Genomic DNA, 57671 nt, shown 5'->3' with positions numbered 1-57671 from the left:
CACCAAATAGTGTTCTTCCCGTATATTTGTGATTTCTCCGATATATTTTCCCGTTTTATAAAACGCGGTCACATAATCGCCGATATTCAATTCACTCATGTTCTCGCCCCTTTCTAATTGCTTTATCCTCATTATGACCCAATCTTAATGAAAAACAAAGTGCTTTGAATTCCGAGTTTGTGAGGATATAATGAACCAAGAGAATGGTTTGGACAGAAGGGGAGAAACCGATGCTATATTGGAGTGTACTTTCACTATTTTTATATTTTCCTGAGGATAAAACAGAATATATTCCTGCGGGAATCACGTCTGTTATCTTTTTGATTGCAGCGATTATCACAATGCGTTGGATCATCAAAAAATCGAAGCGTGACGAAGAAAAAACGAAAGAACTTGAGGAAAAAATGCTAAAGCAGCATCAAGACAAATAAGCTACCTAGTTCAAGAGCTAGGTAGCTTTTGCTTTGCTTGAAAGTGGAATTCCGGAATTTTGATAAGTAATTCCGGAAATTGAGACACTAATCCCGGAAAAAACTAATTTTATCCGGAACTTTCAAGATAATTCCGGAAAAACAGCGATTATTTCCGGAAATCCACTTAAGAGAATGCTCTTTTTAACCGCTCAAGCCCATCCATAAGCGTCTCGCGTGTACAAGCGAGATTCATGCGGACAAAGCCTTCACCGCCAGGACCGTATTTTGGACCAGGCTCAAGCCCGATCTTGCCTTTTTTAATCAGCTTTTCTTTCAGTTCTTCATCGGACAATCCAAGCTTACGGCAATCGATCCAAAGCAAATATGTACCATCAGGCTCCATAACGGTAAGTTCCGGCAATTCTTGTTTGATAAAATCGGTAGTAATGTCGATATTTTCTTTCACATAGGCAATGAGTTCCTCTAACCAAGCTTCACCATGACGGTAGGCTGCCTCCATTGCCGTAACACCAAAGATGTTCAAATGAAAGAACCCAAGCTTTCCTTGTGTCGTTTTAAAAGCTTTCCGAAGTTCGGCATTTGGAATAATGGCGGCAGAAGCTTGGAGACCTGCTAAATTAAATGTTTTACTTGGTGCAACAAAGGTAATGATATGATTTTGGTATTTTTCATCCAATGAAACAATCGGGACATGTCGATTTGGCTTGAACATTAAGTCTGAATGAATTTCATCGGAAACAACTAGACAATTATATTGCATACACAAATCAGCGATTTTTCTTAGTTCACCCTCATTCCAAGACCGTCCACTAGGATTATGTGGATTGCATAGAATGAAAAGCTTCACATCTTCTTTTAGCTTCTCTTCAAAATCTGCGAAATCAATTTCATAGCGATTTTCTTTTAAGATGAGTGGTGAATTCACAACAACACGATCGTTTTGTTCAATCGTATTAAAAAACGGTGTGTAGACTGGTGATTGAATCAACACTTTATCTCCAGGTTGCGTGAATGCATGGATGGCGACCCCGATCGAAGGAACAACACCAGGACTATATAAAATCCAAGAAGCTTGAATATCCCAATCATGGCGCTTTTTCACCCATGATTGAATGGCATCGGCTGCTGCTTCAGGTATGTATGTATAGCCAAAGATGCCGTGCTCTAGCCGTTCTCTAAGGGCTTCGCTTACCTCATGAGGAGGTTCAAAATCCATATCTGCTACCCACATCGGCAATACGTCGTCTGTGCCAAAAATAACGTTGTTGAGGCCCCATTTAACGGAAGCCGTATTTTGGCGATCGATCCTTTTATCAAAATCATAATTTCCCATTGTTGCACCCCATTCCTCGAAATATATTCCTAGCTATTTATATGATAGAATAATAAAACGAAAATTTAAATCAAATTGTCATAAAATTAGGTGATAAGAATGGAAATGTTAGAAACCAATTTAAGACTCGTGAAGGCTTTGAAAAAATGGGATCCTCTTGGATACGGTGAGGAGGCTTATGATCCAGAGGTTGCAGATTCTGCTGCAGCGGTTCATTATATTGAAGATGAAGATAAGCTAGCACGGAAAATTCAAGGGATTTATGAATTTTCCTTTGAGGAAGTCATTCCTTTAGAAAAATGTTTAAGCATCGCTCGTGAACTTTTGCTTATTAAAAACGAAGGATCATGTTCTATATGAATAGGGGCACTCAAGCCCCTTCAATAAACTCCTTAATATGTGAAAAAACCTCTTCTGGCCGCTCTTCGGGCACTAAATGACCAGTTTCCTGTAAGACAACAAGTTTGGCGTTCTTCAAATCCTTTTTCAAACGCTTCCCAATATGTAATGGCACAACTTTATCTTGTTCTCCCCAAATCAATAAACAAGGTGTCTCGATTTTCTGCAATACGTTCTCTGGTAAATCTCCTTCCCGATCTCGTAGCAACCGAGTTAACCCTTTGAAAATCTGCTCTTCTAAAAATGGTTTCATGTAGCCATGGAACATTTCTTCATCAATTAATTCCTGACGATAGACGACATTTTGAAGGTTTTTAAGTACACCTGATTTGGCTAGGTGTCGCTTTACAAACAAATGAAAAAAGGGCAGATGACTCAGTAAAATTAAAGATTGCTTGGACCGTTCTAAATAACCTGAACTACATAGAAGTATTGCTTTTTCCACGAGTTCCGGTTGCATATAGGCAATATTTAAAGAAATTTGACCGCCCATAGAATGTCCAATGAGAATAAATTGTTCGATCCCTAATTGTTGAGTAAGTGCTATCACTGATTTTGCCATATTTTCATATGAGTAAACGAATTGTGTTGATTTCCCGCTGTTTCCAAACGGAGGAAGGTCAACCGAAAGAACATTATACTCCTCCTGCAGTAAAGGGACCAAGCGACGAAAACTGAAGGTAGAGGAAAGGAAGCCATGAATTAATACGACCGTTCTTGAGGACGATTCATTTTTATAATACTCGTAATAAAGGTCATTGCCGTTGATTAATTTATGACCTTTGTAATGGGGATATTCCATGAACAATCCTCCTTATGAAAAATGTTTTTAAAAAAATAGGTAAAAATAAAATATTCAACTAAAGGATATTTTGCTATAATTTAAATATTTTATGAAGGATTAAGGTGGTCTTTATGAAGCTAACTGAAAAAGAGCTTGAAATTGTTGAAATATTAGAAAAAGATGCACGTACTTCAACAGAAGATATGGCGAAAATGTTAAATCTAAGTCTAGAAGAAACAGAAGTTTTAATCAAGAAACTTGAAGAAAGCAACGTCATTGTTCAATATTCAGCTATTGTTGATTGGTCAAAAATTGCTGGTCATGAAGGTGTAACGGCCATGATTGATGTAAAAGTAACTCCTAAACGTGGTGTTGGTTTTGACGAAATCGCTGAGCGAATTTATCGTTTTAAAGAAGTAAAGGCACTTTATTTAATGTCCGGTGCTTACGATCTATCGGTTGTTGTTGAAGGAAAATCGATGAATGAGGTCGCACACTTTGTGTCTGATAAGCTTTCTACATTAGACTCAGTTCTTTCCACAACAACTCATTTTATTCTGAAGAAATATAAGCACGATGGAACAATTTTTGAACAAAATGATGATGACCGAAGAATTGTGGTGTCTCCTTAATATGAAAAAAACGAGTTATTTATCAAAGACAGTAGAAGAATTAAAGCCATCTGGCATTAGACGTTTTTTCGACTTAGCTGCTGGTATGGAAGGAGTCATATCACTAGGGGTTGGAGAACCTGATTTTGTTACCTCCTGGTCGGTTCGAGAAGCAGCAATTTTATCATTAGAGCAAGGATATACTTCTTATACGGCTAATGCTGGTTTGCTGGAATTAAGAGAAGAAATTTCTGCTTATATGGGGCAGAGTTTCGGTGTATCTTATTCTCCTAAAAATGAAATCATTGTAACAGTAGGTGCGAGCCAAGCGTTGGATATTGCTTTACGTGCCATCGTTGATCCTGGTGATGAGGTAATTGTGATCGAGCCTAGCTTTGTTTCCTATGCACCGTTAGTAGTATTAGCAGGTGGTAAGGCTGTTACGGTAAATACAAAAAAGGAAAATGATTTTAAGGTTTCAAAGGAAGAGTTAGAACAAGCAATTACCGCTCGTACGAAGGCGATTATCCTTTGCTCACCAAACAATCCAACCGGAACAATGCTGGGCCGTGAGGATCTTATCGGAATTGCTGAAGTGGCGAAAAAGTATGATTTGCTGATTTTATCAGATGAAATCTACGCAGAGTTGTCTTACGATGAACAATTTGTCAGTCTTGCGGCCATTGATGGGATGAGAGAGCGAACGATTCTTATTTCTGGTTTTTCCAAAGGTTTTGCCATGACTGGATGGCGTCTAGGCTTTGTTTGTGCTCCTGAAGAAATCACGCAGGCAATGCTAAAGATTCATCAATATGCGATGATGTGTGCACCGACAATGGCTCAATTTGCAGCCGTAGAAGCGTTAAGAAACGGACGCGACGATGTGGAAGAAATGAGAAAGAGCTATCGACGCAGAAGAAATTATTTTGTACATAGCTTGAACGAATTGGGACTAGAATGTCACACGCCGGGTGGAGCATTTTACGTGTTTCCTTCTATTAAAAGTACTGGGTTAACCTCGCTTCAGTTTGCTGAACGATTATTACTAGAAGAAAAGGTTGCAGTTGTTCCGGGAGATGTGTTTGGAGAAAGTGGAGAGGGGCATATCCGTTGCTCCTATGCTTCCTCAATGGAACAGCTTCAGGAATCGATTAAAAGAATCAAGAGCTTTCTTGAAAGACTATAGTATATGTTTGGGGAGAACGTTGCCTTCATCGGGTGACGTTCTTTTGTTTTCTGAGAAGATAACAACTATAATGCCTGTCGTGAAAAAAACTAGAGTCATCGGTAATTATAAAATCGCGCTCCCCATCTTCACAGATGTAAAAGCAAAAACGAAACAAAGAAAAAGACAGCCACATTCGGCTGTCCTCTTGAGTAAGTCTTTAGGTCTCACAATGCTCTTGTATCCAAAAGTTCTGAAGCAGGAATATCAAGTACAGTTGAAATTTTAAGGATCGTTTCTTTCGTTGGAATCTGTTCCCCGGATTCGTAACTCTCAATTCTCGCAGCACCGACACGAATTTTTACTGCGAGGTCCTCTTGGGACATATTCACTCTTTCTCGATATAGCTTAATATTTTCGCCAATTGAAGCCATGGTCACACCTTCCTTTCCAGATCTATTCTATTTTCATTGTATCATGGAAGGTCTGACTCTAAACTTCGCTAACTTGAATATTTTGTTAACTCTTAAATTAACCCAATTGAATTCAAAAAGACTAGTAGAATCCCAATCGGAACAATGAAACGAATAGCGAAATACCATACGTCAAAAAGTATTCCTAATCCTTTTGTTCCCGATTCTAACTCCTCTTTTACCATTTTTCTTGGAATTCGGTAGCCGACAAACAAAGAAATAAATAACGCGCCAAGTGGTAAGCTGATGTTACTCACGAGAAAATCGGCGAAATCAAAAATACTTCGATTCATAATGGTGATGTCTGCTAAACTTCCGAAAGACAAGGCACTTGGAATTCCTACAACAAAGATGATAATTCCTGCTAACCATGATGCTTTATTTCTTTTACGAGAATCGTTTTTCACCAACACTGACACAACGATTTCCAAAATGGAAAAAGCGGAAGTTAAAGTGGCAAACAAGAGTAAGATTAAAAATATCGCAAAGAAGAAGCCACCAAAAACAATCTCATTAAAAACAGCTGGTAGCACGACAAACACTAAACCTGGTCCAGCAGTAGGCTCGAATCCGAGAGCGAAAACCGCTGGGAAAATCACAAGCCCTGCCAATAATGAAATCAATATGTTTAATCCGACTACAGAAAAAGCTGACTTAACAATATGTTCTTTTTTAGATAAATAAGATGCATATGTGACCATTACGGAAATACCGACGCTTAAAGCAAAGAAAGACTGGCCCAAAGCAAGCAACAACGTTTTAGCGGAAATATGGCCAAAATCAGGCTTGAGTAGGAATTCAATTCCTGTGGATGCTCCTGGTAATGTCATAGAGCGGATAGCTAGTACAATGAAAAGGATAAACAAAGCAGGCATCATATATCTATTTGCCTTCTCAATTCCTTTTTGTACACCACCTCGAACGACCCAAATAGTTAAAATCATAAAAATGAGTTGAGCAATGATTGCTTCGATCGGATTGCCAATCGTATTTTCAAATAAGGAACCATATTCTGCTTGAGATAATCCAGAAAACGCCCCTGTAAAGCTTCTCCATAAATAGGATAAAATCCATCCTCCGACAACACTGTAGAAGGATAATAAAATAATCGATGCTACTACTCCTAAATAACCAAGTAATTGCCAAGGCGAGCGTGGTGCAAGTTCACGATAGGCACTAATCGCATCCTTCTGTGTACGCCGTCCAATCACAAATTCAGCAATTAAGATGGGTGCCCCAATAAATATGGTCATCAAAATAAAAATAAGAAAGAAAATTGCTCCTCCGTTCGTTCCCGCAACATAAGGGAACTTCCAAATTGCACCGAGTCCAATCGCTGACCCCGCTGCGGCCAAAATAAAGCCTAATTTCGATGTCCACTGTTCCTGTGTATTCATGTATGTAAATCTCCTTCAATCAATTTGTATTTGTTCATGGTACTACGAAGTTCAAATAAAAATCAAAACAAAATTAACAACTTTTTAATTCAATCAAATAAAACATATACAAGCATTTAATATTCATTTAGTTAAATGAAGTTTAGAAGAAACAACTGGGCAATATCAAATTGATTGCTACATATAGATTAAATAAAGAGAACACGAGGGGTGGATGGGGAATGAAAAAGATAAGAAAAGCGATTATTCCTGCAGCGGGACTTGGTACAAGATTTTTACCAGTAACAAAAGCGATGCCAAAAGAAATGTTACCTATCGTCGATAAGCCGACCATCCAATATATTGTGGAAGAAGCGATTGCCTCAGGAATTGAAGACATCATCATTGTAACAGGTAAAGGCAAAAGAGCGATTGAAGATCATTTTGACAATGCGTTTGAGCTTGAAAACAATTTAATAGAGAAAAACAAATATGAGTTGCTTGAAAAGGTTCAGGCTCCATCAAAGGTAGACATTCATTATATTCGCCAAAAAGAACCGAAAGGATTAGGGCATGCAGTATGGTGCGCAAGAAAATTTGTCGATAATGAGCCATTTGCAGTCTTGCTTGGGGATGATATTGTGCAGTCTCAGAAACCGTGTTTGCGACAATTAATGGATGAATATGAGAAAACCTTAGCTTCCGTTATAGCTGTACAAAATGTACCTAGGGGAGAAACGGATCGTTATGGAATTGTTGACTACAAAAGTCAAAATGGTCGTCGTTATGAAATTAGGAACCTAATTGAAAAGCCTAAGCTTGGTACGGAACCGTCTAATTTAGCAATTATTGGTCGATACGTCTTTACTCCGGAAATTTTTACTTTTCTTGATAAACAAGAAATTGGCGCAGGTGGTGAAATCCAACTCACTGACGCTATTCAACAATTAAATCAGCAGCAAAGAGTGTATGCTTATCAATTTGAGGGTAAACGTTTTGACGTAGGGGAGAAATTAGGATTTATTCAAACGATGATTGAATTTGCACTCCAGCAGGATGATTTAAGAGAGGACCTACTCCAGTTTTTGATTGCTAAAGTATCCGTTGAAGAATGGACCTAAATATTTTTGCTGTGGAAAAAAGTTGAATTTTTATGAGCATTCCACCTTAGAAATAGGAGAACAGCCTATATATTTAATGACAGAATAAGGAAATTGATTAAGAATCAGCGCTTCTCTCTTTTGTCAAAACCTCCTACATGTGATATAATTTTTTATTGCGTATAAAGGGAAGCTTACCTTAGAGAAATTTATCTATTTGATACAAAATCGTTTGGGCGGAAAATGTGGTTCTGGCCCATGTTTACTAAGGTTTAGTTAAGCTCTAAAGGCAATCCTGCTTAAGAATGTATGGTTATCGCCTTATAGAGTAGGGAAAAGTATAAAAAATATATTATAACTAGGAGTGTTTACATGACTGAAAAGATCGAAGTAGGAAGTGTTGTTACTGGTAAAGTAACAGGTATCCAACCTTATGGTGCGTTTGTTGCAATTGATGAAAATACACAAGGACTTGTTCATATATCTGAAGTTACACATGGCTTCGTTAAAGACATTAATGAGCATTTAAAAGTAGGAGATGAAGTATCTGTTAAGGTGCTTTCTATCGATGAAGCAGCAGGTAAGATTGGATTATCTATCCGTGCTACTCAAGAAGCTCCTGCACAAACAGAAGCTCCAAAAGCAGCTAAAAAGCCTCGTAAGCGTCAAGCAGCAGCAGCAGTTGCTTATAAGCAAGAAGAAGCTCCACAAGGCTTCAACACACTTAAAGATAAGCTTCAAGAGTGGATTGAGCAATCTCAACGCTAATTATCGAGAAACCGGGCGAATATTGCCCGGTTTTTTAATTGGGCTCTTTTCGCAACCATTGCTGCTAAAACAGCGTTTATTTACCGCTAATCCCATATTTCCGTAAACGATACTGCAAGTTTTGCCGACTCATCCCAAGTGTCTGAGCGGTCTTCGTAATATTGCCATTTTGCTGTTGTAGCGTTCTTTTTAAATAAGAAATTTCTGCATCCTGTAAATAAAGATCAAGTGGTTTTTCTGCTTGTATCTGCTTATCCCCGTTGTTCATCTCAGCAGATCTGCTAAATTGTGGTTTATTCCGAATATGATTTGGAAGATGGGAAAAAGTAATAATTTCTTCTAGGTCAATCAGATTCATTGCCCCTTCAATCACATGCTCCAATTCGCGAACATTTCCCGGCCAATCATATTCAAGAAAGCTTTCCATTAAGCTTCTATCTATTCCAAACACCTTCATCCCAAATAGATGGTTATATTTTTCGATGAAAAATGGAACTAGTTCATCGATGTCGTCTTTTCTTTCCCGGAGAGGGGGAATAAATAATGACACGACACTGAGTCGATAAAATAAGTCTTTACGAAGCAAGCCGTTTGTAATCAAATCGATTGGATCTTGATTGACTGTGGCAACGATCCGTACATCCACAGGGCGATCCTTTGTATCGCCAACTCTTCGTACTGTTCTTTCCTGAATAACCCTTAATAGCTTTGCTTGTAGAGAAGGATCAAGAGAATTGATTTCATCTAATAGTAATGTCCCACCATCAGCCTGTTCAAACAATCCAGGACGTTCGATCGCTCCTGTAAAGGCACCTTTTTTTGTGCCAAAAAGAATTCCTTCCATTAATGTTTCTGGAATAGCTGCACAGTTTTGTGAAATAAACGGCTTAGTGGAACGACTGCTACCATTATGGATACTTTGCGCAAAGAGCTCTTTTCCAGTGCCTGTCTCGCCAATTATGAGGATGGAAGAGTTTGTTCGCATTGCTCTTTTACTAGCTTCGATAACTTCAGTGATAGCCGTACTAACACCAATAATACTCTCAAAGGTATATTTGGCGTCTCCTTTATGAAAAATAGTATCCTGAATCATTTTTTCTATTTTCGTCACATCACGGGCGATTTCCATAGATCCAATTAGAATGCCGTCCTTCTCGATTGGAAATGTATTGTTAATCGTCGTGATCTCCTGTTGCTTATTGTTAAAATATGATTGTCGGACATTCAATATTTCGGATCGTTGATTGAGGACAAGGAGGAGGGTGCTTTGCCCATTTTTATGAAAGGAAAAAATCTCACGGATATTCTTATGAAGGACATCCTCTATTTTCATCCCTTCGATCTCACTCATCTTTTTATTATAAAATATCGTATTGCCCTCAGAATCAATAACATGTACACCTGCATCAATCGAATCAAGGACTTTTCCAAATATCAACTCATTATTACCTTCGTTCATCGTTTCTTCCTCCTCTTCTACCTCTTTTCATCATATATAGTGCAAGAAAATTTTGCAATCAATCAATTGGAAAAGCAAAATATTTTTGCGTAATAATATGATAAAGATCGCGGTTAACCCCGTTTTTCAACTTGGCACACAACTTGCAATAAAATTGTGATAGATAAAAAAAGAAGGAGTGCAACCTATGACAAACAAATCTCAAAATATAATCGAACAAACGAATAAGTATGGTGCTAGAAACTATCACCCGCTTCCGATTGTGGTTTCTAAAGCTGAAGGAGTGTGGGTAGAGGATCCTGAAGGCAATAAATATATGGATATGTTAAGTGCATATTCAGCTGTTAACCAGGGACATCGCCATCCAGAAATTATTAAGGCTTTAAAAGAGCAAGCAGATCGGGTGACGTTAACATCGCGGGCTTTTCATAACGACCAGCTTGGTCCCTGGTACGAAATGGTTTGCAAATTAACAAATAAGGATATGGCACTCCCAATGAATACAGGAGCGGAGGCGGTTGAAACAGCTGTCAAAGCTGCGAGACGATGGGCTTATGATGTAAAAGGGGTTGCAGACAATCAAGCAGAAATAATTGCTTGTATCGGAAACTTCCACGGTCGAACAATGACGGCCGTCTCCTTATCTTCCGATGAGGAATATAAGCGCGGCTTTGGTCCAATGCTGCCAGGTGTTAAATTAATTCCTTATGGAGATTATGAAGCCTTGAAAAACGCGATTACGCCTAATACGGCAGCCTTTTTAGTCGAACCTATTCAAGGGGAGGCAGGAATCGTCATCCCACCGGAAGGATTTTTACAAAACGCGTATAAGCTCTGTAAGGATAACAATGTCCTCTTTATTGCGGATGAAATTCAAGCTGGCTTAGCACGATCCGGTAAAATGTTTGCATGTGACTGGGAGGACGTTGTTCCAGACATGTATATCTTAGGTAAAGCACTAGGTGGTGGCGTATTCCCAATTTCATGTGTGGTTGCCAACGAAGAAATACTTGGAGTATTTAATCCAGGGTCTCATGGTTCAACCTTCGGAGGAAACCCAATGGCATGTGCAGTTTCCATTGCATCTCTCAATGTTTTAGTGAATGAGAAGCTAGCAGAACGTTCATTTGAATTAGGAGAGTATTTTAAAAATAAACTGAAGGAAATTGACAATCCGATTATCAAAGAAGTTCGTGGAAGAGGGCTGTTTATTGGAGTCGAGCTTCATGAAGAAGCGAGAGGATATTGTGAGAAATTAAAGGACGAAGGACTATTATGTAAAGAAACCCATGATACGGTTATTCGTTTTGCACCTCCACTCGTCATTAAGCAAGAAGAATTAGATTGGGCCATCGAACGAATTAAAAAAGTATTAAGCTAAACAAGTCTATTTTCTTTTAGGATCTTTTAATGTTCATTGTTGATTTTTTGTTTTTCAACAGGTGTCCCCGCTTAACTGGAGAAATTCCGTTTATCTTGGGAAATTAATGGTTATTAGGTGAAATAGGCGGAGTTTTTTCGCTTAATGCTCTAAAAATATTAAACTTAAGAAGAATGTATAGCTTAACCGGAAAAATTTCTCTTATTAATAGAGAACTAGGTGAATTTTTTGATTTAGCCGGAATTTTTACGCCTATGTTTCCAAGTAATAAATTCAATATCAACTATACCGAAAATTAGTCTTCTTGATGCCAATTGTCTAAAATCTGATCCTTGCATTAATATGCAAGGATTTTTTGCGCCAATAAAATTTGCAGATGGCTTCAAAGAACATAATTTTTGCAATGGAAAATAAGATAACTGATAATAGGAGTGAATAAAGAAAGGAGCCGATATTGCATGAAGAATTTTACATACTATAACCCAACCAAATTGATTTTTGGAAAAGGTCAGCTTGAGCAATTAAAAACAGAGCTTCCACAGTACGGAAAAAAAGTACTCCTCGTTTATGGCGGTGGAAGCATCAAAAGAAATGGGCTATATGATGAAGTAGTAAGTCTCCTTAACGACATGGATGTTACGTTATTTGAACTCTCTGGAGTTGAACCAAACCCACGGATTTCGACTGCTCGTAAAGGTGTGGATATTTGTAAATCAGAAGGGATCGAATTTATTTTAGCTGTTGGTGGCGGGAGTGTTATTGACTGCGCGAAGTTAATTGCAGCTGGAGCAAAGTATGATGGAGATGCCTGGGATTTAGTAACGAAAAAGGCGAGCGCGAAGGAAGCTCTTCCATTTGGAACGGTGTTAACACTAGCAGCTACAGGATCTGAGATGAATTCTGGCTCTGTTATCACGAACTGGGAAACAAAAGAGAAATATGGTTGGGGTAGTCCAGCGACTTTCCCTAGATTTTCTATATTAGATCCGGTAAATACTTTTACTGTTCCAAGAGATCAGACTGTCTATGGAATTGTTGATATGATGTCACACGTCTTTGAACATTATTTCCATTTAGAAGAAAACACGCTCATGCAGGATAGAATGTGTGAATCCTTACTTTTAACAGTGATGGAAACAGCTCCGAAATTGATTAATGACCTTGAAAACTATGAGCATCGTGCGACCATTCTTTACAACGGCACGATGGCGCTAAATGGAATGCTTTCTATGGGTTATCAAGGAGATTGGGCGACTCATAATATTGAGCATGCTGTATCTGCTGTGTACGATATTCCGCATGGTGGAGGTTTAGCGATTTTATTCCCGAACTGGATGAAGCATAATTTACAAGTAAAGCCAGAACGATTTAAGCAATTGGCGATTCGTGTATTTGGTGTCGATCCAACTGGTAAGACGGCTGAAGAAGCAGGTCTTGAAGGAATTGAAAAGCTACGCCAATTCTGGAATAGTATTGGGGCACCATCTCGATTAGCAGATTATGATATTGATGATAGTCAATTAGAAGTCATGGCAGACAAAGCAATGATTAACGGGGAATTTGGTCGCTTTAAGAAGTTAAATCATGAAGATGTGTTAGCTATTTATCGCGCATCATTATAAAAAAGTATTTCATATATTAATAAGGAAAGAACGTGTCTTGTTGGCACGTTTTTTCCTATAAATTAGGCAAAAATGGGACAATCTTAATAAAGATAGTTATTTTAGATGGGAACTTCTTGATAACCGTCCCCAGTTTCGTTAAAGTATACATGAATACAAGAATACATAAAAGATGGAGGACAACTATGGCACATGTGAATTTTGACTATACAAAAGCGCTAAGCTTTTTTGGAGAACATGAAATTACTTATTTACGCGATTTAGTCAAGGTTGCTCATCATTCTTTACACGAGAAGAGTGGAGCAGGCAATGACTTTTTAGGATGGATTGACTTACCGGTTGATTACGATAAGGAAGAATTTTCTCGTATTCAAAAATCAGCTGAAAAAATTAAAGGTGATTCTGATGTATTACTTGTCATTGGGATCGGCGGTTCATATTTAGGAGCACGTGCGGCGATTGATATGCTTCAGCATAGCTTTTACAATGTACTTGGGAAAGAAGACAGAAAAACTCCGCAAATTATCTTTGTTGGAAACAGCATTAGCTCTACATATATGAAAGATGTTATGGATTTACTAAAGGGGAAAGATTTCTCTATTAACGTCATTTCAAAGTCAGGTACGACAACAGAACCAGCGATTGCATTCCGTATTTTCCGTAAACTTCTTGAGGAAAAGTATGGTGTTGAAGAAGCTCGCAAGCGTATCTACGCAACAACGGACGAAGCACGTGGCGCTTTAAAAACACTTGCTACTGAGGAAGGCTACGAATCATTTGTGATTCCAGATGATGTTGGTGGACGCTATTCTGTTTTAACAGCGGTTGGATTACTTCCGATTGCCGTGAGTGGTGCTGATATTGAAGCAATGATGAAGGGGGCTGCTGATGCTCGTGAGGAATACAGTTCTTCAGAGCTAGAGGAGAACCAAGCTTATCAGTATGCTGCCGTTCGTAATGTCCTGTATAACAAAGGAAAAACAATTGAAATGCTGATCAATTATGAGCCATCTCTACAGTATTTCTCTGAATGGTGGAAGCAATTGTTTGGAGAAAGTGAAGGAAAAGATCAAAAGGGTATTTTCCCGTCTTCTGCAAACTTCTCAACAGACTTACACTCTTTAGGGCAATATGTTCAAGAAGGTCGTAGAGACTTATTCGAAACGATTATCAAGGTTGAGCAGCCACGTCATGAGTTAACAATTGAAGAAGCTGATAGCGATTTAGACGGATTGAACTATCTAGCAGGTAAAACTGTCGATTTCGTTAACAACAAGGCGTTTGAAGGAACTTTACTTGCTCACACTGATGGTGGCGTTCCAAACTTAGTTGTATCCGTTCCAAAGCTTGATGAATACACATTTGGTTATCTTGCATACTTCTTTGAAAAAGCTTGTGCAATGAGCGGCTATTTATTAGGGGTAAATCCATTTGACCAACCTGGTGTAGAAGCTTACAAAGTAAATATGTTTGCATTACTTGGCAAACCAGGCTTTGAAGAAAAGAAAGCAGAACTAGAAAAAAGACTATAAGAAATGTGAAAGGGATCTCAAGTGAGGTCCCTTTTGGGTTTAAAGAAATCCCCCTTGGAGAAACTAAGAAAAAGTTTGAAGGGGGATTTTTTATGATTGAAATGCCTTCGAAGGTAGAAGGAAAAGAATATCGTCTATTTGATTTGGAACAATCGCTAAAGCCAATCGGCTATGTGATTGGAGGGAATTGGGATTATGACCATGGCTATTTTGATTACAAAATTGATGACGAGGATGGCTACATGTTTTATCGTGTACCGTTTCATGCGGTAGACGGGCAACTTGATACACCCGGATGTACGGTAGCGATAGATCGCCCCTTTCTGCTGGCTCATGAATACGAAGCTGATGTAGATCAAGATGCGAATGCTAGTACTTTCAATGCCTCTTTTAACCAATTTCAAGGGCCTGAAGACGAGGATGCCACTGTTCCAGATAAATATTTGGAGACAGGAAAGGCTTTGACAGCAGAATTAGAAAGTATTTTACTTTAGCGTATCAACCACTAGGAGCATATCATTATCTTTAATTTTAAAAGGATGGGGCGGATTGACGATTGTGTCTGCTCCTCTTTTTATGCCAAATAAAAGGGCTCCTTCATCGAGAAGTGTTTTGCTTGTTTCAATAAAGGTTTTTTCAGCGTAGGATGTAGCTGACCTGAAGACGAACCGTGTTCCGTCAAATTGTTCAAGAAGAAAGATTAGCGCATCGACAGTTCCGGTTGAATGAAGACAATTGGTCATAACCGAACCAGAAATAATATTGGATTGAATCACTTCATCTGCACCAGCTCTTTTTGCATTGGCCACTTGCTCTTCTGTTAAAATTTCTACCACACAGATGACATCAGGATTTAACCCTTTGATGGCCAACAATGCAATAATGGTGTTCATATCAGCATGAAGTTCATCGAGGTTTTGATCGGCTGTAATCATTACCTTTTTCGCATGATAAATGTTTGCTTTTATTAAAATCTCATCTGTGTTTGCACGACCTTTTATAAAATGAACGTGATAATCTGAAAAAGGGTTGGTCTCCAATGTTTGATCAATCAGGATGATGGAGCTTTCTTCTTTATCTGTAAGTAGTTTGTCGATAATCGCTCTTGCTCTTTCGTTCCAGCCAACAATAATATAATGATCGGTCCCTTTAAACATGACTTTCCCTTCTAACAAATTATTTTGCCTTTTAACAGTGGTTGTAGCGAGTGTTACGAAATAAGATGAAACAAATCCAGCTCCCGATAAAACTAAAACCATTCCCGTTATTTTTCCAAGTATGGTTGTGGGCACAAAATCGCCGTACCCTACTGTAGAAACGGTCATGATCGCCCACCAAATCCCCTCGAAAAGATTAGGGAATGTTTCAGGTTCAATGATATAAGCTAAAAAGCCGAAGCCGACGATAAAAACTAAGGCGATAATGAAGATTCGTAAAAAGAAGGGCATTCGTATGAAATGTGCAAAAAAAGGGTGCTGCAACTTCTTCACCTCAAGGAACATGACTTACTCATCATTTTGACCTATTTTTTAAGTCCATAAACGCAAAAAAACCTGCAGGGGTTAGTCACCTGCAGGTTTTTGGTTAATCCTTATTACTCAGCTTTTGCTGCTTGAACGTCTAATGAAATTTTAACTTTATCGCCAACTAGTACGCCACCAGTTTCAAGTGCTGCGTTCCAAGTTAGACCAAACTCGCTACGGTTGATTGCGCCTTCTACTCCAAAACCAACCTTTTCATTACCCCATGGATCTTTACCAGTACCACCGTAAGTAACAGTGAAAGTTTGTGGCTTAGTTACATCTTTGATTGTTAAATCACCAGTCACATCATATTCGCCTTCATCAGTCTTAGTGATAGAAGTAGACTTGAAAGTCATTGCTGGGTAGTTTTCAACATCAAAGAAATCTTCACCACGAAGATGTGCATCACGGTCAGCGTTACGTGTATCAACGCTTCCTGTATTGATTGTGAATTCAATTGTAGCAGAAGTTAAGTCAGTTGGATCTGCTTCGATTGAAGCATCAAATTCATTGAAAGAACCTTTCACGTTTGCGAACATCATATGTTTTACTGAAAAATCTACGCTGCTGTGAGCTGCGTCTAAAGCCCATTTTCCCTTTGTCATCTTAAAATCTCTCCCTTTGTTTTGTCTCAATTTAATTTATCTCAAATTCGAGATATTGTAACTTAAGACAAATTATATAACCCTATCTTGATATTGTCAATTTAAAAATAGAAATATTTTGGTTTCATGAATTGGTATAAAATAGCACATTCTAAATGAAGAATAGACTTTTTTTAGAAAGGAAAGAGCTAAATGAACCAACCGTTAGGCTATTTAAAAGAAATCTTATCAAATTATACGGATCGCTCTGATATTGGAAAAGAAATTTACGCGATTATTAGAGAGGATGATTTTACATCAGAGGAATCCTTCGTAAGCAGACTATCCAATGAGCAAATTGATTTCCTAAATAAGATTCTTCCAGATGAAATTAGCCATGCACAGGAGGAAGATGACGGGGAACGAGTGATGCAATTAAATGAGGTTCATGAACGACTGTATTAGGTTCACCTCTTTTTGAATTCCGGAATTTATAGAAAAGAAAATTTAAGTGTTTGTGGCAGCCAAAAGGGACAATGAAATTAATCATTGTCCCTTTCTTCTACATATGGATCGTGTTCAGAAGCGGGTAAATCTCCAAATGCCGTCATGGTTCCTTGTTCATCGAGCATTTCTTCATAGCGTTTATGCTGAGAGTTCGGATAAACCGTTACATTTTTTCCTTCTATATCAACACCAACAAAGTTTTCGTAATCCTCTACATAGCCATGATTTTCTTCTGCTTCATTCCCAACATCATTATAATGGCCCTCCACGTTGACGAAATCAGAAGGAGTCTCTGAGGTTCCCCAGCTTTGAACCTCCTGCCAGGCATCCTCGGCATCAAAAGAGACAGATTCATGTTGTTCGTCCATATCAAATTTTCCGAATGGAGGCATTAATACACCTTCTTCAAGTGGACGCTCATGAGAAGTAATCTGATCAGGCGTATGCTCGATACAATAGGTCGTTGTTGGTAAAGCCTCTAATCGTTGAAGGGCAATTTCTTTTCCACATACCTCGCATTTTCCGTATGTACCGTTTTCGATTGCGTTCAGTGCCTTCTTAATATTTGCTAGTTCATTTCGGTAATGTTCGCTTAGGGCAATGTCCTTTTCTCTTTCATATAATTCCGTCCCTTCATCGCCTGGGTGATTATCGTAGCTTGAAAGCTCACCAACTGATTCATGAGCATGACCTGAGGTTAAATTTAGATGTTCATTCATTTCATAACGCTGCTCTAACTCGCTTTTTTGACTCTCCAGTTCTGATTTAAACGCTGAAATTTGATTTTGAGATAGCATAGCAAGCAATCCTTTCAAGACTAATCTTATTGTTTATATAGTATTAGGAATTATTGCAGAGTTCATGCAAAAGAATAATGACACATTTAATCCGTGAAAAAAGGTGAAAAATGTTGAATTTTAGGAGTTTTGTCAGATTTTCTGACAAAGAAAATTGAAGTTATAAAAAAAGTTTATGAGCTTAAATATTGAATATTTATAAATAAAAATGTATAAATACTAGTTTTATAGAATTGATTTGAAGATTAATCCGCACAATATATATTATGTCGAAATTAGAGGATTCTATTACAAATATTTCTTTATCACTACAATTTAATTAATAATTAAGTAAATTTATTATTTTGGAAAAATTAAATAAATTTTCTAATGAAAGTGCTGTTTCGATTGACGAAATAATAAAAATTCATAAATACCCTTATAGTTTATTAAAAATTACAATTACTTTAATTTTTCCCTATATTGCAAAAATTTAAACCTGATAGTATACTTTTGCTAATAAATCACCAAATGGGCTTGTAATTATAATATTTTGTGAAAAAAATGAATACTTTGACCTATGCGTATAATAATTTTTTATTACTAGATTAACAGGTTTTAATCATAGCTAATGAAGTTGAGGTGCAGTGGATGACGCAAAACACATTGTTAGATGTAAAAGGATTGAAAACGTATTTCTACTTAGAAGGAAAAAAAGTGGCTAAAGCTGTTGATGGGGTAGACTTTACCGTCAATCCAGGAGAAACCGTTGCTTTAGTAGGTGAGTCAGGGAGTGGAAAAAGTATCACTTCTCTTTCAATTATGAAACTGGTAGGTAAACCAGGAAAAATTGAAGAAGGACAAATTCTTTTTAATGGCAAGGATCTTGTTTCTCTATCTGACAAACAAATGACGACTGTTCGCGGTAGAGAAATCGGGATGATCTTCCAGGAACCGATGACCGCATTGAATCCAGTTTTTACGATCGGAAATCAAATTAAAGAAACATTAATACGTCATAAGAAAATTTCAAAGCAAGAGGCCGAAAGAAAAGCGATCGAGCTTTTAAAGCTAGTTGGATTTCCTCGAGCGGAAGAAACGATGAAGGAATACCCTCATCAGCTTTCTGGAGGGATGAGACAAAGAGCGATGATTGCAATTGCGATATCTTGTGATCCGAAGCTGTTGATTGCAGACGAACCGACTACTGCTCTTGATGTTACGATTCAAGCGCAAATTTTGGATCTGATGGATGAAATGAAGAAGAAATTTAATATGGCTGTCCTACTTATTACACACGATTTAGGTGTAGTTGCTGAGTACGCAGAGAAAGTCATGGTTATGTATGGCGGACAAATCGTTGAACAAACAACGGTTGAGAATTTGTTCTTAAATCCAAAGCATCCGTATACAAGTGGATTGCTTGAAAGTTTGCCAAGCCTAGATAAAGATGTTGAACGACTTGGGGCAATCAAGGGAATGGTTCCAGCCGCACATGAATTTCCTTCAGGTTGTCGCTTTTCAGATCGCTGTCCACATGTCATGGATAAATGTCGTGTGGCTAATCCAGAATTAGTAACTGTTGAGCCAGGTCATAATGTCCGATGCTATCTGTATGAATAAGGGGGCTAACAAGTGTCACTTCTAGAAAAAGAGTTAGAAAAAAAGGTAGATCAAGATTATATATTAGAAGCTAAAAACATTAAAAAGTATTTTCCGATCAAGGGTGGCGTCTTCAAGCGTGAAGTAGGTCAAGTAAAGGCTGTAGATGACGTATCACTAAGCATTCTTAGAGGAGAAACACTAGGAGTCGTGGGTGAATCTGGTTCAGGGAAATCCACATTAGGGCGTGTAATCTTGCGTTTATTAGATCCGACTGAAGGACAAATCTTTTTCGATAATGAAGAAATTTCGAAGATGAGCAACCGTCAGTTACGTCCATTTAGACGTGATATGCAAATTGTCTTCCAGGATCCGTTTGCTTCTCTTAATCCAAAGATGAATGTGCAAGAATTAATTGAAGAGCCACTTTTAGTCCAAACGGATATGTCAAAAAGTGAGCGTAAGGAGAAGGCAATCAGTCTTCTAGAAAAAGTAGGCTTGAGACCTGATTCCCGATTAAAGTATCCACATGAATTTTCTGGTGGTCAACGACAACGGATTAGTATTGCAAGAGCATTGGCGCTTAATCCCAAGTTTGTTATTTGCGATGAGCCTGTCTCTGCTTTAGACGTGTCTATTCAAGCGCAGGTTCTAAACTTAATGGCTGATTTGCAAGATGAATTTAATCTAACCTATTTATTTATTGCTCACGATTTAAGTGTCGTTAAGCATATTAGTGACCGGGTAGCTGTCATGTATCTTGGTAGAATTGCAGAAATTGCTCCTAAGAAAAACATCTATGAAACTCCACTCCATCCGTATACGGAAGCATTACTATCAGCAGTTCCTTCAACAGATATTACTGCCAAGAGGGAAAAAATCATCCTAAAAGGAGACCTGCCTAGTCCGTCTAATCCACCTTCTGGTTGTGCTTTCCGAACTCGTTGTCCGAAAGCTCATGAACGCTGCTCACTTGAAAGACCAGAATTGATCAATGTAAGTGAAGGACATTTTGTGGCTTGCCACTTATATGATAATTAATTTCTTTAAGTCTTTACATATAAGGAGGTGGTGTGCCTAGAAATCCGCTGCGAGTTATTTAATTCTTCCAAAATTTAAAAGGGGTGAACGAATTTGAAGTTTAAGAAAAGTTGGTTATTATTACTAAGCTTTGTTCTTATGCTAGGAATCCTTGCTGCGTGTTCAGGAGGAGATGATGCAGGAACTGAGCCAGAAGGTGAAGGTACTGAAACAGAACAACCGGCTGAAGGTCCACAAAAAGGTGGTACGGTTGTTGGTGCGATGGATACACCACCATCAGGTCAATTCAACCCGATTTTCTATGAAGAAGCTTATGAAGCAAACATCCTAAGCTTTATCTATGAAGGGTTACTTTCACAAGATGAAAATCTTAACTTTACTCCAGGTCTAGCAAAAGAATGGTCATTTAATGATGATCAAACAGAATTAACATTTAAGTTAGAAGAAAACGTAAAATGGCAAGATGGTGAGCCATTTACAGCTGATGACGTTGTATTTACTTACAAATTGTTAGCAAGCCCTGGATACATTGAAGCAGGTGGAATTCGTTCTTACTTTGCTGGTAATCTAGTAGGCTATGAAGAGTATAGCACTGGTGCTTCTCAAGATTTCCAAGGGGTTGTCAAAGTTGACGACTACACTGTTACATTCAAATTTGCTCAACCAAACGTAAAGGCACTTTCTGATGCTTCATTCTCGATTATTCCAGAGCACATCTTTAAGGACATTTCAATCGCTGATATGCCTGCTGCTCCTGAATCTCGTGAAGCTGGAAAGATTGTCGGTACTGGTCCATTCAAATTCACAGAAATGGTTCAAGGGGAACAATACGTTCTTGAAAAGAATGCTGATTACTGGAAAGGCGAGCCTTACTTAGATAGCGTCGTTTGGAAGGTTGTAGACCAAGCGGTTATCCTGGGCTTACTTGAAACTGGTGAAATCGACTTTGTTGCAGATCCAAATGGATTCCAAGCAGCAGACTATGAAACAGTTGCTGCAATGCCAAACGTTGAAATCATTGAGCAACCGGACTTCGGTTACCAAATCATGGGTATGATGGTAAACCATCGTGCTGCTGGAGACAAGACACTTGATCCTTCTAAGTGGACTGTTAATGAAGACTTAAAAGATCAAAAAGTACGTCAAGCGATTGCTTATGCGATTGACCGTCAAGCGATCATCGATGGTCTTTTATATGGAAGAGGTATCGTTCAGAACTCTCCAATTGCAACACAATTTGATGCTTATGATGATACGAACCCACCACAATACGAATATAGCGCAGACGAAGCTAAGAAACTTTTAGATGAAGCTGGCTATAAAGATGTAGATGGTGATGGATTCCGTGAAAATCCAGATGGTGAAGAATGGGTATTAAGTCTTAACTATCCATTGGGTAACCAAATTCGTGAGCGTTCAGCTCCAATCGTTGAAGAATATCTTGAGGCTGTAGGTATCAACATCGACCTTCGCCAACCGAAGGAAGCAGCAGCTTACTTTGAAGATCTAGAAAACAATGCTCAAGACTGGGATTTATACCTAGTTGGTTGGTCATTAGATAGTACAGATCCAGATCCAACAGGTCTTTGGGATGCACCAGCTGCATACAACTATTCTCGTTGGAATAACACTGAAGCTGATGCACTGTTAAAAGAAGCTAATACTCCACCAGAAGCATTTGATAAAGCATATCGCAATGAAAAACTAAGCGAATGGCAAGTGAAGTTTGGTGAAGATTTACCGGCATTAATTCTTTATGCAGCAAACAGCTTATGGGCACATAACACTCGCCTACATGGTGTAGATGTATTACCTTACTCATTCTTAAATGATACGCATCTATGGTATGTAACAGAAGAGTAATAGAGTCTTAACAATAAGGAAAAGAGCGTTCGGTATGACCGCTGCGCTCTTTTCCTTTTAAAAAAGAACTCTGGGACAAGCTTTATTACATCACATCAAAAGAATGGAGGAGGGGGAACATTGATTCAATATCTTATTCGGCGAATTCTTGTTTTTATTCCAATGCTATTTGCTTTAACTGTCATTGTTTTTGCCCTAATGCAAGCTGCACCTGGTGATCCCTTTTCGCAAAAAATGGATCCGAATATTGATCGTGCAGTCTATGAAAAGCAAAGAGAAGCATTAGGATTAAATGATCCGATCCATGAACAATATTTACGATGGGTTGGAAATGCAATCAAAGGTGATTTTGGTGATTCGTTGATCTATAAAGGAAGAACTGTTGCGGATTTAATTGCTGAAAGATTTTCGAATACCATAAATTTAGGAATTATGACTCTGTTAATAACGATTATTGTTTCTATTCCAATCGGAATTTATTCTGCAAGGCATCCATATACACCGCTTGATTATGGTGCTACAACATTTGGTTTCTTAGGACTTGCTACTCCAAATTTCTTTTTTGGATTGCTGGCGATCTATGTTTTATCCATCCAACTAGGTTGGCTTCCGTCCCATGGTACAGTCTCAAAGCCAGGAATAGAAGGCTTTGAATTATTTATTGACAAAATCAGGCATCTTATTTTACCAAGTTTAACTCTTGGTTTAGCAGGTACTGCCTCTTATATGCGATACATGCGATCTGAAGTTCTGGACGTGCTTGGAAGTGATTACATTAGGACAGCTAGAGCAAAGGGAATGACAGAAAATACCGTACTTTATAAGCATACACTCCGTAATGCATTAATTCCGATCATAACATTGCTAGGGTTTGAGGTTGGGATATTATTAGGTGGAGCAGTTATCACAGAAGGCGTTTTCCAATTTCCTGGACTTGGGACCTTATTCATCACATCTATAGGAAATCGTGATTATCCGGTTATTATGGCAATTAATTTGATGCTTGGTTTCTTTGTACTATTAGGAAACCTTTTAGCTGACATTTTCTATAGTATTGTTGACCCAAGAATCCGCTACGATTGAGGTGAAATAAATGGAACTTAATCCACAAACAAATACTGGACCAGGAATAGAAATAAAGAACGCAGAAAAAGGCATGAGTCCCACTAAAATAGCGATGAAGCGATTCATGAAAAATAAGCTTGCTGTCGCAAGTGTATTTATTCTGTTACTCATTGTTTTAGTCGTTATCTTAGCGCCGTTCTTAACTGAACACAATCCAACAAAGACAAATCTAACATTAATTGAGCGTCCTCCCAGTGAGGATCATCCACTTGGTAACGATAGCTCTGGCCGTGATAACCTTGCGCGTCTCATATATGGAGGTCGCATTTCATTAATCGTAGGATTTAGTGCGATGGTGTTTACTTTAGTAATTGGTGTTGTACTAGGATCCATATCTGGTTATTATGGTGGAAAAATTGATTCTATTATCATGAGAGCCTGTGATTTAGTACTCATGCTCCCATTTTTAGTACTTTGCTTAACGATCGTAGCAATATTGGAAGAAGTTAATGTTACCATTCTCGTCAGTATCATTGCGTTAACCTCGTGGCCGAGCTTAACGAGGATCATCCGAGGGACATTTCTTACCTTACGGGAACAGGAGTTCATTCTTGGAGCAAAAGCAATTGGGGTCAGCGATTTGAGAATAATCTTTAAGCATTTTATTCCAAATGCGATTGGACCAATCCTTGTAAATGCTACGCTAATGATGGCAACCTATATTATTGCTGAATCTGCATTAAGCTTCATTGGCTTTGGAATTCCACAGCCAACACCAACATGGGGTAATATGCTTTCTGAGGCACAAAGCTTACGGATATTAAGGAACAGTCCTGAGGCGTGGATTCCTCCAGGTTTGGCGATACTGATAACAGTACTTTGCATCAACTTTGTCGGTGATGGTCTACGTGATGCCTTTGATCCGAAAAGTAATAGACGTTAAAACAAATAACCTACTGGGGGATCAGTAGGTTTATTTTTATGTCCTTTTAGACAAGGTTTGACCATTCCGTATATGAGCCGCTTCCGTTACACCCAGGACAATCGAATGGATTGGATAAATACACAAACTCATTTGCTGGGTAAATTAAGAATCCACGTCCGTAACACTCTGGGCATTTGTTTTCTTCTTTCATTTGCGAAACATGTTTTTCGTAACGAGTGTTCTTCCATTCGTTAAATGCATTTAGTAACCCCATTTTATTCACCTCAACTTTTTCCTTATTTTTTGACTAAACTTCAATTTATATACATTATTTTTCTTCTTATTGGACAAGAAAAGATTTTTAATAACGGCTTGTACTATAACACTGATTTTGATTTTAAATCTTATTTTCATTATATGATATTTTACAAAATCGGTTCGTATTTTATTTGATTATTTGGTATATTCTAAAAAGTTATTGATAAAAGATATAAACGGTGTTTTAATAGGATTATGTAGTACTTATCTGATATGTGATCACTGAAAAGGACAAAATCAAAAGGGGGGAGAGCATGAATGTAGAAAAAATTTCGGTAAAAAAAGTGTCGGAATCTGTTGTAGAACAAATCGAAAAAATGATTGAGCATGGATCCTTTCAATCAGGGGAAAAGCTGCCATCCGTACGGGAAATGTGTGAAATGTTTGGAGTAGGTAGGTCGGCAATCCGTGATGCCATTATTACCTTAAAAGGGAAAGGAACGGTCGACATACGACAAGGCGAAGGGACTTATGTTTGTCGATTTGATTCAAGTAAGATTTTTAATAACCATTTGATCATTCCTGAATCAAGTGATGTCCGTGCTTTATTCCAAGTGCGAAAAATATTAGAACCGGGAATCGCCGAAATGGCAGCATCAAACAGAACAGACGAACAACTAGCAGAAATTGAAGCAATATTATCCAACAAAACCACAAATGGCTGGGAAGAAGACTACAACTTTCATATGACCATTGCTAAAGCTTCTAGAAATCAAATTATTTATCAACTCATACAATTCATTTCAACCACTACGAAAAAACACATGAATGACTTTCATCAATTTATTCAAGAAGACCCAAAGCTTGTAGAGAAAATAAATGAACAACACAAAGAAATTTTTCTGGCCTTAAAAGAAACCACCCCAGAGCTTGCCAAGAACAAAATGACCGAGCACCTAGAGTATGTGGAAACTATTTTACAAAAGAGCTTATGGAAGCCAACTTCACAGAAAAGGGAGGAGCCATTTTGATAACCTCAGACTTGAAAGAAGAATTACGTACAGTTGTCCCAATAGAACGTATAAAGGACAATCAAGAAATCGAGAACAGCTTCGGAAACTCCGGGAAGATTATTGTTGCTCCAGCGACAGAAGAGGAAATTTCCGAAGTATTAAAGTATGCAAATGCGCACGGTAAGAAAATTTCTGTAATCGCTGGAGGTACTAAAAGGGGATTCGGCGGGGTAAATGAGACCGAAGATATTTTGCTTTCGCTATCTAACTACACAGGGATCGTTGAGCACACGGTCGGAGACATGACTTTAACCGTTAAAGCAGGAACCTCATTTAAGGAAATTCAGGATTACCTAGCTGGATACAATCAGAAAATCTCTTTAGACCCATCATGGTCAGAGGCTGCCACGATCGGTGGAGTGATTGCAGCAAACGATAGCGGTCCGAAACGTCTTGGCTACGGTTCTGCTCGTGATGTTGTCATTGGACTTCGTGTTGTGTATCCAGATGGCACCGTAATTCGTTCTGGTGGTAAGGTTGTAAAAAATGTTGCTGGTTATGACATGAATAAGCTTTTTATCGGATCGATGGGAACCATTGGGGTTATTTCGGAAGTCACTGTGAAGCTGCGACCAGTGCCTAAATATGAAAGTCTTGTGCTGTTGACTTTTCCAGATGGTGATCTTCTTGAGATAAAATCATTTGTTGTTAATTTTCTTGATTCTGTTATGGAACCGATTACATTGGAGATTTTGAATCCATCAATAGCAGAAAAACTTGGGAGACAAAAGAGATATACATTAGCCATAAGTTTTGAAGATGTAGAGAGTTCGGTCCATTATCAAGAGGAGTTTGTAAAAAGAATAAAACCAGCGAATGCCGACATCATTGTCGTTGAGAAAGATAATGCGAGCGAGTTTTGGGAGAAATTCTATCATCTATCCCCACGTGGAACTGAGCCAGGTCATGATACGGAAGCGACCGTGAAAGTTGGTGTTGTAAATCTTGATGTATTGAAGATTATTCAAAAGGCGGAGCAATTAAGCGATGCTTATAATTTGCGTATTGAAGCCCATGGTGGTTTGGGGCATGGTCTGTGTCAGGTTCATTTATATGGTGCTAGCGAGGATGTAGAAGGAGCTATTAAAGAACTCCGTATCTACGCTACTAGTTTAGGAGGATATGCAACCATTAAGCATCTCCCTTTAGTTTTGCGGCAAAAGATTAGTGTATGGGGAGAGAGACCGTCTTATTTCTTTCTCTTTGAAGGAATCAAAAAGAAAATCGATCCAAACAAAATTTTAAACCCGAATCGGTTCATAGGAGGGATATAAATTGAGTCTAAGAGAAATGGACGTGAAAGCAACTCCATCCTGTCAAACGAACAGCCTGAGTAATTATTTCTGGAAGGACGCACCTGATGAGAATAAATGGGCTGATTGTGTCCACTGTGGCATGTGTTTAGAAGCCTGTCCAACCTATGAACAAACTGGGCAGGAACAGCATTCTCCACGGGGGCGTGTTCATTTAATCAAGTCGGTGGCAGAAGGCAAGCTTGTTGTGGATGAAGATTTTGCTGACCCCGTTTTTGTTTGTCTAGACTGTCGTGCCTGTACGACGGCTTGTCCAGCGGATGTTGATGTCGGTGGCCTAATTGAAGAAGCGCGCGGACAGGTTCGCCAAGCGATGCCGTTAACTGGCTGGAAGGGAACTGTAAGTAAGACCATTTTAGAGGGAGTGTTTCCACATCAAAATCGTCTGCATTCATTGGGAAGTCTCCTCAAATTTTATCAAAAGAGTGGGTTGCAAAAGGTTGTCCGTAAAACGGGCTTAATTAATGTGATGCCGAAGCATTTAGTGGAAATGGAATCGATTATGCCAGAAATCGGAACTCCGGTTCAAAAGAAATATAAAAAGCAAGATGTGATCAAGGCGAAGGGTGAGACAAAGCATGAGGTTGCGATGCTGACTGGTTGTATCATGGATGTAATGTTCAGCGATATAAATGAGTCAACGATCAATGTGTTAACGCGAAATGGAAATGATGTCAAAATCCCGAAAAACCAAACATGCTGTGGCGCCCTTCATGTCCATGCCGGTGATCGGGAAACGGGCCGGAAGCTTGCTAAACAAAATATTGAGGCATTCAAGGATGCAGACACCGTTATTGTAAATGCGGCAGGTTGTGGATGTATGTTAAAAGAATATCCTGAATTATTCCGTGAGGAACCAGAATGGCATGAAAAGGCGGAGGAATTTTCGAAGAAGGTCGAGGATATTTCTAAATACCTTTATGATACAGGCTATGAAAAGCCTAAGGCTGAATTAAACACACGTATTACCTATCACGATGCTTGTCACTTAGCCCACGGGCAAGGTGTACGTGAAGAGCCGCGAGATTTACTGATTAATATTCCTGGTGTTGAGATGGTCCATATGCCAAATGCAGACAGATGCTGTGGAAGCGCAGGTGTATATAACATTACGAATCCTGAAATGGCTGGAGCTGTATTAGAAAGTAAGATGTCAAATGTGCCAGATGATGTGGAAATGATCTCGATGGGGAACCCAGGCTGTATGCTACAAATGGCTGTCGGCGTCGAAAAATTTGGACGTAATCAAAAGGTTGTCCATACAGTCCAGTTGCTCGATTGGGCTTACCAAAAAGAAGACGAGAAAGAGAGGGGGAAATGATGGCAAAGAAAGGTTTGCAAACATCTGATAAAGATATTATCAATCTGGCAAAAATCGTTGGCGAAAAAGCGATTCTCTATAAACAACCAGACCTTGTTGCCTATGATTGTGATGGTTTTACGATTCATAAGCATTTGCCTAAATGCGTTGTCTTTCCGAATAGTACTGAAGAAGTGGCTGAGATTGTGAAATATTGCGATGCTAATCAACTGCCATTTCTCGCACGTGGTGCAGGTACTGGACTAAGCGGAGGCGCGATTCCGTTAAATGGTGAGGTCATTATTAGCTTGGTAAAAATGAAACGCCTCATAAGCGTTGATCTAGAGAATCGGCGTGCTGTTGTGGAACCCGGTTTTGTTAATTTGAAACTAACAAACTCGATCGCGAATAAAGGCTATTATTATGCACCAGACCCATCAAGCCAGTATGCCTGTACAATTGGGGGAAATGTGGCAGAAAATGCTGGAGGAGCTCACTGTCTAAAATACGGTGTAACGACGAATCATATTTTAGGCCTTGAGGTTGTCATGCCAAATGGAGAGATTGTTGAAATCTCAACGAATGGTGTTGCAGACACTCCAGGCTATGATTTGTTGGGGCTGCTGACTGGGTCGGAAGGGACATTAGGGATTGTTACGAAAATTACCGTTCGCATATTAAAAAATCCAGAAGCGAAGCAAACGGTCCTAGCTTACTTTGATAAGGTCGCCGACGGAAGTCAAGCAGTATCAGATATTATTTCTTCGGGAATTGTTCCTGCTGCGCTAGAAATGATGGATAAAACAGCGATTGAAGGAGTCGAGGCAGCAGCATTTCCAGTTGGTCATCCCAAGGATATTGAAGCACTTCTATTGATTGAAGTGGACGGAATATCTGCTGGCATTGAGGAACAAATCAATCAAATTCTAGAAGTTTGTAAGAAGAGAAATGTTCGTGAGGTAAAGGTGGCTGGGAGTGAGGAAGAACGTGGTAGATGGTGGGCAAATCGGAAAACAGGCTTTGGAGCGATGGGTGCAATCTCTCCTGATTATCTCGTTCAAGATGGCGTGATTCCAAGGAGTAAGCTACCAGAGGTTCTCGCAAGAATTAATCAAATTAGTGAGGAATCCGGGCTCCGTATTTCAAACATCTTCCATGCAGGTGACGGCAATTTGCATCCACTTGTTCTCTTTGATGCAAGAATACCTGGGGAAACGGAAAAAGCATTAGAAGCGGGAAGTGCATGTCTGCAGGTGTGTGCAGATGTAGGCGGTACAATTACTGGTGAACATGGGGTTGGAATTGAAAAAAGAGAAGAAATGCGTTTTGTTTTTACGGACCGAGAGATCTTAGCTCAGACCGATATTCGAGAAGTCTTCAATCCGAAAAATTTACTAAACGCAGGAAAGCTCTTTCCATCTCCAGGGCGATGTGCCGAAGTGAAAAAAGAATTAAAGGAAGCGCTGAAGACCTCGTGAAAAAGGGCTGGGAGCGGTATGAAAGATTTTTTCATATCGCTCTGGTTAAATTTTTTGAAAATTATTGAAAGTAACCGTTTTCCATGCTATTATTTTTTTAGATAAATTATGAAACGCTGTTGCGTAATAACAAACATAAATCAAGGAGGAATTTGTCATGACTCAATACGTGAAAATTGGAAATCTGCAGGTCGCCCAAGAACTGGCTGATTTCATCAATTCTGAGGCACTTCCTGAAAGTCAAGTTGATCAAGAACAGTTTTGGTTAGGCTTTGAAAAATTAGTTGCAGATTTAGCGCCAAAAAATAAAGCACTTTTAGCAAAACGTGATGAGATTCAAGAGAAAATTCATGCTTGGCATAAAGAAAACACAGTCTTTGATTTTGAACAATATAAAAGCTTTCTTGAGGAAATTGGTTATCTAGAGCCAGTAGTGGAGGACTATAGGGTTACGACGGACAATGTGGATGATGAAATCGCTGTTCAAGCAGGTCCACAGCTTGTTGTACCTGTCGATAATGCTCGTTACGCGCTAAATGCTGCCAATGCTCGTTGGGGAAGCCTATATGATGCATTGTACGGTACAGATGCTATTAGTGAAGAAGATGGGGCAACTCGTGCAGGAAGCTACAATCCAATTCGAGGAGAAAAGGTCATTCAATTCGCAAGAGAATTTTTGGACCAAGCGGCACCACTGCAAGCTGGTTCACATAAGGATTCTGAGAAGTACGCAATTGTTGACGGAAAGTTAGTCGTCGTATTGGGTGACGGCACAACGACTGGACTCGAAGACGATTCTAAACTTGTCGGATACCAAGGAGATGCAACAACTCCATCTGCAGTTTTATTAAAAAATAATGATTTACATTTTGAAATCCAAATTGACCCAACTTCTCCAATTGGAAAAACAGATAAAGCGGGCGTGAAGGACGTATTATTAGAGGCTGCATTATCCACGATTATGGATTTTGAAGATTCTGTTGCAGCAGTGGATGCTGAGGATAAAACACATGTGTATCGGAACTGGCTTGGCCTAATGAAGGGAAATTTAACGGCAACCTTCAAAAAGGGTGATAAGACCCTTACACGTTCAATGAACCCAGACCGCCAATACACATCTCCAACTGGTGAAGAAATGACGCTTAAGGGCCGCTCCCTTATGTTTACTCGTAACGTAGGACACTTGATGACAACGAATGCGATATTAACTGCAGAAGGTGAAGAGATCCCAGAAGGTATTATGGATACTGTATTTTCGAGTTTAATAGGGAAGCATACGTTACTCGGAAATGGCCAATTCCAAAATAGTGAAAAAGGCTCTATCTATATTGTAAAGCCAAAAATGCATGGTTCAGAAGAGGTTGCTTTTGCTAATGAATTATTCAACCGCATTGAAGATTTATTAGGTCTTGAACGGAACACGTTGAAAATTGGTGTTATGGATGAGGAACGTAGAACAACAATTAATCTTAAAAATGCGATCAGCAAGGTAAAGGAAAGAATCGTCTTCATTAACACTGGTTTCTTAGACCGTACTGGTGATGAGATGCACACATCGATGGAAGCTGGTCCAATGATTCGTAAAAATGATATGAAAACAACAAAATGGTTACAGGGCTATGAAAAGTCCAATGTGAATGTTGGATTATCGGTAGGTTTCCAAGGGCATGCCCAAATTGGTAAAGGAATGTGGGCAATTCCGGACTTAATGGCTGAAATGCTTACGCAAAAAATTGGTCATCCACAATCGGGAGCAAACACAGCTTGGGTACCATCTCCAACAGCTGCAACATTGCACGCACTTCACTATCACCAAGTGAATGTAAAAGAAGTGCAAGCAGAGCTATTAAAGGATGCTGCATCTACCGATTTAAGAGATGATATTTTACAAATCCCAGTGGCTGAAAATCCTATATGGAGCTCTGAAGAAATTCAACAGGAGCTTGATAATAACGCTCAAGGTATCCTTGGTTATGTTGTTCGTTGGGTTGAACAAGGGGTTGGCTGCTCGAAGGTACCGGATATTAATAACATCGGACTAATGGAAGATAGAGCGACACTTCGTATTTCCAGTCAACATATGGCAAACTGGCTACACCATGGAATCGTAACTGAAGATCAAGTATTGGAAACGTTGAAACGCATGGCAAAAGTAGTTGATGAACAAAATGCTTCAGATGCGAACTATCGCCCGATGGCTCGAGACTATGATAATTCAGTTGCCTTCCAAGCGGCTTGTGATTTAGTTTTTAAAGGATACGACCAGCCAAGCGGATATACTGAACCAATTTTACATCGCCGTCGTGCAGAGTTTAAAGCAAAGGTAGCGGTTGAGAATTAAACATAAATCATCTAGAGGCATTCTATCTATCGTTAGAATGCCTCCTTGTTCATATTTAAATAATTTTCGAGAGGAGCAAAAACGATGAAATTTACGCGCTTTACTTTTGAGGATAAGAAATATACAGGTGTTGTTCACAATGAAATGATAAGAGAAATAAAGGGAAATATTTTTACAGAATGGGAGTATACAGGACAAAACTTTGCGGTAGACGAAGTGAAGTTTCTTGCTCCGCTTGTTCCTAATCAAATTATTGGGATTGGTGCAAATTTTGTTGCAAAAAAGGAAGATTTGCCTGATGAGCTACCGGAGATTCCAGTCTTTTTCTTTAAACCGACTTCTTCCGTTATTGGACCAGAGGATGAAATTGTCATCCCGCAAGGCTGTTCTGAGGTGAAGTTTGAGTCAGAATTAGCGGTCGTGATTGGAAGAGAGGCAAAAGATATTTCTGAATCAGAAGTGTTTGATTATGTCTTCGGTTATACGGTTGGGAACGATGTGACAGCACCAGCCTTTTTCCATGAAGCCGGCCATTGGACAATTGGAAAGTCTTTTGATACGTTTACACCATTAGGTCCGGTCGTTGAAACAGAACTCAATCCAAAAGATGTCCGTGTAAAGGCTGTACTGAACGGTTCAGAAAAACAAAATAGTGGAATGGATCTTATGATTATTTCAATTGAAAAAATGATTTCCTATCTTTCTAAGGTTATGACTCTTGTGCCTGGGGATGTCATTTTAACAGGAAGTCCAGTAGGGGCGGAATTTGTTGGGGAACATGATGTGATTGAATGTACGATCGAAGAAATCGGAACATTAAGAAATAAATTCACAGTACCTTCAAGGGAGCTCCAACGTTAATACGTGGAGGTGAGTAAGATGGAACGGGATAACATGGTTAAATCTGTAGGGCGAGCATTGGATATTATAACCCTTGTCAGCGCGAAAAAAGGTGGACTGGGTGTAACGGAAATTGCCAAACATATTGATATCAATAAGAGCTCGGTTTACCGCATCTTAGCGACATTAGCCCAGTACGGCTATATTGAACAGGATACAGATACAGGTCGTTACAAGCTTGGCTATAAATTTCTTGATATTAGCTCAAAATTACTTGAATCGATCGACTTAAGGTCGGAAGCAAGACCTTATTTGCTTGAACTAGAGAGAGAGACTAATGAGGTCATTCATCTTGTTGTTTGGGACCAAGGTGAGGTCGTCTATATTGAAAAGCTCGAAGGCAATGAAACGTTACGGATGCATTCTAAGGTTGGAAAAAGAGCACCGATGCACTGTACGTCAGTTGGAAAAGCGATACTCGCCCACCTACCGATTAATGTCGTTCTTGAAATCATCGAACGTAAAGGCTTGCCGATGCATACCGATAAGACGATTACGGATAAAGATGAATTTCTCCAAGAGTTAATCAAAGTGAAGCAAAGAGGCTACGCTCTTGATTTAGAGGAGAACGAATACGGCATTACGTGCATCGCAGTTCCGATTTTTGATCATCTAGGGAAAGTAGTTGCTTCGGTTAGTATTTCAGGACCAACAATGAGAATGACAGATGAGAGATTAGAACAGCTAAAGGTTCAAATGATCGCAGCGGGAAGAGAAATTTCTGCGAGACTTGGGTATGTAAATATTGTTTAAATTTGAATTTGCTTAGTATCTTATCGTTATATGATGGATTGCTACAGGTGTGAAGGTAGCGACCGTTATTTTAACCGAAAAGATATTTTAAGCAAATTTTTTTTATTTTAACTAATCCTATAAAGTTATTGAAATTATCAGAAAAGTATGTATAATTCTATTTAGGTTTACTTATGTTATATAACAAAATATTTATTGTTATATAACATTGTTGCCTATTATGCAACGAAGAGTAATATTGTTTCTTATTATCAGAGGTTTTTTTCGAAAAATTTGTTGTTTTTGGAATAAGATTCTAGTTGTATCAGTAGACTGATTCCTACCGTAACAAAACAACAAACGATGCGAAAAGAGCCGAATCAAAAATGAAAGGGGAATGTTAATGAGTACGGGAATGTTATCTGTATTATCGCTCTTACCAATCATCGTAGTTGCCATCTTTCTCGTTGGTTTAAGATGGCCCGCAAGTAAGGCAATGCCAATCTCCTATTTAGTTGCAATCGCTCTTGCCCTCTTTGTTTGGAAGGTACCTGGTGCAAATGTAGCAGCTGCCTCACTTCATGGTTTGTTCACTGCTGGAACGCTTTTATACATTATTTTTGGAGCTATATTATTACTTAACACTTTGCAAGAAAGTGGAGGAATCAAAACGATTCGCCAAGGATTTACGGATATATCTCCAGACCGACGAATCCAGGTCATCATTGTTGCATGGCTTTTCGGTTCATTTATAGAAGGCTCGGCTGGTTTTGGTACACCCGCTGCGGTAGCAGTACCACTTATGGTTGGTTTAGGATTTCCAGCCATGGCAGCAGTTGTAGCCGGGATGATCATTCAAAGTACACCTGTTTCGTTTGGAGCTGTGGGCACCCCAATGTTAGTAGGAGTCCAAACAGGTCTTTCAGCAGATACAAGTATTACGAGTGATTTTCTAGCGTTAACTGTCGACATTGCCGAGAAAGTTTCCATTCTTCATATGATTGCAGGTACATTGGTTCCACTGTTCGTAGTTGCCTTTATGACGAAATTTTTTGGGAAAAATAAGTCGTTTACAGAAGGGCTAAAAATTTGGAAGTTCGCACTCTTTTCCGCATTCGCCATGACGATTCCATATGTAATTGTGGCGAACACATTAGGACCTGAATTTCCGTCAATGATTGGTGGCTTGGTTGGTTTAGCAATTGTTATTTTTGCTGCGAAAAAAGGGTTATTTATGCCGAAGGAAGATGAAGTTTGGGATTTCGAGGAAAAATCCAAATGGGATCCTGAATGGAGCGGAAAGTTAGAAATAAAAGATATAGCTCATAAAAGCGGCAGCATGAGTATGGTTAAAGCGTGGACTCCTTATGTTTTAGTTGGACTGTTCTTAATCTTAACTCGTTTGCAATCGCTTCCATTTTTGGAGTGGTCACAAGCATGGACACTAAAATGGGAAGATATTTTTGGGTCAGGCATAACGTCTAGTTTTCAACCACTTTATTCGCCAGGTGCTATATTTATCTTAGTCTCTGTTATTACTTACTTTTTGCACGGGATGAATGGAGCTGCGTATAAAAGAGCGTGGGGTGCGTCTGGAAAGACAATGATTGCTGCCTCAACAGCGCTTATTTTCACAGTCCCAATGGTACAAGTGTTTTTAAATACTGGTGGTGGAGAGGCCGGATATGAACGGATGCCAATTGAGTTGGCTAACGGAGTTGCAGCACTCGTAGGGGATGCCTGGCCGATCTTTGCTACTTTTATCGGTGGAATTGGTGCCTTCATTGCTGGTAGTAACACAGTAAGTAATATGATGTTTGCCCTATTCCAATACGATGTAGGTTCACAAATTGGGGTTGACCCGACGTGGGTGGTGGCACTTCAAGCGGTAGGTGGCGCAGCTGGAAACATGATTTGCGTGCATAACGTAGTTGCTGCCGCAGCGGTCGTTGGCCTAGTAGGGAAGGAAGGAACCGTTATTCGAAAAACGCTCCTACCGTTTCTCTATTATGCCCTATTACTTGGTGCATTGGGTTACTCAATTGTTTGGACTGCAGAAAAAGGATTATTTAACATTGGTTCGATCATTGCCGTGTTAATCGCGATAGGAGCCATTTATGTTATTGCAACAAATAATAAGAGAGCGAAACTTTTGCTTTCAAATGACTCTGGTATAAATACTCCTAAATAATTTTGAAATAAGCCTAAAGGGAAACCTTTAGGTCTATTTTTTTTGGGGGGATTTTAGGATCAGTTCTTAGAAAAAGAAAAAAGCATAACAAGACATGGAGGATTTAATGAAATGCCTTGTTATACCTTTTGGAATTGAGTTGTTGATATTTCATGATGTATAGGTCAAGAAGTTGGCTTAAGGCAATCGTCTTTTGACTCGCCAAACCTTCTTCTATTCCTGTCCGAATCATTTCTTTTCGAAGTGTTTCGATGACATTAACTAAATTGCCTTCTTTAACGGGTATCGACATGACTAAAACTCCTTATAAGCTTGAGCGGTTATGATCAAATTTACCACATAATAGACAAGAAATAATCCCTCTACCATTTATCGATAATAAAGGGATTGATTACATATTAATACAGATTTTAACAGACATCAGTGATATTTACTACTCTTAAAGGTGAATTAGAAAAAAATTATAACCATTTTCGTAAGAATTGTAGTACTTGATGACAAAGGATGGAGTAGATTGAGGGTTGCCGATATGTTACAATACTTTTGGGTATAATATATAGGAAAGTTTATGCATCTCTCGTACGGTAAGAGATACATTAAGGAGTGAAAAAATGTTTTCTAACATTGGAATTCCAGGTTTGATATTAATTCTAGTTCTTGCTCTTATTATTTTTGGCCCCAAAAAGCTACCTGAAATTGGTCGCGCGGTCGGTCAGTCTCTAAAAGAGTTTAAAAACTCAACAAAAGGGATTATTGAGGACGATAAAATAGAAGAAGATAAGACAAAGAAATAATCGAACATCTAAAGTAAATAATCAAAAGTCCGATTCATAAAAGAATTGGATTTTTTTTATCTGAAAAACTACCAAAATTTCTCGTCAAATTTCGACTTTCTTCTATTTATATGTCCGATTCTGGCTTAAAGGAAACATCATTGTTGAAGACATGCTTTTAATAGTATTCTACTATGTTTAAAAGGGTTGCTGAAAAATACAAAATTAAATACAAAACATTTTCTAGTTCATTTTCATTATTTTTCGAAAATGAGGTTTTGTGAAACCTTTTTGGGGGGTAATACGTCTATTCAGTATGTAAAATTATCTAACCGGTCACCCTCTTGACAATTCCTTAAAAAGGAGTATATTAGTATCTTGTGTTCATGCTAATTTTAAAGAACAACATAAAAATAATTTAATTGATTTCACAACATGTCCAATATTTTTTAATAATTTGTCTTAGCTTTTCATATATTGTTCATATTTAACAGTTATGCTAGATAATAGCTTGAATGGTTCCAATCGTATCTTTCATTTATTTTGTAAAGAAGTATAATAGGTTACTAGAAGGCAGGTGCAACAAATCATGAAAAACACTTTACAAAAACGATTTAATGTATCTCAAAAATATATTGGTTTCTTTATTTTAGCTGTCGTATTACTTTGGCTAAAATCTTATATTATGCAGTTAACACAATTTGACTTAGGCATCGAAAATTCTCTGCAAAAGTTTTTATTGTTTCTAAATCCGCTAGGTTCTTCTTTATTGTTTTTAGGATTTGCCTTCTTCTTTAAAGGAAGAAGAAAATATATTGCTTTAATGGTAATTGATTTTATCTTATCGTTCCTTTTATTTGCGAACGTGGTGTATTACCGATTCTTTAATGACTTTATTACACTGCCAACTTTATTCCAAACACAAAACTTTGGTGATGTAAGTGGAAGTGTCGTAACATTATTAAAGCCATATGACTTTTTATTTTTTATCGATAATGTGATTCTTATTGCATTACTTGCATTTAAAGTTGTTAAGATTGAAATTAAAGATATGGGCCGTCGCAAAATTGCTGCTGTTTTATGTTTAGCATTAGGATTCTCAAGCTTGAACTTAGCATTGGCAGAATCCGATCGTCCAGAGCTTTTAACTAGAGGGTTTGACCGTAATTACATTGTGAAATATTTAGGAATGTACAACTACACGATTTATGATGCTGTTCAAAGTACAAAGGCATCTGCACAAAGGGTTATGGCTGATAGTAGTGATGTTACAGAAGTTGTGAACTTTACAAAATCAAACTATGCACAGCCCAATCCGAAATATTTTGGAATCGGTGAAGGGATGAATGTCATTTATCTTCATCTTGAATCGATTCAAACGTTCTTGATGGATTATCAGTTAAATGGTGAAGAGGTAACTCCATTCTTAAACTCGTTAATAAGAGATCAAAATACGATGTACTTTGATAACTTCTATCATCAAACTGCACAAGGTAAAACATCTGATGCAGAATTTATGATTGAAAACTCATTGTATGGCTTATCACAAGGATCAGCCTTTACAACAAAAGGAGTCAATACGTACCAAGCAGCTCCTGCAATTTTGGGACAAAAAGGGTACACTTCAGCAGTCTTCCACGGAAACTCAGGAAGCTTCTGGAACAGAAATGAAATTTATAAATCATTCGGTTATGATAAATTCTTCGACATTAGCTATTATGATACTGAAGAAGAACAAATGGCGGAATATGGTTTGATGGATAAACCATTCTTTGCACAATCAGCCGAGTTATTAAAAACTGTACCACAGCCGTTCTATACGAAGTTTATTACTGTATCAAATCACTATCCATATGCGATGAATCAGGATGAAACAACGATTGCACCGCATACAACAGGTGATAAATCAGTCGATAATTACTTCCAGACTGCACGATACGCAGACGAAGCGTTACAGCAATTCTTTGAAGAATTAAAAGCAGCTGGACTATATGATAACTCGATTATTATCATGTACGGTGACCACTATGGTATTTCACAAAACCATGATAAGGCGATGGAAAAAGTACTTGGTAAAGAGCTTTCAACATTTGACAGCGCATCTGGTTTACAACGTGTACCGTTATATATCCGTGTACCAGGCATGGAGGGCGGCGTAAACCATGAATATGGTGGTCAAATCGATGTATTACCAACACTAATGCATTTATTAGGGATTGATACTAAAGAATATATCCAATTTGGTACAGACTTATTATCTGAGGAACATGACTCACTTGTTCCATTCCGAAATGGTGACTTTGTCAGCCCAACCATTACTTCTGTTGGTGGTAAGTTCTATGATTCCAATACTGGTGAACTCATTACCGAGGAACAAGAAGCTGAAGCACTAAAGTTCCAAGAAATCGTTGAGTACAAATTACATCTTTCTGACAATGTTGTGAATGGTGATTTATTACGTTTCTATGAACCGACTGGCTTCACACCAATCGATCGCTCTAAGTATGAATACAATATAACAGATGATAAAAAGTCATCTGAAGAATAATGATAAAGGGCCAATCAGAGAACGAAACTCTCTGATTGGCCCTTTTTTTGTTGATTTCACACCAGTAGATAAACCGCCCCATTTAATTAGCTTTCGTTGGCGATTTTCGACAAAATCCCCTAAAATCTTCGTTTTGTCATATCATGGAATCCTAAGTTAAAATTACCATTTCGCTCCAAATGAACTAGTTCATTTTAGGTTATTAGTACCAGATACTAATGAATTGAAACATAATTGTAATATTATTAACATCATTCTGTTACGATAGACTGATATAGTACTAGATGAGAAAAATGTTTTTTTAACATGAATTTTGTCACTTAAATGAATAAATACGAGAATTATAATTTTATAGACTAATGGCTAGTACATATTTAAATGAACTTGTCGAAACCAAGAAGGTCGGAGGAAATAGAACGATGAAAAAGAAACTTATAGCTCTGAATACATCAATCATCCTAGGCGTAGGGAGTTTTATTGCAATCCCTTCAGTCAGTGCAAACTACTCTACACAAATTCAACAAGTCCAAAAAGATATCGATGCAACTGAAAGCAAATTAGCTGCAGTAGAAGATAAGATTAAAAAAATGGATGAAGCCATTAATGATAACAATGCGTTAATTACAAAAACAGAATCTGAAATAACTACAACACAGGCAGAAATTAAAAAGCTTGAAGAAGAAATTGCTGTGTTAAATGATACTATTGCGAAAAGAACAGAAATTTTAGCAAAACGTGCTCAATCTTTCCAAGAGTCTGGTGGTAAAGTGAGCTATATTGAAGTACTTCTTGGTTCAGAAGATTTTAGTGATTTTATCGATCGTGTATTTGCAGTTTCTCAAATTGCAAGTGCTGACAGTGATCTTATAAAACAACATGAGCTAGATAAAGCAGCAGTTGTTGAAAAACAAGCTGCAGTAGACAAAAAGCTTAACGAGTTAACTGAGAAAAAAGAAGAGCTTGAAGGTATGAAAGCTCAAATGCTAGAACAAAAGCAACAAAACGATGAGCTGAAAAAATCTTTAGAAGAAGCGCAAAAAGGAAATAATGCGAAGCTAAACGAATTAGAAGCTCAATTTGAAGCTGAACAAGAAGCACAAAGAGCAGCATATAGCTCAAACGATTCTAGTAATGAATCTACTCAATCAAGTGGTGGTAAGGTTGCTTATACTCCACCAGCAAACGATGGTAGTCTTAGCACTATTTTAAATGCTGGATACAAATATATCGGTAATTCTGTTTACGTATTTGGTGGCGGAAGATCTGCATATGATGTAGCAAACGGAAGATTCGATTGCTCTGGTTTCGTTAGCTGGGCATTTAGACAAGCTGGTATCAATATCGGTTCTAGTACAAGTGCATTAAGAGGTCAAGGTACAAAGGTTTCTTATAGCGAAGCTCGTCCAGGAGATTTAGTTTTCTTTGACACATACAAGAAAGATGGCCATGTTGGTATCTACCTTGGTGGAGGGAAATTCATCGGTTCTCAATCTTCTACAGGTGTTGCGATTGCAAACATGAACTCTGGTTACTATAAATCACATTTCAGTGGACATGTGAGACGTGTTGCTAACTTTTAATTAGATAAATAAAGGCTTATCTCTATTATAGGGATAAGCCTTTTTGTTTTGCTTTTTTTGAAATAGTTCCAAACACAATTGTACTGATCTTCTTAAAACGTTCATATTCTCTATGAGGTTTTCATAAAATGGACAAGGGAAGATGTCCAATAGGGAGGAAACAAAATGAGGGATATCCGGTTAAACTTAAAGGCCCCATCTGTCTAGATGAAAAAAACAATATTGATTTATTTCTTTTTACTAATGGGGGCCATCGTTCAAGGGATGGCCATGTCGATCTTTTTGTTTCCTCATTCCATCCCTTCCGGGGGGGCAGCTGGACTTGCCATCCTCGTGAATCATTGGTTTCAGTTACCTCTTGGCTTTTCTTTATGGCTAGCAAATGTCGTGTTTTTGGTTTTTGCCTTGAAGTATTTTGGCTATACGTGGACGTTTCGGACCATACTTGCGGTTGCGACAACATCTACAACCGTTAGTCTCTTTTCAATAAAATATCTAATCGTTCCACATGTGAACATTATATTAGATATTGTGGCAGGTGCGATTCTTTTTGGAGTCGGTGTAGGAATCCTTATCCGAGCAGGCGCATCCAGTGGGGGCATGGTCATTCCAGCTTTAATGATTGCCACCTATAAAAATTGGAGCCCAGGAAAAGTCATGATGGCGATAAATCTATGCATTTTCTTATTAACGTCGATTGTGATCGATTATAAGATTGTCATTTATGCGATCATCTGCCAATTCATTTCGACGAATATTATTGATTTCATTTATGAGCTAAAGTTTAATCCCAGCAGTTTTTTAACGCCAAGTTGGAGAAAAAAATAAACGTCTTTAAAACTCGAATGAGATGCACTCATTGTTTAAAACAGTTACTTGATTCATTTGATTAATATGGCCATGTTGATAATAAGATGATAAGGCCCTAATCCAAGAACCATGGCCAAAAGCTAGAATATTAGTTGCCTCCTTGTATTTTTCAAGGAATAAAATAATTCGTTTTTCGAGATTTAGTAAACTTTCTCCGAGCACCAATTCACGTGGATTCTCACTCCACAAACGACCGTATTGCAGAATGAGTTCTTCCTTTGTGCGCCCCTCAAAAGGACCAAAGTCTAACTCATCTAAAAGGGGTTCGCTTTTGGTATCAAAGCCGTATACTTGTGCTGTTTGTCTTGTTCGAGTTAATGTACTAGATAATACGTGCTCAAATGATTTGCCTTCTAATAACTGAAGATTGTGGTGAATTTTTTCCTGAACATCTTCAGATATAGGAAGGATTGGGATATCGCGTTTCCCCTGAAGCTTAGCTTGGAGATTCCATTTAGTAGGGAGATGTCTTATAAGAGTAATTTCCATTCCTGTTCCTCCAGAAAAAATGTTTCGCTTCTTAAGCCTTGGCGCTGGGCCTCTAAAATAAGGGCATCTGTAAGTTTGACATTGCCCAGATTCACATTTGCTCCGACTTCATTTATGAAAAACATTTGATGCTTTGGTGTAGGTGCTTCAAAAATAATTTTTCGGCAATCCAAGCCTTTTATAAGTTCTTGGATCAGGTCTGATTTAATGGTTCCGTTTTGATCGTAAATCCCTGCTGTACCAGAATCTCTTCCTTCAGTAATCACATATTTACAGCCTGCATCGAGCAAAAGCTCAATCTCCGCTCTCCACTCCGAAATCGGCATCTCCTGAGTCGAATCCTTAGAACCAACCTCGGCTATTACGTAAAAATAGTCCTTCGCTCTTGAAATGATTTGAAGCCTTTCCTCAAGTGAAATATCCAAGGTTCCGTTGGATACCTCTAGCCACTCGACCCCTAATTGTTTCAACCAAGCAAAGTACTCAGGCAGTTTCTGTTGGAGATAGCATTTTTCAAATAATGTTCCTCCACAATACGGTTTAATTCCATACGCCTGATATAGGGAAATTTTTTGGCTTATATTAGGTGTTACATAGGCTGAGCCAATGCCTAATTTGGCAATATCAATGAATGGATGATAATCCTTAAGTATATGCTCTAATTCCCCTATTGGGGTACCAAAATCAACAATCGAGGTCAAACCATAGCTTCTATTTCCAGTTGTTCTTTTCGGTAATTCTAAAAAATCCATAAGGAACGCTCCTCCTCCAAGGTCATAGGTACTAATTTTAAAATAGCCTATTCAAAAATTGGGTGAATGTGTATTTATTTGGCTGTTCCATTGAAATTAAACAACAGGTGTGGACAACAAAATTGAATAATCTCCCGCACGGATTCAAACAATAATATAGGTTGAAGTATAGCTATAGGGGGTTCGATCCATGGCAAAGCAAAAGCATAAAGGGATGACGATTTTCGCTATTGGTTCTATCCCGCTCATTCTCGTATTGGGGAATTCCATGCTTATTCCTATCTTGCCGAAAATGAAAACAGAACTAGATATTTCGCAATTTAAAGTAAGCCTCATAATCTCTGTGTTTTCTATCGCCGCGGCAATCGCCATTCCCATTTTAGGGTACTTATCGGATCGGTTTTCACGAAAGGCAGTCATCATTCCTGCCCTTATTTTGTATGGAAGTGGCGGTCTTTTAGCTGGGGCTGCAGCGGCGTGGTTTTCTAATTCTTATATGTGGATTATGGCCGGGAGAATTATGCAAGGACTTGGGGCTGCAGGAACAGCACCGATTGCCATGGCTTTAACAGGAGACTTGTTTAAAGGGGCAGAGCAGAGTAAAGTGTTAGGCTTAGTCGAAGCCTCAAATGGATTTGGGAAGGTAATCAGTCCCTTAATCGGCTCACTTTTTGCCCTTTTATTTTGGTATGCGGCATTTTTTGCCTTTCCCATTTTTTGTTTACTGTCTGTTTTATTAACGATCTTTTTTATAAAGGAGAAAAAAACGAAAAAAGAACCTCCGCCTGTCGGTCAATATGTAAAAGGATTAGTATCCGTTTTTAAAACGGAGGGCCGTTGGTTATTTGTTGCGTATTTAACAGGGGCGACGTGCTTGTTCACTTTGTTTGGTATCTTGTTCTACATTTCCGATATTCTTGAAAAAGATTATCAAATTGATGGGGTACTAAAGGGTGGGATCTTGGCGATACCTTTATTATTTATGACCACTACCTCCTATATAACGGGGAGTAAAATCGGTAAAAAAATGCCATTAATGAAGAAGCTTATCGTTTTAGGATTAATATTGATGACCATTTCATTTTCGAGTCTTGTCTTATTCAAAAGTTTAGTGCCATTTTTCGCGGTGCTTGCAATTAGTAGTGTAGGAACAGGCCTTGTGCTCCCGTGTATCAATAGTTTCATTACAGGCTCCGTACCAACAGATAGACGTGGGTTTGTCACGTCGTTGTATGGCTCTGTTCGCTTTCTCGGAGTTGCTGTTGGACCACCTGTTTATAGTACGTTGATGGACTGGTCTCGAACGGGGCTGTTTTTAACGACGGCAGGATTAACATTATTCGTTGCTTTATTGTCGCTTATCTTTATTAAAGTGAGTAAAAAGGAACCAGCCAAAGAAAAAAATAGCGACACCTTATTTGAAAAACTACAGTTTACTTGAGAAATGGCCATAGTATTCACGATTGGTATGAAAAAATTAAATAGCCTTTCTTAAAAGGAGAAGACAAATATGCAGATTTATTTTTCACCAGAGGTTATTACCCCTGAATTTCAAGTACTGAATATCGTTGATTCATCAAATAAGGCAGTAGGGAATGTAGCGTTGCTTTTTGATGAAAAGAAGCTGTATGTTTATGGGATTTTAGAAGAAGAGGGGGTTAGCTTAGACTTCAAGGATTTAGTTAAACCTTATTTAAAAGGATTAGCGAAAGCGAAAGAAGGAATTGATATTTTTTCTTGTTTATACGTAGGCTGTAAGAAAATCGAATTGAAGGATGAAGAGGAAGAATAGTCCATTTTAGCTCCAATACATTTGTAACAAGGCGCATGACCAATTCATAAATTAGGGTATGAATTGAATGTTTGGAGCGAGCGCTAAATGAGTATTGGAATTATAGTTATGGGACTATTAGTAGGATTTATGGTTGGCTTAACAGGTGTTGGAGGAGCAGCATTATTAACACCAATTTTAGTTCTGCTAGGGATAAGTCCATCGATTGCAGTTGGTACAGATTTGGCTTATAACGCGATCACAAAATTTTTTGGCTCCATGCAACATTGGCGGCAAAAGACCATTAATTTAAAACTGGTTAAGTATCTTGCCATCGGAAGCATTCCAAGTGCGATTTGTGCTGTTGGCGTACTTCATCTATTTAATGCTTTTTTTCATAATCAAGAAGACGTCATCAAGCATGCGCTAGGTTATGTTCTCATAATCGTGGCGCTCACCACTCTGATCAAAACCTTTATGAAGGAAAGATTCCAATGGAATCGATGGCAAGTAAAGCCGTTGGAGGATAAAAAAGCTCTTACGATTGGTATTGGTGCTGTTCTTGGTTTTATTGTAGGTCTTACATCGATTGGGTCAGGGTCGTTGTTTGCCCTCCTGATGCTTTTGATGTATAAATTAACTCCGTCTGAACTAGTTGGGACGGACATCGCTCATGCCTTTCTATTAGTCACGGTTGCTGGTCTTCTCCATGCTGGTATTGGAAATGTGGATTATGCATTAATGATTAATCTCCTTGTAGGCTCTATTCCTGGTGTTACGATTGGAAGTAGTCTCTCTTCCAAGTTTCCCGCAAAACCCCTCCGAACGATTTTGGCTATTATGATTTTCCTCAGTGGTATTACGCTTTTATAACTTATGTAGAGCATCTGGTAAAAGGGGAACTTTGCTTTCCTCTTATTTTTTTGCGTTTCTTGGAAGTATCACCTAAAAAATCATCGAAAGTCCTTCTCTATTCCTTCGTTTTCCACTAGAATGAAACAAGAGTGTTTTTAAAAGATAATAGAGTTTGTGGGGGATGGAGTATGAAGAAGGATATCTTGGAAACGATTGTTTCGTGTATGGCAACACATCAAGAAATGTCTAACATCCAGAAAGTGCAAACTGAACATCGCATCAAGCTAGTGGAGTTTTGGGGAATAAAAGAAGGAAGTAGAGTTCTTGAAATCGGTTGTGGTCAAGGGGATACAACGGCAGTCCTTGCCTATTTTGTTGGCGAAACGGGATTTGTACAAGGAATTGATGTGGCCTCCGGTGATTACGGTGCTCCGATTACCCTTGGAGATTCTCTAGACTTCTTAAAGAAATCAAAGTTAGGAAAACAAATAAAGATTGATTTAGAAACGGATGTTTTGTCTATAGATTTTGATTACCCGGAGAATTCCTTTGATTATATTGTTTTTTCTCATTGTTCCTGGTATTTATCTTCCTTTGAGGAGCTTCAACGTATTATGGAAAAAGCAAAAAGATGGGGAAAACAGCTCTGTTTTGCTGAATGGGATGCAAGAGTCCATACGATTGAACAGTATCCTCATCTTTTATCGATCCAAATTCAGGCTCAGTATGAGGCGTTTAAGCAAGATAGTGAGTCGAATGTACGGACGCTTTTTACACCGGATGATCTTAAAAAGATTGTTGAGTGTGCTGGTTGGAATGTTCTTAATGAGGAAATAATCGATTCATCTGAGCTGCAAGATGGCGTATGGGAAATTGATAAAGTCGTTTCGGACATAGAGTTCGAGCTCGAAAAGACGAAGGATATGCCTGTGAAAATGAAAGAGCTTGTTCAATCGGAAGTGAAGCTGTTACAAGCGTTTGTGGAATCTCATGAAGTAGTAAAGCCACTTTCGGTGTATTCCTTTACGGCGAGTTGAGGATGTTCTAGGTCACAAATCATATTTTTTATCTGGGCAGATTCTGATAAACTATCCTAAGTAGGTAAATTGCAAATTAAAGGAGATTTACATGGAAAATTGGTTAATGGATATTATGAGCGAATACGGGTATATAGGGATTCTTCTTCTCATTGCCCTTGAAAATATTTTTCCACCTATCCCTTCAGAGGTGATTTTAACTTTTGGTGGATTTTTAACAACGACTACCGATATGACGATTATCGGAGTTGTTATTGCTTCAACAATAGGTTCTATCATTGGGGCAATCGTTCTATATTTTCTAGGACGTCAGCTTGATGTGGAAAGACTTGAAAAAATTGTGGACAAGTGGGGCCGTGTCCTTAGAGTTACAAAGGACGATATACATAAAGCGGATGCGTGGTTTGATAAATATGGACCGTGGACGGTGTTCTTCTGCCGTTTTATTCCATTAATTCGTAGCTTGATTTCGATTCCTGCGGGGATGTCGAATATGAATTTTTGGGTATTCCTATTGTTTACTTCGGTTGGTACGATGATTTGGAATATTGTCCTTGTATGCTTAGGGGCAAAATTGGGAGATTCATGGGACCTTATCGTTGAAAAAATGGATGTCTACTCCAATGTGGTCTATGCTTTAATCGTCGTTGCCTTTGTTGCAGTGGTTGTATGGTTCATTAGGAGAAAAAGTTGAACTACCCCTACCTAAAATCTATTTAGATTTTTGAGGAAGGGGATTCCTAAAAAGGCTACTAAAGAATTTAGTAGACCATCGCCCGTTCAACTAGGCAATGGGTTTTCTACTTTTCACCTTTGACAAACCTTTTACCTCCAAGTCTGAAAGAGCCCCTTGAGGAAAGAGTTGATTCAGCGAGTCAATCTTGTCGCAGGCAAAAAGTTCTATCCGATAGAACGCGTGTTTACGAACATCGGATAGGCATGCTGAAACCCACTTCCACTGCGCCCAGTGATGTAGACCTGCTATCTTCTCTGGTAACAGGGAATGCAACACTGGTGGAAGCGTTTCTTTGAAACCCATTGCACGTCGTGCAATCACATAAGAAGCAGCTTGATGAATCGAAATTCCCAATCGCTTCATGTATTTGATTTTGCCAATTTGGGAGGTGTAGGCTGGGTTCACATCAAACACGGCTACCCCCATTTTCTCTGCCCGATTTTTAATGGCAGAAATCATTTTATTGTACGCAAATTGACTCATCGCTTTATTGGCTTTTCTATTGCCGTATGGATGAGAAACTTTGGATTGGGTGGTATTTAATTTTTCCAAAGCAATTGGTTTATTTAACTTCATCGCTAAATCAACAATAACTACTGCTTTGTTTTCAATGATTTTTGTGATTTGTTCAGATGTTTTTCCTTCCAAATCGAAAGAAAACACACCTGATTTAATCAGTTGACCTTTTGCATTAATATTGGACCATGCAATGTGGTCTACATTTAAATCCAGACCTAATAAGCCGTCTGCCCGACTAAAATTTTTATGAGGGTTTTCTGGAACATCCACTATACACTTAAAATTATAGTAGTCCCCATGATCTTCAATAGACCATGCAATGGGTTTGCCGTATTTCTTTTTGTTTTTGCAGTTCAACTGTGTTTCAATTGCATCGTTTACCTGTTCTTGACCATACGGAAATACAAGATTGTCAATCTCTATCTTAGTACTATCCTGGGTTATAAATTGTAGTTTTTGCTTCTCAGGAATATAACAAAAAACGAAATTGCCGACCTTGGCATCTTTTCGTCCACTAATGGTCATTTGATGATAGCGAGCTTGTTCCCAATCTTTTCTCCATTGTTGATGATCGTTTTGATAGTTTTCTATGGTATGTTGTGCTTTAAATAATTTTTTCGTGCCAAAAACTACACTGTTATTATTATTTTTCAAACTTTTTACCTGTTTTTGTAACCTATCTAATCTGAATTCCAATCGACCTAACTTATTTCTAAAATGAGCGATTTGAACATCTAAGTAGTCATGTTCAAATTGGTAAGCATGATAGTATATGTCAGATCTAAATTTAAATTTCACCACAAAAAAATGTCCAACTTGTTGTTCTCTGGAGGTTTGATTAAATTTTGGACTTCCGTTTACAAAAGTTTGTTTGATTTTTAAAAGAGTCGTAAAATGGTGTCTGGTTGATTTTATTTTCTTTTTAACTGAAGTCAGTTGAACTTCTTTGTTTTCTATATACATTTTTCGAAGTTCATTTTGAGATTTGATTAGGGCATTTGCTTCTTGCACAGCACTCCCTGCATAATGATCATTCAATTGAAAACGAGCTTTTACGGTAAGATGCAGAGATTTTTTTCTCCTCGATTCATTCGAACGTTTTTCTAATACTTGTGTTTGAAATGCAAAGTGTTTAGAACGACTGAACAAAAGAAGGGTATGAGAAATAGAGTCGTTATATTTTTCAGGTAACGTATTTTTGTATACACGATTAGAAAAATAGGTTTTCCTCATTTCTCAACCACCCCTAAAGGAACATTTGTTCTCAATTTTATTTTATCAAATTCTCAAAACGTTGTCCTTTAGTTTTCGTTTAATTCCGAAATTAGACACAAAAAGCGATTCATCTCCTCCCTACGTTGTTGAGGAAGGAGTCTTCTCGCTAGAGTTGATAAAAAAAGCGAGGAGCTACACGATATGTGCTAGCTACCTCGCTTTTTGTGTATTGATGATTAAAGTTTAGAAGAACTCATTAATTTATCAGCTGATGATGCGATTAGGTCTAAGGAGTTGTTAAACTCGGCAAGGCTTGCTGTATGCTCTTCAACCATTGTCACAATCTCGTGAATGGAAGAGTTATTTCCATTTATTGCAGCATTCACTTTTTCTAAATACTCAATAATGCTCACAGAAGACTCCTTACTTTGATCGGCCATTCTTCGGATTTCATTCGCAACGACGGAAAATCCTTTTCCATATTCTCCAGCTCTAGCTGCTTCAATCGCCGCATTCAGACCTAAGATTTTTGATTGGTTCGCAATTTCCTGAACCGATTTGATTACCTGGTAGGCGTCTTCGATCATTTTTGAAATACTTTCTGAGTCAGAAGAGATCGCTTGAATCTTTTCTGAAATCGTATGAGAGACATTCGATAATTGTTCAGAGGTAGCTGACATTTCCTCTGATGCGACAGACAGCTCTGAAGCAATATTACGCAAATTTTCGATTTTTTCGGTTGAAGTTGTTGTAATAAGTAAACCAACTACTTCACGGTTATCGATGATTGGATTCCAAGTAACAATAAATGGAAGTCCGAAATCGTTATCAGTACCAAATTCAGCTTTGTTTACTTTCCCTGTTCTTAAGGACTCCTCTAAAAGGGGATTAGGGGGCATGGAATCTAGACGAGTTCCAGCTGGAATATTCGTGGTATCAAAGCTAGCTCTCACCTGTACAAGAATTTGTTTTGTATCGGTTACTAAAATGGATGTCGGTTCGGAAAAAGACCTTTGAATCGTTTCTGCACTATCTAGAATTCCTTGCAATTTCTGTGACATTAGTCCACCGTTCTTTCAGTATTTTTTATGTAAATTATACTATATGAATGATAGACAGAAGAATACATTTTTTTAACACTTTATGGAAATGAAAAAGGCTGACTTTGTGTCAGCCACTTTCATAGGTATCATTATAATTTAGAAGAACTCATTAATTTATCAGCGGATGATGCGATTAGGTCTAAGGAGTTGTTAAACTCAGCAAGACTTGCTGTATGCTCTTCGACCATCGTCACGATCTCGTGAATGGAAGAGTTATTCCCGTTAATAGCAGCATTCACTTTTTCCAAATACTCAATAATGCTCACAGAAGATTCCTTACTTTGATCGGCCATTCTTCGGATTTCATTCGCAACAACGGAAAATCCTTTTCCATATTCTCCTGCTCTTGCTGCTTCAATCGCCGCATTCAAACCTAAGATTTTTGATTGGTTCGCAATTTCCTGAACCGATTTGATTACCTGGTACGCGTCTTCGATCATTTTTGAAATACTTTCTGAGTCAGAAGAGATTGCTTGAATCTTTTCTGAAATCGTATGAGAGACATTCGATAATTGTTCAGAGGTAGCGGCCATTTCTTCAGAAGCGACAGATAACTCTGAAGCAACACTACGCAATGTATCAATTTTTTCAGTAGATGTAGTAATGATAAGCAAGCCAACTACTTCGTGATTATCCATAATAGGGTTAAAGGTAACGATACAAGAGATACCTACACCTTGGTCAGCCCCAAACTCTACACGATTAACATTGCCATTTTTTAATGAATCTGTGATTAGTGCGTTCTCCATCTTTGCAACTGGGAGTCCAATTGGAATATTCGTTGTATCAAACTCTGCCTTCACTTGGGCAACAATTTTTTCAGTATCCGTTACAGTAATTGTAGTTGGTTCTGCGAAAGATCTTTGAATCGTTTCTAAATTATCTAGAATCCCTTGTAATTTCTGTGACATAAGCCTAATATACCCCTATCGTTTTTTAGTAAATTATACTACAAAAATTACAAATATAGGGTTAATTCTAATAAAAATGATGCGATTTCAATATTGTGGAGAAACTAATAGGGAGGTAGAAATCGTGAAGAAAGGGTTGTCTAAGAAAATGAAAGGTGAAGCGCTAAGATTCATTTTGGTTGGTATCGTGAATACCATTCACTATTATCTATGGTATTTACTATTTTCAGAAGCTTTGAACCTACATTATATAATCGGACACTGGACGGCATTTCTCGTCAGTATGATTGGTTCTTTTTATCTAAATACATATTTTACATACAAGACAAAGCCAAGTTGGAAAAAATTCTTCCAGTTTCCGATCACTTATGTGGTGAACATAGCAATCTCTACAGCGGCACTGTATGTCCTAAGAGAATGGGTTCACCTTGATAATAAGGTGGCTCCACTCATCGCAACTGGTATTGCGATTCCGTTTACATTTGTTATATCAAGGAGGATATTGAAGGGAGAGACGTAAAGTCATGTGGAGTTTTTTATGTACGAGCCCCTAATGAAAAGATGAATTCATTCAATATCAAAATGTTCTTCGATAAACTCTTTTTCTTCTTCGGAAGATAAAATACCAGTTGCCTTCCCAATCGTTCCGTTCTGTAAATCCCAAATTTTATTATGATCATGGTCGACCTGGGAGAAGTCATTGTTGCTCCAACGATTAAGAATATCTAAATAAATACTCGCATTCTCGTAATCTTCCTTATTTTGCTCAACGATTGTTATCAACCGATTTACCCGTTCGGCAGTTAGCGGAATGAATCCCCATTTTTCATCAGCTCGGACTTTTTGATGGGACATGCCATGAATAGCATCTTTTATGGCTTCTTCACTCATCTCCATCGGGAATTCTTCTTCTACCGGCTCCGCATCCGTTTCAATTATCTCGATGACTTTTTCCCCATCTTCCACGTTTTGTGAAGTAGTTTCCTTGATTTGTACCGATTCTTTGGTTAAAGACTTATATGTAAAAAATGCGGCTACTCCAATTACGATCACAATAGCAATGAACCCAACCGTTATGAATATGATCTTTTTCATATAATCAGTCCTCCTTTGGCGAAGTTCTATAACCGATAGTGGATTTGAAAATTGCATTGTTCCTACTAGCAATCTAGAAATTCAGCGGAAATTTTTCCACAATTTAACTGTTGTTGATAGTATTATCCCCTACTGAATATATGCTTTCAAGCAAAACGCTATACTGGCATGAGGGGAAAATAGGAAGGAAGCATTGAACAGCTAATTTTCTAATTATTGATATTTATAAAATGATTAGAACTTCTTTTTAAATCATTGTCGTATCTTTTTGTATGTTATAAAATGAGCAAATCACAAAAATGTTCCTTGTATAATATCAGTTGAACGGTCTGATAGTTTCTACCCGGCAGCCATAATTGCTGGACTACAGGGAAGTATGAATAATTAAGAATGAAACATGCAGACTATTCCCATGGATACTAGTTATGATGAATGACAGTATCGAGTAAATAGGATACTCGCCACTCTTACTTTTTTCATGCTTCAGCCTGTTGCTGGGGAAGAAAAAGGACTTCTTATGCGAGGAATTCTATTTGAAGGAGTGGTTTACATGTTTTTTTTATTGAATATTTTAGGGATTTTAATCGTCTTTGGTCTCGTATTCCTTTGTTCTCCTAATAAGAGAAAGATTAAATGGCGTCCAATTATAAGTTTAATCGTAGTGGAACTACTTATTACTTGGTTTATGCTTGGAACTAAAATTGGAATATGGGTCATTAATCAAATTGCCTCATTTTTTACTTTTCTTATTTCCAGTGCAAACGAGGGTATAGCTTTTGCCTTCCCATCTATAATGGCTAATCCAACGGTGGATTTCTTTTTCAGTGCCTTAATGCCGATTATTTTTATCATTACCTTTTTCGATATCTTAAGTTACTTTGGTATTCTAACTTGGATTATCGATAAAGTTGGTTGGGTTATTTCAAAAGTTTCAGGATTGCCTAAGTTAGAAAGCTTCTTTTCACTGCAAATGATGTTCCTCGGAAATACTGAGGCGTTGGCCGTTATTCGCCAGCAACTTTCTATATTAAAAGAAAACCGTCTACTCACATTCGGAATCATGAGCATGAGTAGTATTAGTGGTTCTATTATTGGGGCTTATCTAAGCATGGTTCCTGGAGAGTATGTATTTGCAGCTATTCCATTGAACTGTTTAAATGCTTTGCTCCTTGCAAGTGTATTAAATCCTATTGATGTTACGAAAGAAGAAGATATTGTATATGTTCCATCTAAAGAGGAACGAAAGGATTTCTTCTCTACGATTTCTAATAGTATGCTTGTTGGGATGAATATGATTATCGTTATTTTAGCGATGGTTGTCGGTTATGTAGCTTTAACTGCTTGTTTAAATGGAATTTTAGGATTTTTTATCGATGGATTAACGGTGCAAAAAATATTCTCAATTATTTTCAGTCCTTTTGCATTCCTGCTTGGACTGTCTGGCCAAGATGCGTTGTACGTTGCTCAACTTATGGGAATTAAACTAGCTACAAATGAATTTGTAGCAATGATGGATCTAAAAGAACAGATTCCTTCCTTGGCACCACATACGGTAGCTGTTGCTACAACTTTCTTAACGTCATTTGCTAATTTTAGTACAGTCGGAATGATTTACGGGGCAATCAGTTCCATAATGGGAGAAGAAAAGTCTCGTATCATTGGGAAAAATGTTTGGAGACTATTAGTTAGTGGAATTGCGGTTTCGTTGTTGAGTGCAATGTTTGTAGGATTGTTTGTTTGGTAAAATCTGTTTCGTAAAGATTGTGTGTATCTTCAAAAGCAACAAAATTAGATCCTTGCTAAAATAGGAAAAACCCTTGCGACTGTGCGCAAGGGTTTTCAATTATGGAGAATAGGGGGCTCGAACCCCTGACCTTTTGGCTGCCAGCCAAACGCTCTCCCAGCTGAGCTAATCCCCCAAATGAAGTTTTACAAGGCTAATTATATAGGGGATACCTGCAAAAAATCAAGAGGGAAATACATAATATTCTGTTTTCGCAACCGTGCTTTTACAAACTTTCAATTTCTACACTGCGAACGCCTTCGAGTTTAGAAACGGTATAGTAGACATCAGTCGTTAATCGTTTTTGATTCACGGTTACCCTTAGTTGAACAAGATGGTCATCGTTCTCTAAGTCCTTGATTCTTATATTTTTAATTGAAATCTTTTCTTCATTTAGAGCAGTTATAATCGTAACAATTTTATCCTTGTCCTTGATGTGAAGCTGCAATTTAATCTCTTTTTCTCTTAATTTTCTAGGTCCGATTAAACTTACGATATAAGGGACGATTTCCACGCTTATGATTAAGAAAGCAACCCCTGCAGCAGCTTCGAAATAAAATCCTGCTCCAACAGCAATTCCGATTCCAGCTGCTCCCCAAATTAAGGCAGCTGTTGTTAATCCAGAAATGCTATCATTTCCTCTTCGCAAAATCACTCCGGCTCCAAGAAAACCGATTCCAGAAATAATTTGAGCGGCAAGTCGTAAAGGATCCATTGTTATATTAATATCGGGTCTTGTTGGGACCATATAAGCTGATTCAATTGAGACAATGGTTAATAAGCAACTTACTATGGAAATAACTAAACAAGTTTTTAATCCAACGGGCTTTCTTTTTAATTCTCTTTCCAATCCAATGATAAGGCCAAGGAAGGCAGTTATCCCAAGTTTTATGAGCATTTCGATTTCTAGATCAGTCATAGCATCATACACACCTTTATGTAAAAGTAATTAGAGCAATCTTACCTTATTTTTGAAAAAAATCTAGTAGTCATTCATGAAATTCTGTTTGCAAATATTCTTGTTAAAATCCTAATTCCGATTTTAACGTAGAAGTAGTTATTTGGTGCATCGTACTTAGCTTGCTAGCTCTTTTCTCATTGTTTAAGGGTGCAGACATCACTTAAAACAAGATTAATTCATTGATTTTTTGCTCAAAAAGCAACAAAATTTGAGAAAAGAGCCTTAATGAAAAAAAGGTTGTAAAATGATTTAAGTATGTATTTTAAATAGGAGTTGAAAGCAATGGGTCCTAAAATGAACCCTTACCTGGCACTGGCAATTGGCGTATTATCCGTGTCAACATCTGCAATTTTTGTAAAAATGTCGTCAGCTCCTTCTGGTGTTATCGCGTTTTACAGATTGTTTTTTGCCGTAATTATTATGTTACCAATGTTTTTATTAAAGTATGTTAAGGAGCTTCGTCTTATTACGAGACGAGATTGGATCTTCTCGATCGTTGGTGGTGTCTTCTTAGCATTCCATTTCATTCTTTGGTTTGAATCACTAAATTACACCTCTGTTGCAAGCTCCACTGTATTGGTTACATTGCAGCCTTTGTTTGCTTTTGTGGGAACTTATTTCTTTTTTAATGAAAAATTTTCAGTAAAAGCTATACTCTGCGGAATCATGGCTATAGTGGGAAGCTTTATTATTAGTTGGGGAGATTTTCGGATTAGTGGTTCAGCTTTATTTGGAGATATCCTTGCATTAATCGCTTGTGCGCTAATTACAGCATATTTAATGTTTGGACAAACTGTTAGGAAAAGAGTCACTCTTATTACTTATACATTTGTTGTATATAGTGTAAGTAGCCTAACACTTTTAGTCTATGTTTTGGTAAAAAAAGAACCATTGGCTCCTTACCCTACTTCTGATTGGATCTATTTTCTCTTGTTAGCGATTGTCCCAACTCTATTCGGACATTCATTATTCAACTGGTCAGTCAAATGGTTGAGTGCTTCTGTTATTTCAATGGCGATCTTATTAGAGCCAATAGGGGCAACTATACTTGCTTACTATCTTTTAAATGAAACACTTTCCCAATCACAAGTGGTGGGAGGGCTCATCGTGATGGGGGCGTTAACGATTTTTCTATTGGAAGGAAAAATCTTTAAGGGTAAAGTAAAACTAGAGAATTAGAATGAAAACTATCTTTTAAGGAATGGTGATGAATGGACATGGGATGGGATGAAGCATTTGAGGAATTTCCTGTACTAGATACAGAGAGATTTCGATTGCGTAAGATTGAATTAACGGATGCCTCCAATATGTATAGTTATTTTTCACAGGATAGAGTGACGGAATTTTATGATCTAGAAACTTTTTCGTCTAAACAACAAGCTGTAGAACTAATTGAAAGTCTACTATTCCGTTATCAGTCTCGAAAACAAATTAGATGGGGTATCGCCAGGAAGAAAAATAATGAACTCATAGGCACATGTGGATTTCATGCTTTAGAAAAGGATCATTTTAAAGCGGAGATAGGCTATGAGCTTCATCCAGATTATTGGGGGAGCGGTGTGATGGCAGAAGTCATTGCGAAAGTAGTGAACTATGGCTTTAATGAAATGGGCTTAAATCGCATCGAGGCCTTTTACGATCCTTTAAACCATGCCTCAAGAAGAGTGCTTGAGAAAAATGGTTTTGAATTTGAAGGGATTCTGAGGAAAAGATTTTTCGAAAAAGGAAAATTTGTGGATGCCGCTATATCAGCACTATTGAAAGAAATTAAATAAGAGAATCACATGGACTTGATTCTCTTATTACTGGGAACGACTATAGGATATAAGTAAGTCCAGAAAAGATAAATGCAAAGGTAAATGTAAAAATAAAGGTTCCACCGTGAACTTTCTCATCAGAATTGGCGATTTTAATTCCTTCTATATAGGAAAATACGAATAAGTATACTGCCATGATAAATGATAGATATAAAGCTGCATTTCCTAACACTACTATTCCCACCCTCTCGTAAATAGCTCTGATATACAAATTTATATGATATTTTCATGGCATTATGACAGTTAAAGATTTTAGAATTAAGAAGCTAAGTAAAAAAACTTAAAAAAACATAAAAATTATATTGAAATCATTTTTCAGCCGTGTTATATTATTTCTTGTCCTTAACAAGCAACAAACTTTTAAAGAAAGTTATTTTAAAAAAGTTATTGACTTGAACTTCGGATATATGTTATATTAACAAAGTCGCTCCTGAGCGATAAGAAAGATGTTTTTTCTAAGTGAAAAAATAAAGGAATGATATTTTCGTTAACGCGAAAGTAAGGAATGATATTTTCACTTTCCTGAAAAATCCTAATTGTACTTTGAAAACTAAACAAATCATACGTCAACGTTAGTTTTATTTTTAATGAAAAATATTTTCGCTAACGCGAAAAATTTTAGAGCTAATTCTTACTCTTTATTGGAGAGTTTGATCCTGGCTCAGGACGAACGCTGGCGGCGTGCCTAATACATGCAAGTCGAGCGAACAAAGAGGAGCTTGCTCCTCGATGTTAGCGGCGGACGGGTGAGTAACACGTGGGCAACCTGCCTGTAAGACTGGGATAACTTCGGGAAACCGGAGCTAATACCGGATAATGCTTTTGAACTCATGTTCGAAAGCTGAAAGATGGTTTCGGCTATCACTTACAGATGGGCCCGCGGCGCATTAGTTAGTTGGTGAGGTAACGGCTCACCAAGGCAACGATGCGTAGCCGACCTGAGAGGG

56 protein-coding genes, 1 tRNA gene, 1 rRNA gene and 1 riboswitch (1 of these 59 running past the window's edge) are annotated in these 57671 nt (G+C 38.1%); of the genes, 38 read left to right on the top strand and 20 right to left on the bottom strand.

Features of this window, described 5'->3' with window-relative positions:
- A protein-coding gene (gene kapB, locus FAR12_RS00285; protein ID WP_126405239.1) for a kinase-associated lipoprotein KapB crosses the window boundary here: on the bottom strand, window positions 1-99 show its 5' portion. The gene continues 282 nt to the left of window position 1, outside the view; the window shows 99 of its 381 coding nt (coding positions 1-99); its start codon is at window positions 97-99; its stop codon lies off the left edge, out of view.
- Between the two features lie 131 nt (window positions 100-230).
- On the opposite strand from kapB, the gene FAR12_RS00280 reads away from it, so the two are divergent.
- A complete protein-coding gene (locus FAR12_RS00280) occupies window positions 231-431 on the top strand; it encodes a hypothetical protein (RefSeq protein WP_126405238.1) in 201 nt (66 codons plus the stop codon).
- 166 nt (window positions 432-597) lie between these two features.
- Here the strand turns inward: FAR12_RS00280 and FAR12_RS00275 are convergent, their stop codons facing one another.
- The gene (locus FAR12_RS00275; RefSeq protein ID WP_126405237.1) at window positions 598-1767 is read right to left on the bottom strand and encodes a MalY/PatB family protein; all 1170 of its coding nucleotides are present in this window, start codon (window positions 1765-1767) and stop codon (window positions 598-600) included.
- 99 nt (window positions 1768-1866) lie between these two features.
- Here FAR12_RS00275 and FAR12_RS00270 point away from each other — a divergent pair, with 99 nt between their 5' ends.
- Window positions 1867-2127 (top strand): DUF1871 family protein, encoded by a 261-nt coding sequence (locus FAR12_RS00270; RefSeq protein ID WP_126405236.1) that lies wholly within the window; start codon window positions 1867-1869, stop codon window positions 2125-2127.
- A 10-nt stretch (window positions 2128-2137) separates the two neighbouring features.
- On the opposite strand, the gene FAR12_RS00265 is transcribed toward FAR12_RS00270, so the two are convergent.
- Window positions 2138-2968: an alpha/beta fold hydrolase gene (locus tag FAR12_RS00265; protein WP_126405235.1), complete on the bottom strand. Its 831-nt coding sequence runs from the start codon at window positions 2966-2968 to the stop codon at window positions 2138-2140.
- A gap of 113 nt (window positions 2969-3081) precedes the next feature.
- On the opposite strand from FAR12_RS00265, the gene FAR12_RS00260 reads away from it, so the two are divergent.
- Window positions 3082-3582 carry an Lrp/AsnC family transcriptional regulator gene (locus FAR12_RS00260; protein ID WP_126405234.1) on the top strand — a complete coding sequence of 167 codons (501 nt, stop codon included), beginning with the start codon at window positions 3082-3084 and terminating at the stop codon, window positions 3580-3582.
- 1 nt (window position 3583) lies between these two features.
- A complete protein-coding gene (locus FAR12_RS00255; RefSeq protein WP_126405233.1) occupies window positions 3584-4747 on the top strand; it encodes an aminotransferase in 1164 nt (387 codons plus the stop codon).
- 206 nt (window positions 4748-4953) lie between these two features.
- On the opposite strand, the gene FAR12_RS00250 is transcribed toward FAR12_RS00255, so the two are convergent.
- Window positions 4954-5160 (bottom strand): helix-turn-helix domain-containing protein, encoded by a 207-nt coding sequence (locus FAR12_RS00250; protein WP_126405232.1) that lies wholly within the window; start codon window positions 5158-5160, stop codon window positions 4954-4956.
- Window positions 5161-5252: 92 nt separating this feature from the next.
- Window positions 5253-6596: a sodium-dependent transporter gene (locus FAR12_RS00245; protein ID WP_126405231.1), complete on the bottom strand. Its 1344-nt coding sequence runs from the start codon at window positions 6594-6596 to the stop codon at window positions 5253-5255.
- A 221-nt stretch (window positions 6597-6817) separates the two neighbouring features.
- On the opposite strand from FAR12_RS00245, the gene galU reads away from it, so the two are divergent.
- Entirely contained in the window at window positions 6818-7696 is an 879-nt protein-coding gene (gene galU / locus FAR12_RS00240) for a UTP--glucose-1-phosphate uridylyltransferase GalU (protein ID WP_126405230.1), read from the top strand.
- A gap of 333 nt (window positions 7697-8029) precedes the next feature.
- Window positions 8030-8443: a S1 domain-containing post-transcriptional regulator GSP13 gene (gene yugI, locus FAR12_RS00235; RefSeq protein WP_488154031.1), complete on the top strand. Its 414-nt coding sequence runs from the start codon at window positions 8030-8032 to the stop codon at window positions 8441-8443.
- Between the two features lie 76 nt (window positions 8444-8519).
- Here the strand turns inward: yugI and FAR12_RS00230 are convergent, their stop codons facing one another.
- Window positions 8520-9902 (bottom strand): sigma-54 interaction domain-containing protein, encoded by a 1383-nt coding sequence (locus FAR12_RS00230; RefSeq protein WP_126405228.1) that lies wholly within the window; start codon window positions 9900-9902, stop codon window positions 8520-8522.
- 187 nt (window positions 9903-10089) lie between these two features.
- On the opposite strand from FAR12_RS00230, the gene FAR12_RS00225 reads away from it, so the two are divergent.
- The 4 genes from FAR12_RS00225 to FAR12_RS00210 all read left to right on the top strand — a co-directional run bounded on the left by FAR12_RS00225 (window position 10090) and on the right by FAR12_RS00210 (window position 14931).
- Window positions 10090-11283, top strand: a complete 1194-nt coding sequence (locus tag FAR12_RS00225; RefSeq protein WP_126405227.1) for an ornithine--oxo-acid transaminase — start codon at window positions 10090-10092, stop codon at window positions 11281-11283.
- Window positions 11284-11741: 458 nt separating this feature from the next.
- Complete coding sequence (locus tag FAR12_RS00220; protein ID WP_126405226.1) at window positions 11742-12905, top strand: iron-containing alcohol dehydrogenase; 1164 nt, start codon at window positions 11742-11744, stop codon at window positions 12903-12905.
- 185 nt (window positions 12906-13090) lie between these two features.
- The gene (locus FAR12_RS00215; protein WP_126405225.1) at window positions 13091-14437 is read left to right on the top strand and encodes a glucose-6-phosphate isomerase; all 1347 of its coding nucleotides are present in this window, start codon (window positions 13091-13093) and stop codon (window positions 14435-14437) included.
- Between the two features lie 92 nt (window positions 14438-14529).
- On the top strand, window positions 14530-14931 hold the full coding sequence (locus FAR12_RS00210) for a YugN-like family protein (protein ID WP_126405224.1): 402 nt from the start codon (window positions 14530-14532) through the stop codon (window positions 14929-14931).
- On the opposite strand, the gene FAR12_RS00205 is transcribed toward FAR12_RS00210, so the two are convergent.
- Both FAR12_RS00205 and FAR12_RS00200 read right to left on the bottom strand, forming a co-directional pair.
- Window positions 14923-15885 carry a potassium channel family protein gene (locus tag FAR12_RS00205; RefSeq protein ID WP_246010262.1) on the bottom strand — a complete coding sequence of 321 codons (963 nt, stop codon included), beginning with the start codon at window positions 15883-15885 and terminating at the stop codon, window positions 14923-14925. The two genes, FAR12_RS00210 and FAR12_RS00205, sit on opposite strands and share 9 nt — an antisense overlap.
- Window positions 15886-16031: 146 nt before the next feature.
- A complete protein-coding gene (locus tag FAR12_RS00200) occupies window positions 16032-16565 on the bottom strand; it encodes a YceI family protein (protein WP_126405750.1) in 534 nt (177 codons plus the stop codon).
- Window positions 16566-16757: 192 nt separating this feature from the next.
- Between FAR12_RS00200 and FAR12_RS00195 the strand changes: the two genes are divergently transcribed.
- The gene (locus tag FAR12_RS00195; RefSeq protein ID WP_126405223.1) at window positions 16758-17009 is read left to right on the top strand and encodes a sporulation protein; all 252 of its coding nucleotides are present in this window, start codon (window positions 16758-16760) and stop codon (window positions 17007-17009) included.
- 77 nt (window positions 17010-17086) lie between these two features.
- Here FAR12_RS00195 and FAR12_RS00190 read toward each other — a convergent pair whose 3' ends face one another.
- Window positions 17087-17848 carry a TraR/DksA C4-type zinc finger protein gene (locus FAR12_RS00190; protein WP_126405222.1) on the bottom strand — a complete coding sequence of 254 codons (762 nt, stop codon included), beginning with the start codon at window positions 17846-17848 and terminating at the stop codon, window positions 17087-17089.
- A 630-nt stretch (window positions 17849-18478) separates the two neighbouring features.
- Here FAR12_RS00190 and FAR12_RS00185 point away from each other — a divergent pair.
- The 5 genes from FAR12_RS00185 to opp4C all read left to right on the top strand — a co-directional run bounded on the left by FAR12_RS00185 (window position 18479) and on the right by opp4C (window position 24341).
- The gene (locus tag FAR12_RS00185; protein ID WP_126405221.1) at window positions 18479-19450 is read left to right on the top strand and encodes an ABC transporter ATP-binding protein; all 972 of its coding nucleotides are present in this window, start codon (window positions 18479-18481) and stop codon (window positions 19448-19450) included.
- 12 nt (window positions 19451-19462) lie between these two features.
- Window positions 19463-20470: an ABC transporter ATP-binding protein gene (locus tag FAR12_RS00180; RefSeq protein WP_126405220.1), complete on the top strand. Its 1008-nt coding sequence runs from the start codon at window positions 19463-19465 to the stop codon at window positions 20468-20470.
- 93 nt (window positions 20471-20563) lie between these two features.
- Window positions 20564-22333, top strand: a complete 1770-nt coding sequence (locus tag FAR12_RS00175; protein ID WP_246010261.1) for a peptide-binding protein — start codon at window positions 20564-20566, stop codon at window positions 22331-22333.
- 120 nt (window positions 22334-22453) lie between these two features.
- The gene (locus FAR12_RS00170; protein ID WP_126405219.1) at window positions 22454-23416 is read left to right on the top strand and encodes an ABC transporter permease; all 963 of its coding nucleotides are present in this window, start codon (window positions 22454-22456) and stop codon (window positions 23414-23416) included.
- Between the two features lie 10 nt (window positions 23417-23426).
- Window positions 23427-24341: an oligopeptide ABC transporter permease gene (opp4C, locus tag FAR12_RS00165; RefSeq protein WP_126405218.1), complete on the top strand. Its 915-nt coding sequence runs from the start codon at window positions 23427-23429 to the stop codon at window positions 24339-24341.
- Window positions 24342-24387: 46 nt separating this feature from the next.
- On the opposite strand, the gene FAR12_RS00160 is transcribed toward opp4C, so the two are convergent.
- Window positions 24388-24597: a methionine aminopeptidase gene (locus FAR12_RS00160; RefSeq protein ID WP_126405217.1), complete on the bottom strand. Its 210-nt coding sequence runs from the start codon at window positions 24595-24597 to the stop codon at window positions 24388-24390.
- Between the two features lie 298 nt (window positions 24598-24895).
- Here FAR12_RS00160 and FAR12_RS00155 point away from each other — a divergent pair, with 298 nt between their 5' ends.
- From FAR12_RS00155 to FAR12_RS00120, 8 genes are all read left to right on the top strand, one after another.
- Window positions 24896-25612 carry a FadR/GntR family transcriptional regulator gene (locus tag FAR12_RS00155; RefSeq protein ID WP_126405216.1) on the top strand — a complete coding sequence of 239 codons (717 nt, stop codon included), beginning with the start codon at window positions 24896-24898 and terminating at the stop codon, window positions 25610-25612.
- A complete protein-coding gene (locus FAR12_RS00150) occupies window positions 25609-26928 on the top strand; it encodes an FAD-binding oxidoreductase (RefSeq protein ID WP_246010260.1) in 1320 nt (439 codons plus the stop codon). The genes FAR12_RS00155 and FAR12_RS00150 overlap by 4 nt, the downstream gene beginning before the upstream one ends.
- A 16-nt stretch (window positions 26929-26944) precedes the next feature.
- Window positions 26945-28288 carry a (Fe-S)-binding protein gene (locus FAR12_RS00145; RefSeq protein ID WP_425456124.1) on the top strand — a complete coding sequence of 448 codons (1344 nt, stop codon included), beginning with the start codon at window positions 26945-26947 and terminating at the stop codon, window positions 28286-28288.
- Entirely contained in the window at window positions 28288-29745 is a 1458-nt protein-coding gene (locus FAR12_RS00140) for an FAD-binding oxidoreductase (RefSeq protein ID WP_126405213.1), read from the top strand. The genes FAR12_RS00145 and FAR12_RS00140 overlap by 1 nt, the downstream gene beginning before the upstream one ends.
- Window positions 29746-29902: 157 nt before the next feature.
- A complete protein-coding gene (locus tag FAR12_RS00135) occupies window positions 29903-32086 on the top strand; it encodes a malate synthase G (protein WP_126405212.1) in 2184 nt (727 codons plus the stop codon).
- An 84-nt stretch (window positions 32087-32170) separates the two neighbouring features.
- Window positions 32171-32947 (top strand): fumarylacetoacetate hydrolase family protein, encoded by a 777-nt coding sequence (locus FAR12_RS00130; protein ID WP_126405211.1) that lies wholly within the window; start codon window positions 32171-32173, stop codon window positions 32945-32947.
- An 18-nt stretch (window positions 32948-32965) separates the two neighbouring features.
- The gene (locus FAR12_RS00125) at window positions 32966-33739 is read left to right on the top strand and encodes an IclR family transcriptional regulator (protein WP_126405210.1); all 774 of its coding nucleotides are present in this window, start codon (window positions 32966-32968) and stop codon (window positions 33737-33739) included.
- Between the two features lie 382 nt (window positions 33740-34121).
- Entirely contained in the window at window positions 34122-35909 is a 1788-nt protein-coding gene (locus FAR12_RS00120; protein WP_126405209.1) for an L-lactate permease, read from the top strand.
- 103 nt (window positions 35910-36012) lie between these two features.
- Here the strand turns inward: FAR12_RS00120 and FAR12_RS00115 are convergent, their stop codons facing one another.
- The gene (locus FAR12_RS00115) at window positions 36013-36201 is read right to left on the bottom strand and encodes an aspartyl-phosphate phosphatase Spo0E family protein (RefSeq protein WP_126405208.1); all 189 of its coding nucleotides are present in this window, start codon (window positions 36199-36201) and stop codon (window positions 36013-36015) included.
- A gap of 319 nt (window positions 36202-36520) precedes the next feature.
- On the opposite strand from FAR12_RS00115, the gene FAR12_RS00110 reads away from it, so the two are divergent.
- From FAR12_RS00110 to FAR12_RS00095, 4 genes are all read left to right on the top strand, one after another.
- Window positions 36521-36703: a twin-arginine translocase TatA/TatE family subunit gene (locus FAR12_RS00110; RefSeq protein WP_126405207.1), complete on the top strand. Its 183-nt coding sequence runs from the start codon at window positions 36521-36523 to the stop codon at window positions 36701-36703.
- Between the two features lie 568 nt (window positions 36704-37271).
- Window positions 37272-39230 carry a lipoteichoic acid synthase gene (ltaS, locus tag FAR12_RS00105; protein ID WP_126405206.1) on the top strand — a complete coding sequence of 653 codons (1959 nt, stop codon included), beginning with the start codon at window positions 37272-37274 and terminating at the stop codon, window positions 39228-39230.
- A gap of 419 nt (window positions 39231-39649) precedes the next feature.
- Complete coding sequence (locus FAR12_RS00100; RefSeq protein WP_126405205.1) at window positions 39650-40810, top strand: coiled-coil domain-containing protein; 1161 nt, start codon at window positions 39650-39652, stop codon at window positions 40808-40810.
- A 207-nt stretch (window positions 40811-41017) separates the two neighbouring features.
- Window positions 41018-41638, top strand: coding sequence for a YitT family protein (locus tag FAR12_RS00095; protein ID WP_126405204.1), 621 nt, complete (start codon window positions 41018-41020; stop codon window positions 41636-41638).
- A gap of 6 nt (window positions 41639-41644) precedes the next feature.
- On the opposite strand, the gene FAR12_RS00090 is transcribed toward FAR12_RS00095, so the two are convergent.
- On the bottom strand, window positions 41645-42169 hold the full coding sequence (locus FAR12_RS00090) for a phosphoglycerate mutase family protein (protein ID WP_126405203.1): 525 nt from the start codon (window positions 42167-42169) through the stop codon (window positions 41645-41647).
- Window positions 42151-42921, bottom strand: a complete 771-nt coding sequence (locus FAR12_RS00085; protein ID WP_126405202.1) for a phosphosulfolactate synthase — start codon at window positions 42919-42921, stop codon at window positions 42151-42153. The genes FAR12_RS00090 and FAR12_RS00085 overlap by 19 nt, the downstream gene beginning before the upstream one ends.
- A 190-nt stretch (window positions 42922-43111) precedes the next feature.
- Between FAR12_RS00085 and FAR12_RS00080 the strand changes: the two genes are divergently transcribed.
- The 5 genes from FAR12_RS00080 (at window position 43112) to FAR12_RS00060 (ending at window position 47278) form a co-directional block, all read left to right on the top strand.
- Window positions 43112-44362: an MFS transporter gene (locus tag FAR12_RS00080; RefSeq protein ID WP_126405201.1), complete on the top strand. Its 1251-nt coding sequence runs from the start codon at window positions 43112-43114 to the stop codon at window positions 44360-44362.
- A gap of 69 nt (window positions 44363-44431) precedes the next feature.
- A complete protein-coding gene (locus FAR12_RS00075; RefSeq protein WP_126405200.1) occupies window positions 44432-44713 on the top strand; it encodes a hypothetical protein in 282 nt (93 codons plus the stop codon).
- An 87-nt stretch (window positions 44714-44800) separates the two neighbouring features.
- The gene (locus tag FAR12_RS00070; RefSeq protein ID WP_126405199.1) at window positions 44801-45565 is read left to right on the top strand and encodes a sulfite exporter TauE/SafE family protein; all 765 of its coding nucleotides are present in this window, start codon (window positions 44801-44803) and stop codon (window positions 45563-45565) included.
- A gap of 170 nt (window positions 45566-45735) precedes the next feature.
- Complete coding sequence (locus FAR12_RS00065; RefSeq protein ID WP_126405198.1) at window positions 45736-46584, top strand: class I SAM-dependent methyltransferase; 849 nt, start codon at window positions 45736-45738, stop codon at window positions 46582-46584.
- Window positions 46585-46675: 91 nt separating this feature from the next.
- On the top strand, window positions 46676-47278 hold the full coding sequence (locus FAR12_RS00060; protein WP_126405197.1) for a DedA family protein: 603 nt from the start codon (window positions 46676-46678) through the stop codon (window positions 47276-47278).
- Between the two features lie 90 nt (window positions 47279-47368).
- On the opposite strand, the gene FAR12_RS00055 is transcribed toward FAR12_RS00060, so the two are convergent.
- The 3 genes from FAR12_RS00055 to FAR12_RS24110 all read right to left on the bottom strand — a co-directional run bounded on the left by FAR12_RS00055 (window position 47369) and on the right by FAR12_RS24110 (window position 50690).
- The gene (locus FAR12_RS00055) at window positions 47369-49072 is read right to left on the bottom strand and encodes an IS200/IS605 family accessory protein TnpB-related protein (RefSeq protein WP_126405196.1); all 1704 of its coding nucleotides are present in this window, start codon (window positions 49070-49072) and stop codon (window positions 47369-47371) included.
- 218 nt (window positions 49073-49290) lie between these two features.
- Complete coding sequence (locus tag FAR12_RS24115) at window positions 49291-49734, bottom strand: methyl-accepting chemotaxis protein (protein ID WP_425456123.1); 444 nt, start codon at window positions 49732-49734, stop codon at window positions 49291-49293.
- A gap of 512 nt (window positions 49735-50246) precedes the next feature.
- Entirely contained in the window at window positions 50247-50690 is a 444-nt protein-coding gene (locus tag FAR12_RS24110) for a methyl-accepting chemotaxis protein (protein WP_425456122.1), read from the bottom strand.
- Between the two features lie 502 nt (window positions 50691-51192).
- On the opposite strand from FAR12_RS24110, the gene FAR12_RS00040 reads away from it, so the two are divergent.
- A complete protein-coding gene (locus tag FAR12_RS00040) occupies window positions 51193-51588 on the top strand; it encodes a GtrA family protein (RefSeq protein WP_246010259.1) in 396 nt (131 codons plus the stop codon).
- A 47-nt stretch (window positions 51589-51635) separates the two neighbouring features.
- On the opposite strand, the gene FAR12_RS00035 is transcribed toward FAR12_RS00040, so the two are convergent.
- Entirely contained in the window at window positions 51636-52163 is a 528-nt protein-coding gene (locus tag FAR12_RS00035; RefSeq protein ID WP_126405193.1) for a DUF6241 domain-containing protein, read from the bottom strand.
- A 286-nt stretch (window positions 52164-52449) separates the two neighbouring features.
- Window positions 52450-52550, top strand: a riboswitch (purine riboswitch).
- A 163-nt stretch (window positions 52551-52713) separates the two neighbouring features.
- Here FAR12_RS00035 and FAR12_RS00030 point away from each other — a divergent pair.
- Entirely contained in the window at window positions 52714-53907 is a 1194-nt protein-coding gene (locus FAR12_RS00030) for a nucleoside transporter C-terminal domain-containing protein (protein ID WP_126405192.1), read from the top strand.
- A 102-nt stretch (window positions 53908-54009) separates the two neighbouring features.
- Here the strand turns inward: FAR12_RS00030 and FAR12_RS00025 are convergent.
- Together FAR12_RS00025 and FAR12_RS00020 are read right to left on the bottom strand one after the other, a co-directional pair.
- Window positions 54010-54082, bottom strand: a tRNA-Ala gene (locus tag FAR12_RS00025).
- A 90-nt stretch (window positions 54083-54172) separates the two neighbouring features.
- Window positions 54173-54865, bottom strand: coding sequence for an MgtC/SapB family protein (locus FAR12_RS00020; protein ID WP_126405191.1), 693 nt, complete (start codon window positions 54863-54865; stop codon window positions 54173-54175).
- Between the two features lie 324 nt (window positions 54866-55189).
- On the opposite strand from FAR12_RS00020, the gene FAR12_RS00015 reads away from it, so the two are divergent.
- Both FAR12_RS00015 and FAR12_RS00010 read left to right on the top strand, forming a co-directional pair.
- Window positions 55190-56086: a DMT family transporter gene (locus tag FAR12_RS00015; RefSeq protein ID WP_126405190.1), complete on the top strand. Its 897-nt coding sequence runs from the start codon at window positions 55190-55192 to the stop codon at window positions 56084-56086.
- Between the two features lie 32 nt (window positions 56087-56118).
- Window positions 56119-56682 (top strand): GNAT family N-acetyltransferase, encoded by a 564-nt coding sequence (locus tag FAR12_RS00010; protein ID WP_342772266.1) that lies wholly within the window; start codon window positions 56119-56121, stop codon window positions 56680-56682.
- A 40-nt stretch (window positions 56683-56722) separates the two neighbouring features.
- Here FAR12_RS00010 and FAR12_RS23170 read toward each other — a convergent pair whose 3' ends face one another.
- Complete coding sequence (locus tag FAR12_RS23170; protein ID WP_170972030.1) at window positions 56723-56896, bottom strand: hypothetical protein; 174 nt, start codon at window positions 56894-56896, stop codon at window positions 56723-56725.
- 466 nt (window positions 56897-57362) lie between these two features.
- Between FAR12_RS23170 and FAR12_RS00005 the strand changes: the two genes are divergently transcribed.
- A 16S ribosomal RNA gene (locus FAR12_RS00005) occupies window positions 57363-57671 on the top strand; the annotation flags it as partial.

The sequence above is a fragment of the Bacillus yapensis genome, from assembly GCF_005280205.1.
Lineage (GTDB): Bacteria > Bacillota > Bacilli > Bacillales > Cytobacillaceae > Robertmurraya > Robertmurraya yapensis.
The sequence above is the reverse complement of the archived record's forward strand: the minus strand, read 5'-3'. Positions and strand labels throughout refer to the sequence as shown.

Coding starts and splice junctions, on each gene's coding strand:
- FAR12_RS00280 (WP_126405238.1), top strand. CDS start 231: ATGCTATATTGGAGTGTACTTTCACTATTTTTATATTTTCCTGAGGAT.
- FAR12_RS00275 (WP_126405237.1), bottom strand. CDS start 1,767: ATGGGAAATTATGATTTTGATAAAAGGATCGATCGCCAAAATACGGCT.
- FAR12_RS00270 (WP_126405236.1), top strand. CDS start 1,867: ATGGAAATGTTAGAAACCAATTTAAGACTCGTGAAGGCTTTGAAAAAA.
- FAR12_RS00265 (WP_126405235.1), bottom strand. CDS start 2,968: ATGGAATATCCCCATTACAAAGGTCATAAATTAATCAACGGCAATGAC.
- FAR12_RS00260 (WP_126405234.1), top strand. CDS start 3,082: ATGAAGCTAACTGAAAAAGAGCTTGAAATTGTTGAAATATTAGAAAAA.
- FAR12_RS00255 (WP_126405233.1), top strand. CDS start 3,584: ATGAAAAAAACGAGTTATTTATCAAAGACAGTAGAAGAATTAAAGCCA.
- FAR12_RS00250 (WP_126405232.1), bottom strand. CDS start 5,160: ATGGCTTCAATTGGCGAAAATATTAAGCTATATCGAGAAAGAGTGAAT.
- FAR12_RS00245 (WP_126405231.1), bottom strand. CDS start 6,596: ATGAATACACAGGAACAGTGGACATCGAAATTAGGCTTTATTTTGGCC.
- galU (WP_126405230.1), top strand. CDS start 6,818: ATGAAAAAGATAAGAAAAGCGATTATTCCTGCAGCGGGACTTGGTACA.
- FAR12_RS00230 (WP_126405228.1), bottom strand. CDS start 9,902: ATGAACGAAGGTAATAATGAGTTGATATTTGGAAAAGTCCTTGATTCG.
- FAR12_RS00225 (WP_126405227.1), top strand. CDS start 10,090: ATGACAAACAAATCTCAAAATATAATCGAACAAACGAATAAGTATGGT.
- FAR12_RS00220 (WP_126405226.1), top strand. CDS start 11,742: ATGAAGAATTTTACATACTATAACCCAACCAAATTGATTTTTGGAAAA.
- FAR12_RS00215 (WP_126405225.1), top strand. CDS start 13,091: ATGGCACATGTGAATTTTGACTATACAAAAGCGCTAAGCTTTTTTGGA.
- FAR12_RS00210 (WP_126405224.1), top strand. CDS start 14,530: ATGATTGAAATGCCTTCGAAGGTAGAAGGAAAAGAATATCGTCTATTT.
- FAR12_RS00205 (WP_246010262.1), bottom strand. CDS start 15,885: ATGCCCTTCTTTTTACGAATCTTCATTATCGCCTTAGTTTTTATCGTC.
- FAR12_RS00200 (WP_126405750.1), bottom strand. CDS start 16,565: ATGACAAAGGGAAAATGGGCTTTAGACGCAGCTCACAGCAGCGTAGAT.
- FAR12_RS00195 (WP_126405223.1), top strand. CDS start 16,758: ATGAACCAACCGTTAGGCTATTTAAAAGAAATCTTATCAAATTATACG.
- FAR12_RS00190 (WP_126405222.1), bottom strand. CDS start 17,848: ATGCTATCTCAAAATCAAATTTCAGCGTTTAAATCAGAACTGGAGAGT.
- FAR12_RS00185 (WP_126405221.1), top strand. CDS start 18,479: ATGACGCAAAACACATTGTTAGATGTAAAAGGATTGAAAACGTATTTC.
- opp4C (WP_126405218.1), top strand. CDS start 23,427: ATGGAACTTAATCCACAAACAAATACTGGACCAGGAATAGAAATAAAG.
- FAR12_RS00160 (WP_126405217.1), bottom strand. CDS start 24,597: ATGGGGTTACTAAATGCATTTAACGAATGGAAGAACACTCGTTACGAA.
- FAR12_RS00155 (WP_126405216.1), top strand. CDS start 24,896: ATGAATGTAGAAAAAATTTCGGTAAAAAAAGTGTCGGAATCTGTTGTA.
- FAR12_RS00145 (WP_425456124.1), top strand. CDS start 26,945: ATGGACGTGAAAGCAACTCCATCCTGTCAAACGAACAGCCTGAGTAAT.
- FAR12_RS00140 (WP_126405213.1), top strand. CDS start 28,288: ATGGCAAAGAAAGGTTTGCAAACATCTGATAAAGATATTATCAATCTG.
- FAR12_RS00135 (WP_126405212.1), top strand. CDS start 29,903: ATGACTCAATACGTGAAAATTGGAAATCTGCAGGTCGCCCAAGAACTG.
- FAR12_RS00130 (WP_126405211.1), top strand. CDS start 32,171: ATGAAATTTACGCGCTTTACTTTTGAGGATAAGAAATATACAGGTGTT.
- FAR12_RS00125 (WP_126405210.1), top strand. CDS start 32,966: ATGGAACGGGATAACATGGTTAAATCTGTAGGGCGAGCATTGGATATT.
- FAR12_RS00120 (WP_126405209.1), top strand. CDS start 34,122: ATGAGTACGGGAATGTTATCTGTATTATCGCTCTTACCAATCATCGTA.
- FAR12_RS00115 (WP_126405208.1), bottom strand. CDS start 36,201: ATGTCGATACCCGTTAAAGAAGGCAATTTAGTTAATGTCATCGAAACA.
- FAR12_RS00110 (WP_126405207.1), top strand. CDS start 36,521: ATGTTTTCTAACATTGGAATTCCAGGTTTGATATTAATTCTAGTTCTT.
- ltaS (WP_126405206.1), top strand. CDS start 37,272: ATGAAAAACACTTTACAAAAACGATTTAATGTATCTCAAAAATATATT.
- FAR12_RS00100 (WP_126405205.1), top strand. CDS start 39,650: ATGAAAAAGAAACTTATAGCTCTGAATACATCAATCATCCTAGGCGTA.
- FAR12_RS00095 (WP_126405204.1), top strand. CDS start 41,018: ATGAAAAAAACAATATTGATTTATTTCTTTTTACTAATGGGGGCCATC.
- FAR12_RS00090 (WP_126405203.1), bottom strand. CDS start 42,169: ATGGAAATTACTCTTATAAGACATCTCCCTACTAAATGGAATCTCCAA.
- FAR12_RS00085 (WP_126405202.1), bottom strand. CDS start 42,921: ATGGATTTTTTAGAATTACCGAAAAGAACAACTGGAAATAGAAGCTAT.
- FAR12_RS00080 (WP_126405201.1), top strand. CDS start 43,112: ATGGCAAAGCAAAAGCATAAAGGGATGACGATTTTCGCTATTGGTTCT.
- FAR12_RS00075 (WP_126405200.1), top strand. CDS start 44,432: ATGCAGATTTATTTTTCACCAGAGGTTATTACCCCTGAATTTCAAGTA.
- FAR12_RS00070 (WP_126405199.1), top strand. CDS start 44,801: ATGAGTATTGGAATTATAGTTATGGGACTATTAGTAGGATTTATGGTT.
- FAR12_RS00065 (WP_126405198.1), top strand. CDS start 45,736: ATGAAGAAGGATATCTTGGAAACGATTGTTTCGTGTATGGCAACACAT.
- FAR12_RS00060 (WP_126405197.1), top strand. CDS start 46,676: ATGGAAAATTGGTTAATGGATATTATGAGCGAATACGGGTATATAGGG.
- FAR12_RS00055 (WP_126405196.1), bottom strand. CDS start 49,072: ATGAGGAAAACCTATTTTTCTAATCGTGTATACAAAAATACGTTACCT.
- FAR12_RS24115 (WP_425456123.1), bottom strand. CDS start 49,734: ATGTCAGCTACCTCTGAACAATTATCGAATGTCTCTCATACGATTTCA.
- FAR12_RS24110 (WP_425456122.1), bottom strand. CDS start 50,690: ATGGCCGCTACCTCTGAACAATTATCGAATGTCTCTCATACGATTTCA.
- FAR12_RS00035 (WP_126405193.1), bottom strand. CDS start 52,163: ATGAAAAAGATCATATTCATAACGGTTGGGTTCATTGCTATTGTGATC.
- FAR12_RS00030 (WP_126405192.1), top strand. CDS start 52,714: ATGTTTTTTTTATTGAATATTTTAGGGATTTTAATCGTCTTTGGTCTC.
- FAR12_RS00020 (WP_126405191.1), bottom strand. CDS start 54,865: ATGACTGATCTAGAAATCGAAATGCTCATAAAACTTGGGATAACTGCC.
- FAR12_RS00015 (WP_126405190.1), top strand. CDS start 55,190: ATGGGTCCTAAAATGAACCCTTACCTGGCACTGGCAATTGGCGTATTA.
- FAR12_RS00010 (WP_342772266.1), top strand. CDS start 56,119: ATGGACATGGGATGGGATGAAGCATTTGAGGAATTTCCTGTACTAGAT.